The sequence below is a fragment of the Actimicrobium sp. CCI2.3 genome, from assembly GCF_035019065.1.
GTDB lineage: Bacteria > Pseudomonadota > Gammaproteobacteria > Burkholderiales > Burkholderiaceae_D > Actimicrobium.
This window is the reverse complement of record NZ_JASJWR010000031.1, coordinates 1-57,671: the sequence shown is the minus strand read 5'-3', so window position 1 is coordinate 57,671 and position 57,671 is coordinate 1. Positions and strand designations below refer to the sequence as shown.

48 protein-coding genes and 1 pseudogene (1 of these 49 running past the window's edge) are annotated in these 57,671 nt (G+C 58.6%); 25 read left to right on the top strand and 24 right to left on the bottom strand.

From position 1 onward, the window contains the following. From QN370_RS16480 to QN370_RS16470, 3 genes are all read left to right on the top strand, one after another. On the top strand, positions 1–1,046 hold the 3' portion of the coding sequence (locus QN370_RS16480) for a nitrate/sulfonate/bicarbonate ABC transporter ATP-binding protein (protein WP_322127595.1). 256 nt of this gene lie to the left of the window's left edge; 1,046 of the gene's 1,302 nt are visible here — the last part of the coding sequence; the start codon falls outside the window, past its left edge; its stop codon occupies positions 1,044–1,046. A 122-nt stretch (positions 1,047–1,168) separates the two neighbouring features. After that, positions 1,169–3,496 carry an EAL domain-containing protein gene (locus QN370_RS16475; RefSeq protein ID WP_322127596.1) on the top strand — a complete coding sequence of 776 codons (2,328 nt, stop codon included), beginning with the start codon at positions 1,169–1,171 and terminating at the stop codon, positions 3,494–3,496. 7 nt (positions 3,497–3,503) lie between these two features. Next, a complete protein-coding gene (locus tag QN370_RS16470) occupies positions 3,504–4,364 on the top strand; it encodes a phosphate/phosphite/phosphonate ABC transporter substrate-binding protein (RefSeq protein ID WP_322127597.1) in 861 nt (286 codons plus the stop codon). A gap of 29 nt (positions 4,365–4,393) precedes the next feature. Here the strand turns inward: QN370_RS16470 and QN370_RS16465 are convergent, their stop codons facing one another. The 3 genes from QN370_RS16465 to QN370_RS16455 form a co-directional block, all read right to left on the bottom strand. After that, positions 4,394–5,299: an AEC family transporter gene (locus QN370_RS16465; protein WP_322127598.1), complete on the bottom strand. Its 906-nt coding sequence runs from the start codon at positions 5,297–5,299 to the stop codon at positions 4,394–4,396. A 102-nt stretch (positions 5,300–5,401) separates the two neighbouring features. Continuing rightward, entirely contained in the window at positions 5,402–6,718 is a 1,317-nt protein-coding gene (locus tag QN370_RS16460) for an AarF/ABC1/UbiB kinase family protein (protein WP_322127599.1), read from the bottom strand. Then, positions 6,715–6,876, bottom strand: coding sequence for a hypothetical protein (locus tag QN370_RS16455; protein ID WP_322127600.1), 162 nt, complete (start codon positions 6,874–6,876; stop codon positions 6,715–6,717). The genes QN370_RS16460 and QN370_RS16455 overlap by 4 nt, the downstream gene beginning before the upstream one ends. 465 nt (positions 6,877–7,341) lie before the next feature. Here QN370_RS16455 and QN370_RS16450 point away from each other — a divergent pair, with 465 nt between their 5' ends. The 5 genes from QN370_RS16450 to QN370_RS16430 all read left to right on the top strand — a co-directional run bounded on the left by QN370_RS16450 (position 7,342) and on the right by QN370_RS16430 (position 16,835). Continuing rightward, on the top strand, positions 7,342–11,115 hold the full coding sequence (locus QN370_RS16450; RefSeq protein WP_322127601.1) for a response regulator: 3,774 nt from the start codon (positions 7,342–7,344) through the stop codon (positions 11,113–11,115). Beyond that, on the top strand, positions 11,112–12,209 hold the full coding sequence (locus tag QN370_RS16445; protein ID WP_322127602.1) for a response regulator: 1,098 nt from the start codon (positions 11,112–11,114) through the stop codon (positions 12,207–12,209). Before QN370_RS16450 ends, QN370_RS16445 begins: the two co-directional genes overlap by 4 nt. Continuing rightward, positions 12,209–13,216 carry a response regulator gene (locus QN370_RS16440; protein ID WP_322127603.1) on the top strand — a complete coding sequence of 336 codons (1,008 nt, stop codon included), beginning with the start codon at positions 12,209–12,211 and terminating at the stop codon, positions 13,214–13,216. The genes QN370_RS16445 and QN370_RS16440 overlap by 1 nt, the downstream gene beginning before the upstream one ends. A 67-nt stretch (positions 13,217–13,283) precedes the next feature. Further along, a complete protein-coding gene (locus QN370_RS16435; RefSeq protein WP_322127604.1) occupies positions 13,284–13,439 on the top strand; it encodes a hypothetical protein in 156 nt (51 codons plus the stop codon). Between the two features lie 90 nt (positions 13,440–13,529). Beyond that, positions 13,530–16,835: a DEAD/DEAH box helicase gene (locus tag QN370_RS16430; RefSeq protein ID WP_322127605.1), complete on the top strand. Its 3,306-nt coding sequence runs from the start codon at positions 13,530–13,532 to the stop codon at positions 16,833–16,835. A 230-nt stretch (positions 16,836–17,065) separates the two neighbouring features. Here QN370_RS16430 and QN370_RS16425 read toward each other — a convergent pair whose 3' ends face one another. The 5 genes and pseudogenes from QN370_RS16425 to QN370_RS16405 all read right to left on the bottom strand — a co-directional run bounded on the left by QN370_RS16425 (position 17,066) and on the right by QN370_RS16405 (position 22,493). Continuing rightward, on the bottom strand, positions 17,066–18,355 hold the full coding sequence (locus QN370_RS16425) for a HipA domain-containing protein (RefSeq protein WP_322127606.1): 1,290 nt from the start codon (positions 18,353–18,355) through the stop codon (positions 17,066–17,068). Next, complete coding sequence (locus QN370_RS16420) at positions 18,352–18,618, bottom strand: hypothetical protein (RefSeq protein WP_322127607.1); 267 nt, start codon at positions 18,616–18,618, stop codon at positions 18,352–18,354. The genes QN370_RS16425 and QN370_RS16420 overlap by 4 nt, the downstream gene beginning before the upstream one ends. Positions 18,619–18,805: 187 nt before the next feature. After that, a pseudogene (locus QN370_RS16415) lies at positions 18,806–19,048 on the bottom strand (hypothetical protein); the annotation flags it as partial. 323 nt (positions 19,049–19,371) lie between these two features. Further along, positions 19,372–20,982, bottom strand: coding sequence for an NAD(P)-binding protein (locus QN370_RS16410; RefSeq protein WP_322127609.1), 1,611 nt, complete (start codon positions 20,980–20,982; stop codon positions 19,372–19,374). Next, a complete protein-coding gene (locus tag QN370_RS16405; protein WP_322127610.1) occupies positions 20,982–22,493 on the bottom strand; it encodes a polyamine aminopropyltransferase in 1,512 nt (503 codons plus the stop codon). Before QN370_RS16405 ends, QN370_RS16410 begins: the two co-directional genes overlap by 1 nt. Positions 22,494–22,559: 66 nt before the next feature. Here QN370_RS16405 and QN370_RS16400 point away from each other — a divergent pair, with 66 nt between their 5' ends. From QN370_RS16400 to speD, 5 genes are all read left to right on the top strand, one after another. Then, positions 22,560–22,946 (top strand): DUF350 domain-containing protein, encoded by a 387-nt coding sequence (locus QN370_RS16400; protein ID WP_322127611.1) that lies wholly within the window; start codon positions 22,560–22,562, stop codon positions 22,944–22,946. Positions 22,947–23,031: 85 nt separating this feature from the next. Further along, positions 23,032–24,084, top strand: coding sequence for an SPFH domain-containing protein (locus QN370_RS16395; protein WP_322127612.1), 1,053 nt, complete (start codon positions 23,032–23,034; stop codon positions 24,082–24,084). A gap of 11 nt (positions 24,085–24,095) precedes the next feature. Continuing rightward, on the top strand, positions 24,096–25,544 hold the full coding sequence (locus QN370_RS16390) for a DUF4178 domain-containing protein (RefSeq protein ID WP_323581751.1): 1,449 nt from the start codon (positions 24,096–24,098) through the stop codon (positions 25,542–25,544). Next, positions 25,541–25,729 (top strand): hypothetical protein, encoded by a 189-nt coding sequence (locus QN370_RS16385; RefSeq protein ID WP_322127614.1) that lies wholly within the window; start codon positions 25,541–25,543, stop codon positions 25,727–25,729. Before QN370_RS16390 ends, QN370_RS16385 begins: the two co-directional genes overlap by 4 nt. Next, a complete protein-coding gene (speD, locus tag QN370_RS16380; RefSeq protein ID WP_322127615.1) occupies positions 25,729–26,148 on the top strand; it encodes an adenosylmethionine decarboxylase in 420 nt (139 codons plus the stop codon). The genes QN370_RS16385 and speD overlap by 1 nt, the downstream gene beginning before the upstream one ends. A 263-nt stretch (positions 26,149–26,411) precedes the next feature. Here the strand turns inward: speD and icmF are convergent, their stop codons facing one another. After that, the gene (gene icmF, locus QN370_RS16375; protein ID WP_322127616.1) at positions 26,412–29,690 is read right to left on the bottom strand and encodes a fused isobutyryl-CoA mutase/GTPase IcmF; all 3,279 of its coding nucleotides are present in this window, start codon (positions 29,688–29,690) and stop codon (positions 26,412–26,414) included. Positions 29,691–29,879: 189 nt separating this feature from the next. Between icmF and QN370_RS16370 the strand changes: the two genes are divergently transcribed. Together QN370_RS16370 and QN370_RS16365 are read left to right on the top strand one after the other, a co-directional pair. Continuing rightward, positions 29,880–30,887, top strand: a complete 1,008-nt coding sequence (locus tag QN370_RS16370) for an AraC family transcriptional regulator (RefSeq protein WP_322127617.1) — start codon at positions 29,880–29,882, stop codon at positions 30,885–30,887. Positions 30,888–30,957: 70 nt separating this feature from the next. Further along, the gene (locus QN370_RS16365) at positions 30,958–31,329 is read left to right on the top strand and encodes a hypothetical protein (RefSeq protein WP_322127618.1); all 372 of its coding nucleotides are present in this window, start codon (positions 30,958–30,960) and stop codon (positions 31,327–31,329) included. A 37-nt stretch (positions 31,330–31,366) separates the two neighbouring features. On the opposite strand, the gene QN370_RS16360 is transcribed toward QN370_RS16365, so the two are convergent. The 4 genes from QN370_RS16360 to phaC all read right to left on the bottom strand — a co-directional run bounded on the left by QN370_RS16360 (position 31,367) and on the right by phaC (position 36,570). Further along, positions 31,367–32,539 (bottom strand): cystathionine beta-lyase, encoded by a 1,173-nt coding sequence (locus QN370_RS16360; RefSeq protein WP_322127619.1) that lies wholly within the window; start codon positions 32,537–32,539, stop codon positions 31,367–31,369. Between the two features lie 36 nt (positions 32,540–32,575). Further along, a complete protein-coding gene (gene rimO / locus QN370_RS16355; RefSeq protein ID WP_322127620.1) occupies positions 32,576–33,991 on the bottom strand; it encodes a 30S ribosomal protein S12 methylthiotransferase RimO in 1,416 nt (471 codons plus the stop codon). A gap of 86 nt (positions 33,992–34,077) precedes the next feature. Next, positions 34,078–34,638, bottom strand: a complete 561-nt coding sequence (gene phaR / locus QN370_RS16350) for a polyhydroxyalkanoate synthesis repressor PhaR (protein ID WP_322127621.1) — start codon at positions 34,636–34,638, stop codon at positions 34,078–34,080. Positions 34,639–34,851: 213 nt separating this feature from the next. After that, positions 34,852–36,570 (bottom strand): class I poly(R)-hydroxyalkanoic acid synthase, encoded by a 1,719-nt coding sequence (gene phaC / locus QN370_RS16345; RefSeq protein WP_322127622.1) that lies wholly within the window; start codon positions 36,568–36,570, stop codon positions 34,852–34,854. A 56-nt stretch (positions 36,571–36,626) separates the two neighbouring features. Between phaC and QN370_RS16340 the strand changes: the two genes are divergently transcribed. Further along, positions 36,627–36,890, top strand: a complete 264-nt coding sequence (locus QN370_RS16340) for a hypothetical protein (protein ID WP_322127623.1) — start codon at positions 36,627–36,629, stop codon at positions 36,888–36,890. Between the two features lie 10 nt (positions 36,891–36,900). On the opposite strand, the gene pgeF is transcribed toward QN370_RS16340, so the two are convergent. Beyond that, the gene (gene pgeF, locus QN370_RS16335) at positions 36,901–37,653 is read right to left on the bottom strand and encodes a peptidoglycan editing factor PgeF (protein ID WP_323581750.1); all 753 of its coding nucleotides are present in this window, start codon (positions 37,651–37,653) and stop codon (positions 36,901–36,903) included. 4 nt (positions 37,654–37,657) lie between these two features. After that, entirely contained in the window at positions 37,658–38,725 is a 1,068-nt protein-coding gene (locus QN370_RS16330) for an RluA family pseudouridine synthase (protein ID WP_416172140.1), read from the bottom strand. 132 nt (positions 38,726–38,857) lie between these two features. Between QN370_RS16330 and QN370_RS16325 the strand changes: the two genes are divergently transcribed. Further along, on the top strand, positions 38,858–39,655 hold the full coding sequence (locus QN370_RS16325; protein ID WP_322127625.1) for an outer membrane protein assembly factor BamD: 798 nt from the start codon (positions 38,858–38,860) through the stop codon (positions 39,653–39,655). A gap of 87 nt (positions 39,656–39,742) precedes the next feature. Here the strand turns inward: QN370_RS16325 and fba are convergent, their stop codons facing one another. The 7 genes from fba to QN370_RS16290 form a co-directional block, all read right to left on the bottom strand. After that, positions 39,743–40,786, bottom strand: a complete 1,044-nt coding sequence (gene fba, locus QN370_RS16320) for a class II fructose-bisphosphate aldolase (RefSeq protein ID WP_322127626.1) — start codon at positions 40,784–40,786, stop codon at positions 39,743–39,745. A 27-nt stretch (positions 40,787–40,813) separates the two neighbouring features. Further along, positions 40,814–42,814, bottom strand: coding sequence for a transketolase (tkt, locus tag QN370_RS16315; RefSeq protein ID WP_322127627.1), 2,001 nt, complete (start codon positions 42,812–42,814; stop codon positions 40,814–40,816). Then, the gene (locus tag QN370_RS16310; RefSeq protein ID WP_322127628.1) at positions 42,814–43,710 is read right to left on the bottom strand and encodes a phosphoribulokinase; all 897 of its coding nucleotides are present in this window, start codon (positions 43,708–43,710) and stop codon (positions 42,814–42,816) included. The genes tkt and QN370_RS16310 overlap by 1 nt, the downstream gene beginning before the upstream one ends. A gap of 57 nt (positions 43,711–43,767) precedes the next feature. Further along, positions 43,768–44,841: a class 1 fructose-bisphosphatase gene (locus tag QN370_RS16305; RefSeq protein ID WP_322127629.1), complete on the bottom strand. Its 1,074-nt coding sequence runs from the start codon at positions 44,839–44,841 to the stop codon at positions 43,768–43,770. A gap of 99 nt (positions 44,842–44,940) precedes the next feature. Beyond that, entirely contained in the window at positions 44,941–45,855 is a 915-nt protein-coding gene (gene cbbX, locus QN370_RS16300) for a CbbX protein (RefSeq protein ID WP_322127630.1), read from the bottom strand. Between the two features lie 39 nt (positions 45,856–45,894). Beyond that, positions 45,895–46,314 (bottom strand): ribulose bisphosphate carboxylase small subunit, encoded by a 420-nt coding sequence (locus tag QN370_RS16295; RefSeq protein WP_322127631.1) that lies wholly within the window; start codon positions 46,312–46,314, stop codon positions 45,895–45,897. Between the two features lie 40 nt (positions 46,315–46,354). Then, positions 46,355–47,860 carry a form I ribulose bisphosphate carboxylase large subunit gene (locus QN370_RS16290; protein ID WP_322127632.1) on the bottom strand — a complete coding sequence of 502 codons (1,506 nt, stop codon included), beginning with the start codon at positions 47,858–47,860 and terminating at the stop codon, positions 46,355–46,357. Positions 47,861–47,986: 126 nt separating this feature from the next. On the opposite strand from QN370_RS16290, the gene QN370_RS16285 reads away from it, so the two are divergent. After that, positions 47,987–48,898, top strand: a complete 912-nt coding sequence (locus QN370_RS16285) for a LysR family transcriptional regulator (RefSeq protein ID WP_322127633.1) — start codon at positions 47,987–47,989, stop codon at positions 48,896–48,898. A gap of 80 nt (positions 48,899–48,978) precedes the next feature. On the opposite strand, the gene yaaA is transcribed toward QN370_RS16285, so the two are convergent. Further along, positions 48,979–49,755 carry a peroxide stress protein YaaA gene (gene yaaA, locus QN370_RS16280; RefSeq protein WP_322127634.1) on the bottom strand — a complete coding sequence of 259 codons (777 nt, stop codon included), beginning with the start codon at positions 49,753–49,755 and terminating at the stop codon, positions 48,979–48,981. Positions 49,756–49,791: 36 nt separating this feature from the next. On the opposite strand from yaaA, the gene QN370_RS16275 reads away from it, so the two are divergent. Both QN370_RS16275 and QN370_RS16270 read left to right on the top strand, forming a co-directional pair. Next, positions 49,792–50,265: a putative toxin-antitoxin system toxin component, PIN family gene (locus QN370_RS16275; RefSeq protein ID WP_322127635.1), complete on the top strand. Its 474-nt coding sequence runs from the start codon at positions 49,792–49,794 to the stop codon at positions 50,263–50,265. Positions 50,266–50,394: 129 nt separating this feature from the next. Further along, entirely contained in the window at positions 50,395–51,534 is a 1,140-nt protein-coding gene (locus QN370_RS16270; RefSeq protein WP_322127636.1) for an HD-GYP domain-containing protein, read from the top strand. Here QN370_RS16270 and QN370_RS16265 read toward each other — a convergent pair. Then, positions 51,529–51,735: a hypothetical protein gene (locus tag QN370_RS16265; RefSeq protein ID WP_322127637.1), complete on the bottom strand. Its 207-nt coding sequence runs from the start codon at positions 51,733–51,735 to the stop codon at positions 51,529–51,531. The two genes, QN370_RS16270 and QN370_RS16265, sit on opposite strands and share 6 nt — an antisense overlap. An 83-nt stretch (positions 51,736–51,818) precedes the next feature. On the opposite strand from QN370_RS16265, the gene QN370_RS16260 reads away from it, so the two are divergent. The 5 genes from QN370_RS16260 to QN370_RS16240 all read left to right on the top strand — a co-directional run bounded on the left by QN370_RS16260 (position 51,819) and on the right by QN370_RS16240 (position 57,483). Further along, entirely contained in the window at positions 51,819–52,877 is a 1,059-nt protein-coding gene (locus tag QN370_RS16260; protein WP_322127638.1) for a phosphotransferase, read from the top strand. A gap of 44 nt (positions 52,878–52,921) precedes the next feature. Continuing rightward, on the top strand, positions 52,922–54,184 hold the full coding sequence (locus tag QN370_RS16255) for an acyl-CoA dehydrogenase family protein (protein ID WP_322127639.1): 1,263 nt from the start codon (positions 52,922–52,924) through the stop codon (positions 54,182–54,184). A gap of 114 nt (positions 54,185–54,298) precedes the next feature. Then, positions 54,299–55,009, top strand: coding sequence for a glutathione binding-like protein (locus QN370_RS16250; RefSeq protein WP_322127640.1), 711 nt, complete (start codon positions 54,299–54,301; stop codon positions 55,007–55,009). A 50-nt stretch (positions 55,010–55,059) separates the two neighbouring features. Further along, entirely contained in the window at positions 55,060–56,013 is a 954-nt protein-coding gene (locus QN370_RS16245) for a chemotaxis protein (RefSeq protein ID WP_322127641.1), read from the top strand. Positions 56,014–56,139: 126 nt separating this feature from the next. Then, on the top strand, positions 56,140–57,483 hold the full coding sequence (locus QN370_RS16240) for a DUF3422 domain-containing protein (protein WP_322127642.1): 1,344 nt from the start codon (positions 56,140–56,142) through the stop codon (positions 57,481–57,483). Positions 57,484–57,671 lie beyond the last annotated feature (188 nt).

The following is a 57,671-nucleotide window of genomic DNA, read 5'->3' as shown; positions in this document are numbered from 1 at the left end:
TCCAGTCGTTCGCCTTGTTTCCGTGGCTAACGGTGCAGCAAAACGTCGAGCTCGGTCTCGAAGCGCAGGGCATTGCGCCGTCCGAACGCGAAAAGCGCGCCGATGCGATGCTCGAATTGATGGGGCTGGCAGGCTTCGGCGGCGCTCTGCCACGCGAACTGTCCGGCGGCATGCGCCAGCGTGTCGGTATCGCCCGCGCGCTGGTAACCAATCCCGATGTGCTGCTGATGGACGAAGCCTTCTCGGCACTCGATGTCCTCACCGGCGAAACGCTGCGCAACGACATCCTCGATCTATGGGACAGCAACCGCATCCTGACCAAGGGTATCCTGATCGTCTCGCACAACATCGAGGAAGCCGTGATGATGGCCGACCGCATCATCATCCTGTCGAGCGACCCTGGCCGCATACGCAGCGAAATCAGTATCGACATGCCGCGTCCGCGCAGCGCCGATTCCGTCGAAGTACGTGGTTTGATTGACGAGGTCTACGGCCTGATGACGATGCGTCAGCCACAAAGCACCGTGCCCGGTGAGACCACCGCGATGCACCTCGGTTACCGCTTGCCGGAAACCGATGTCAGCCGTATCGAAGGGGTACTCGATCTGCTTGCTGGCGCGCCGTTCAATGGCCGTGCCGACTTGCCGAAACTGGCCGAGGAAACCGAGCTAGCCGACGATGACCTGTTCCACACCTACGAAGCGCTCAGCCTGCTCGGACTGGCACATGTCGACAAGGGCGACATCACGCTGACGCCGCTGGGCCAGCGGTATGCCGATGCCGATCAGGCGCTGCGCCAGGAATTATTCGGCCAGCAGGTACTGATGCACGTGCCGCTGGCTGCCCGCATCCGTCACCAGCTTGAACGCGAACCGAGCGGCACCTCGCCAGAAGGCCCGTTCATCGAATTGCTGGAAGAATTCCTGAAAGCCGATGAAGCCAAACGGGTACTTGAGGTAGCCGTCGAGTGGGGACGTTATGGTGAAGTGTATGAGTATGATTTTCATACTGGCCGGTTGAAATTACCAGATCAAGAGGAAGAATAGTTAATTGAATGGGCAATCTTTTAACCTTGCTGTCACTTTCGCGGGTTACCATCCGTACTTAGACCGCTAATTCGACATCACAGGCCACTCACTTGGTTTCCGTCACATCGCACGACACACCGTTGAACGAGAAACTACTGGGTAACGGGAGAGGTCTGCAGGCAGGCATCGGACTGATGGCACTGATGCTGATCATCCTGATTGTCTTCACCACCCATTCCCGCATCGCCGCTGACCGGATCGAGGCACTGGACATATCGGTTGCCGCAAGCAGCAATGTGGCCTCGATCGTCGCTGCCAACCTCGGCGAGGTACTCGGACGTACTGCAATTTATGCACGCCTGAGCACGACTTTTCTTGAGCAAGCGCATGACGCACAGGCTATTGGCAACCCGTTAGCGATCGGCGATGCCGCTTTCCTGCGCATGGCGATATTTGATGCGGAAGGAAAACTCGCCCATTCGTCGTCGCGACGTCAGGTCGAACCCGACCTGCAACTGTTCGCGCGTACCGTGTTATTTTCCGAAACGTCCCCAGCGCTTGTCATTGGCGGCATCGATACCGGCATCAACACCCACGATCCCCAGACCGGATGGCGTATCCCAGTGGCCGTGCCGCTGATTTCCGGCCAGCGTCGCATCGGTGCATTCGCAGGCTACATCGATCTGGGTTACCTGCTTGCGCTCTACAAGGAAGCGAGTCTGGGCACGCGCAGCCGTATCGAAATCATCGATAGTCGCGGTCACCAGTTAGCCGAAATGGTCGACGGCACCATGTCGGCCGGACGTGATCTCGAACGCACGGGCTATGCCAGTTTCACTGGCGGTACGCAATTGTCCGGCACGATTGATGCCAGACGACCCGGTGACAGCGGTGCCAGTATCGGCGTGTATCGCCGGCTTGACCATTTCCCGCTGCTCGTCACAGTAACGCGCAGTCGTGCTGCGGTGCTCGACGAACTAGCGCCGCGCGATGTCAAATATCTCATCCGGGCGACGCTTATCTCTCTGCTGATCCTGCTGGCCAGCGCAGGGCTGATTGTGCTGGCTCAGCGCCAGCGCCGACTCTACGCGGGACTGACCGACTCCGAAGCGCGCAATCTGGCCCTGATCAACCAGCTGGAAACAGAAAAAGTACGCGCCTACCAGCTTGCCTCGCTCGACTTCCTGACCGATATTCCTAACCGCATGAAGTTCTACGAACTGGCCGCCATCGAACTGTCACGCGCGCGACGCAGTCGCAGATTAACGGCAGTGTTTTTTCTGGATCTCGATAAATTCAAGGTCATCAACGATACCTACGGCCATGGCGTCGGTGACCTGTTGTTGCAGCAAGTTGCCAGCCGCTTGCGTCTGTCGCTGCGCGGTCATGACTTGGCCGCGCGGCTGGGCGGCGACGAATTTGCCGTCCTGGTCTCGGACCTCGACAGTGACGAAGCGGTTGCCATCGTCGCCAGAAAACTGGTCGCATCGCTGTCGGAACCCTACCCCGACCTCGATGGCCACGATCTCGATATCACGCCCAGCATCGGTGTCGCGCTGTATCCGGGTGACGGCGAAGAGATCGATACGCTACTCTCGCGTGCCGATCGCGCCATGTACCTGGCCAAACAAGGCGGACGCGGCTGCTTCCGCTTTTACGAGGCGTCGCTCAACACCACGTCGGCGCGCAGTGCCGAACTGGTCTCGCGCTTTGCACGCGCCATACGAGACGGCGAATTTTGCCTGCACTATCAGCAGCGCGTGTCCTGCACCGACTTCCGTCCGGTCGGCCTCGAAGCGCTGGTGCGCTGGCAACATCCGGAGCACGGCATGATCTTTCCGGGCGAGTTCATCACGCTGGCCGAGGAGCACGACTGCATCGTCGCGCTGGGCAACCACGTCATCGACATGGCTTGCGCACAGGTCGCCAACTGGCAGGTACTCGGGCTGACCGTGCTGCCGGTGGCGATCAATATTTCAGCACGGCAGTTGCGTGACGAAACGCTGCCGGACATCATGACGGCCTGCCTGAAAAAGTACGCGATACCGGCCTCGCTGATCGAAATCGAAGTCACTGAAAGCTGTTTCATCGAACAGCCGGAACTCGCTGAAAAGGTGCTGCGCGCCCTCGATGAGCTCGGCATGCGGATTTCGCTGGATGACTATGGCACCGGTTTTTCTGGCCTGAGTCACCTCAAGCGCCTTCCGATCAGCACGGTCAAGATCGACCGCTCGTTCATCCGCGATATCCGCAACGACAACAGCGATGCGGTCATCGTCTCATCGACCATTTCGCTGTCGCATAATCTCGGCTTGAAAGTCGTCGCCGAAGGCGTCGAAACACGCGATCAGGTAGTCCACCTGAAAACTGCCGGATGCGATGAGCTGCAGGGCTACTACTTTCACCGTCCGGCAGCAGCGGCGGACATCACTGCGCTGCTGCGTCATCCTTCCGCCTATGCGGCTTGATCGCTACTTGAAATGCTGGACTGCTACGCTTGCCCTGCTGCTGGCGGGCATCTCGTCGGGGCATGCTACCGACTGCGAACGTCCGTTGCGCCTGCGTTATTCGATGGTGCCTGAAGGCGATGTGAAGGTCGATCTGGCACGCTTTCGACCACTGCTCGACCGCTTGCAGGCGACGCTGGGCATGCCTGTTGAAGTGGTGACACCGGCATCCTATGGTGCGGTCATCGAGGACTTGCTGGCGGGCAAAGTCGATCTCGCCCGGCTGGGCCCGTCGTCTTACCTGAATGTCAGGAAAATGGATCCGACCATTACGCCGTTTGCCACCTTTTCACAGCCGGCCAGCCCGTTCCAGCAAGCTGGCCCGTTTTATCAGGCGTTGCTGATCGTGCGCGCGACCGGTCCGATGAAACAGGTGGCCAACCTGCGCGGCCAATCCCTGGCGTTAGTTGATCCGAACAGCACGTCGGGTAGCAAGGTGCCGCGCCATTACTTTACCGAACTGGTTGGTGCACCTCTGGAGGACTGGTTTGGCCGTGTCTCGTATGCCGGCAGTCACACTGGAGCAGCCGCCGCCGTGGTTGACGGACGCGCTACTGCGGCCTTTGTCTCCAGTTTTCAGCTCTCGAAGATGGTCAGCGAGGGAAAACTGCGCGAACACGACGTACGCATCTTGTGGCGCTCTTCCCCATTGCCGCTGGACCCGTTCGTGTATCGCAGCATGCTGTGTGCCGATATTACTGACAAGATCCGTGCCGTCTTCCTCGACAACCGCGCACCGGTTGCGACACCGGTTCTCAATGGCATGAATGCGATCCGTTTTTTACCGATACAGGACAGTGATTACCGGGTGCTTGATGTACTGCCGTGAGACTACGGCGTGTCTTTGTTCCAGAGACCTTACTTCACAAACGACAGCGCAACCGGAATAACGATAATCGCCAGTACAGTACTCGCCATCACTGCGGTCGCTGCTTTTTCAGGATGAATCGCCAGGTCATTGGCAATAACGACGGTATTACCTGCCATCGGAACACACGCCATTAACAACAGGATGGACTTTTCCACCTGACTGATCGCCTCTGGAAAAAGAGTGATGGCAAGAATCGTTAATGCCGGCCAAACACCATACTTCCAACCCATAGATGCCAATAAAAATCGCCAGTCAACTTCAAGGTTGTTAAACCTTGCCAGCGTTAATCCAATCACCATCATCCCCAAAACACTGTACGCACCCTTGAAACTGGATAAGCCGTCCAGAATAATGGGGGAAACATGAATGCCCGCAGCACGCAATAACAGCGCTGCTCCGAATGCATACAAGATAGGCATGGTCGCGATTTTTCTGATGCTCTGTGACACCTGATAATTACCACGCGACGTCAAATAATAGCCATATGAAAACTCATAGAGATTGACGCCCAAAATAATAAACACGGCAATCGCAGCGCCTTGCGCGTCGAATAAAGCTAAAACCAAAGGAAGGCCAAAATAGCCAGTATTCCCGGTGCCTGCCGAAAAAGCAAAAAGATTGGCGGTGCTGTCCTTCCACAATAATCGGCCCAATTGCAAAGCGATCGTGGACATTACCGAGCAAGCCACAAAAGCGACCAAGGTATAAAACAAATAATTCTTGCCTTCTGGCGCTTGCAGAACTGAAACAAACATTACTGCGGGCGAGATAACGTAAATCAGCAGGGTCGATATTTCTTTTTGATTTATGCCGAATTTTTTCCCGACAAATAAACCAGCAATGGCAATCGAAACCAACAATAAAACTCTGATCAATATTTCATCGTTACTCATCGCCCGTCCTAAAAAAGCACCCGATGCATTATTCACATGGCGGGATTATGTGACTAAATAAAATAATCAAACCGGGCAATGCAGCGTTCCCGCAATGAGTCCTTACCAGAGTCCGCGAATCAGCGTCGCCATGTCCACCCTCGCCTGCAGCCGCGCAGCCAGCAAATACACCCCGCCCAGCTTGCGGTGCAAAAACAGCGCGGCGGCAGGCGGCGTGTGCCAGAAATCCGGTTCGCGGCCCAGTGCTAAACCGGCATCGCGAATGCGTGCGGCCAGATCGGACTGGCCGAAGTCATACGGCCCCTCGCTGCGCAGCGGTTCGCAGGCTTGCGCGAACATCGCCAGCACGGCTTGCCGATGATGTGCGGCGGTCTTTGTATCGTAGTAGCCAATTGCGCAGGCAGCCGTGTCCATGGCGTCCATGTCACCGGCAAGCGCGCCGCGCACGATGGCACGAAACTGGGTCACCAGTTCTTCCGGGTAGACGCGCGTGGCACCAAAGTCGAGCAGGATGACTTGTGCCGTGACCGTGTCATAGCGATAGTTGGCAAAATTCGGATCGGTCTGAATCAAATGGAATTCGAATAGTTCGCGCAACACCAGGCCGATCAGCAAGGTCGCGATACGGTCGCGCACTTCTTGCGGTGCGCCCGTCATCGATTCGATCGGTACGCCATTCATGCGCGTCATGGTCAGTACGCTCGCACTGGTCAGTTCCGGTACCAGCGCCGGTACCGCATAGTCGGTCGCGCCGGCCAGCAGGTTGCCGAATTGCGTCATGTATCGGCCTTCGCACAGGTAATCGGCCTCTTCATGCAATTGCAGTTTTGCGTCGGCCATCAGCGGCGCAATATCCAGCGTGGACGGCAACAGTCCGGACAGCCGCAGCAGGCCGGCAACGTTATCGACATCGCTGTCAATGCTTTGCCGTACGCCCGGATACTGAATCTTGATGGCGACGTCGCGACCATCCTTCAATTGCGCAAAATGCACCTGGCCGATCGACGCTGCCGCGATCGGGGTAAAGGAAAACTGGCGAAACTGGTGACGCCATCCCTCGCCCCAGCCCGCATCAAGCACGGACACGACCTGGCTCATCGGCATCGGCGTGGCATCCGAGCGCAGCCGGGACAGGATCGCAGCGATCTCCGGTGGCAACAAATCGCCGGCATCCATCGATAGTAATTGCCCGACTTTCATGGCAGCCCCGCGCAGCTTCGACAACTGTTCGGCGACCCGGTGTGCGTTGGCGGGCGTGAGCAGCAAGTTGCCCAGCACCGGGCGTTTGCCTTGCGCCAGTTGTCGTGCCCCTTCAGCCAGCATGCCGCCAGCAACCCCGGTCGCCAGGGAACCAAGGCGTGCCATGCGCGACCAGCGACCGGCCGGTACGGCAGTGCCTGGCACGAGTGGTTTGGTCATTCGCGCTCCGCCTCGGAGGCGGCCTGGTCGTCCGCGTCTGGCTTGTCGAGGGGTGGATAACACATTTTTTCGCCGTCCCATTTCTGGCCACACCAGCATTCGCCATCGGCGTTGATCAGGCAGGTATCAGTGCCACAGCAGCGCGGGTCATTCGTCATAAGAAGTTCTGCTATCAGTTAAGTGCCTGGAGAGATCTGAGTGCGGCTGCAAGCAAACCAAGGCACCGAACTGTAGCAAGGTTTTGGCAAGTAGGAGCGGTATGCGATTGAAGCCGATTGAAGCCGATTACAGCGAGTTGACACCATCAAATAACGAACTATTGCTTTTCGTTATTTTAATTTATTGAATATGTTTTGAAAAATTACCAAAAACCAATTATCAGTAAAAAATGTTACTTAAAGGCTCGTAGTAATCAGTGCTACTCTGAATTAGGTCATTGCCCCTTAGCACAATTTTTGATGTGGCGTTTGACCCCTGACACGTACCCATCACAAGACTTGCCAGCAAACCATCTTCCGCAGACGATGCGATCCATCCACACCGAGATTGGTTGACATGCAACGTAGCAAGCTCCTTATGCGACTTATCAGGTGCCCGGTATCGCCATTGGATCGGACGCCATCATGACCGGCGGATCGGCAAGGAACCGGATCGAGTGGATGCTCTTGATCACGACGCTGCTCATTGTCAGCATCTTCGTCGGGTTGCTACATCTGGCATCAGCGGACCAGCTGCGCGCCAGCGAACAGCAGCGAATACAAGTCTTTACTGACGTGCTGGCCAATGACATCGAGGACAACCTGATTGTCACCAACCGGGTCCTCGATGACATGATCCGGGATGATCTTGCCGGTACGTATTCTGATTCTTCCGGCATGAGCCTGACCAAGCACTTGCAGCGAATGGAAAGCGCCATGCCCGGCGTGCGTGCGCTATACGTGCTCGATGCATCCGGCAAGGTCATCGCGACCTCCAATCCACTGCTGACTAATCTGGACCTGTCGTATCGGTCGTATTTCAAGCAGGTCCAAGCCCATCCCAGCAAGACAACACTGTTTGTGTCTGCGCCGTTTCTGTCACTGAAAAATGATGTGATCATCACCTTGTCGCGCATGTTACCGGCCAGCGATGGCAGTTTTGGCGGCGTCGTTCTGGCAAGCTTCGATCCTAACTACTTCACCGGCATTTTTCGGCAACTGGCGTATGCCCCCGACCTGCGCACTGTCGTTGTTCATGGCGATGGCCGACTATTGCTGAGCTATCCGGCTGCGCCGGAGGTGGATTTTTCCAGTCCCGAACAGGCCGACAGCCTGTTCATGCGGCATCGCCGCAGCGGGCTTGCCGATAGCGTGCAAAGTGGTCCTTCCCTCACCGGCGAACTGCGCGTCATGGCCTTGCGGACCGTCTCTCCGGCATCGCTGTCGATGGACAAACCGCTGGTCATTGGCATTAGTCGCGGTGTCGATGCGATTGCCCAACCGATGCGGCAAAGGGCTTTCCTGATCGCGATGTTTTGCGCAGCGCTATCGCTGGTGGCCTGCGGCGCACTGTTCTATTTGCAGAGGCATCGTCGTACGCTGAAAGCACTTCAGGCAGCGCGGGATGACGAGCGCGACCAGGCGAACACGCTCATGCACACCGCCGAGACAGAGCTGCGCCGCAGTCGCAATGCATTGCAGGCGGTATTCGACAACATGAACGAGGCGATTTTTGTACTCGACCAGCACAGCACGCTGTTGCGCATCAACGATGCGGGTCGCACCATTCATGGTCTGATGGACGCCGACACGACGGTCACTGATGTGCTTGCCAGTATCGAACTGCTGGGTGCAGACGGCCGCCGGCTGCCGGCTGCCGAGTGGCCGACCCTGCGCGGTTTGCGTGGCGACTTTGTGCACGACACGCCACTGACTGTGCGACGCAAGGACAACGGTGCGCGTCGTGCGATCGAATGCAGCACTGCCGCAATCCGTACCAGCGAGGGCGCGCTCGATATGCTGATCGTGACATTCCGTGATGTCAGCAGTCATCGGCTCAGCAACGCACTGCGCGATAGCGAAAGCCGTTTTCACACTCTCATTGAAGACGCGCCGCTAGCGATTGTCATTTTGCGGCGCGGTCTTCTGATGTACGCCAATCCGCGCTATAACTTACTGCATGGCTACGCGGTCACCGATGATCTTGTGGGCATGCCATGGCGTACGATGATCGCTCCGGAATCGATTGCGCTGCTGGGTGAACAGGAAACATTGATTGGCGAAGACAGTGCAACCGACCTGATGTTTGAAGCGATGGGTCTTGGCAAGGACGACTGCCGGGTCCCGGTCTATAAAACCACGACCCGTGTGGTGTTGGCCGATGGACCGGCGACGCTGATTTTTGCGCAGGACATCTCGGCCCAGAAACAAGCCGAGGCCGCCTTGCTGCAGGCACTTGACGAAGCCGAAACCGCCAATCGCAGCAAGGCTGACTTCCTCGCCAACATGAGCCACGAAATCCGCTCGCCGCTCAATGCCATCCTCGGACTGGTCTATCTGCTGGAGCAATCGGCGCTGGAACGCGATGCCAGCGCCATGGTGACCAAGATCCGTAGCTCCGGGCGCCTGCTGCTCGGCATCATCAACGACATCCTCGATGTCTCGAAGATCGACGCTGGCCACATGGTCGTCGAGCAGGCACCCTTCCGTCTGGCCGACCTGATCGACAACATCGCCGGCAGCATGGGTGTCGCCGCTGGCGACAAGCATCTCGAATTGCTGATTCGTCCGCTACCCGATGGCATCAACCTGCTGACCGGCGACGCGCTGCGCCTCGAGCAAGTGCTGGTGAACCTGACCAGCAATGCGATCAAGTTCACCGCGAGCGGTCAGGTTGACCTGCGCGTGGCGCTTGTCTCCCGCAGCGACGACCGGCTGACACTGCGCTTTAGCGTGCGCGACACCGGCATCGGCATTCCGCTCGCCTTGCAGGACCACGTGTTTTCTGCCTTCACCCAGGCCGACAGTTCGACCACGCGCCGCTTCGGTGGCACCGGTCTGGGCCTGACGATTTGCCGCAAGCTGGTCCATCTGATGGGCGGCCAGATCGGCATGACCAGCACACCCGGTATCGGCAGCGAATTCTGGTTCACCGTGCCGCTGCAACAGGATGGCAACGAACGCGCCAAGCTGCCTGCGCGCAGGATCAGTGCGCTGGTCGCCGACGACAGCGAGATTGCCCTGAAAAATCTCGGCGACATTGCCAGCGGTCTGGGCTGGAACGTCGTTACCCGTCCATCCGGTGCTGCGGTGCTTGCCACATTACTGGAACAGTCTGCCGATAACCTGCCGGAAGTCATCGTACTGGACTGGAAAATGCCCGGTGCGATGGATGGGATCGCCACCGCGCGCGCCATCCGTGCCGCACTGCCGACCGATTGCTGCCCGATCGTCATCATGGCAACCGCCTACTCGCTCGGTGGACTGACCAGCCTGGCCGGAACCGGTCTGGTGGACGGCATTCTGGCCAAACCGGTCACCGCCTCGACGCTCTACAACGCCGTCATGGAAGCGCAACACGCGCGCGGTACCGGCCCCGTGATACCCAACGCGCCGGACCGCGCCTCGCTACAGGATCTGGCTGGCATTCGCGTGCTGATCGTTGACGACAGCGAAATCAATCGTGAGGTGGCCGAGCGCATCCTGACCAGTTACGGTGCGCACGTCACGCTGGCAGTCGATGGCAAGCAGGCGCTGGACTGGCTGCTCGATCATGGCGACGAGATCGACATAGTGCTGATGGATGTGCAGATGCCGGTCATGGACGGTATTGAAGCGACCCGCAAGTTGCGGTTGCTGCCGCAGTTCGACGACCTGCCCGTGGTGGCACTGACTGCCGGCGCCTTCAAGGAGCAGCAGGACGCCGCCCATGCCGCTGGCATGAACCACTTCATCAGCAAGCCGTTCGAGGTTGCCAGCATGATCGCGCTGATCCGGCGACTGCGGCGGATGCCGGGGTTGCCGGGGTTGCCGACCAGCGCGCCAGCCGCACCGGAACGGGCCCAGGTCGCCTCCGCCGTCATGGATACCGCACGCGGATTGCAACTGTGGCTGACGGTGCCGGCGTATCGCGATTACCTGCAACGCTTTGCCAACAGCTATGCCGGTGCCATTGGCGACATCAACGCGAGTCTGGCCAACGACGACCGCGTTGCGGCTGGCGCACTGGTTCACAAGCTCGCTGGCGATGCCGCCAACATGGCCTTGCCGGACACCCACCGTCTGGCCAGTGAAGCCGAACGCGTGCTGATCGAAGGACGTGATCCGACCCGTGCTCTGGAGCAGCTCGATGCCGCCTTGCAGCAAGCAATCCGTGCGATTGCCCGCTTCACCAGCACCGCGCCAAAGGACGGACAATGACGCGCTCGACCGCCAGACCGCCACCACCCACCTTGCCAGCGGGCTTGCCGGCACTCGACGGCGTGCGCCTGCTCGTTGTTGACGACAGCGACATCAATCGCGAGTTAGCGCACCGCATTCTGTCGAACGAGGGTGCGCTGGTGACGCTGGCCGTCAATGGCCAGGCTGCACTGGACTGGCTACTGGCCCATCCCGACGACGTGGATCTGGTGCTGATGGATGTGCAGATGCCGATCATGGACGGCATCGAAGCGACCCGCCAATTGCGCCGTCTGCCGCAGTTCAACGACCTGCCGATCATCGCGCTGACAGCGGGCACCTTCAAGACCGAGCATGACGCAGCGCACGCAGCCGGCATGAACCACTTTGTCAGCAAACCATTCGACGTGCCAGCGACCATCGCGTTGGTGCAGCGCCTGCGTCGTGCGCGCTCAAACACGCGCTCAAACAACACACCAGCCATCCTGCCGCCTGCTGCAACGCTGTCGATCAGGCCGACGATGGATGTCGCGCGCGGACTGCAGCTCTGGTCCGACGTGTCGACTTACCGCGATTACCTGCAACGCTTTGCCAGTCGCCACGCCAACGTGATCGAACAGCTTGCAACCCATCTGAAGGTGGCTGACAGCCGCAGTGCTGCCGCGCTGGCCCACAAATTGTCTGGCGATGCAGCCAACCTCGGGTTGCCCGACCTGCATCGACTGGCCGGACTGGCAGAGCGGGTACTGTCCCAACAGCAGGATGCCACGGCGCTACTGGATCAATTGCAAATAGCCATGGCGCTGGCGCTGCAGGAGATCGCCGTCTTCGCCCCTGCCATCACGCCGGAACCGGCCAGTCCCGAACCGCTGGCCGGCGCACTCACGCCCGCCGCCCGCGGCGACTTGCACGCCCTTCTCGCCGCGCTGCTGATCGCGCTCGACAGCGACAACCCGACGCCAGTCGAACCGCTACTCGCGTCACTCGCCACACTGCTGCCGCGTGCTGCGCTGGCACCGATCCGTGAATGCGTGCACGGCTTTGATTTTCGCGGTGCCGAAGCCTGTGTGCGGCTGCTGGCACTGCAGTACGAACTTGGATTGAAGGACCAATAATGCTGTCTCTGCAAACCATCCTGATCGTCGATGATGAACCGACCAATCTGGCCATCATGCGCGAAATCCTGCACGACAGTTACCGGCTGGTGTTCGCGCGCAACGGCAGCGAAGCACTTGCTGCGATGGCCAAGCACTTGCCCGCCATGGTGCTGCTCGATGTCGGCTTGCCCGACATCAGCGGCTACGACCTGTGCCGGCAAATCCGCCAGCTCGATGACAGCAATCAAGTCAAGGTGATCTTCATTACCGCCTACAACGACATCGCCCACGAAGCAGCCGGCTTCGATGCCGGTGGTGTCGATTACATCGCCAAGCCCGTGTCACCGCAAATCGTGCGCGCACGGGTTGGCGCGCATCTGTCGCTGGTGCGCGCCACCGCGCTGGAACAGAGTTATCACGATGCGATTCTGATGCTGGGTCATGCCGGGCATTACAACGATAACGATACCGGCTCTCACATCTGGCGCATGGCGGCATACGCCGGGACGCTGGCACGTGGTGTCGGCTGGAGCGTCGAGCACAGCCAGCGGCTGGAACTGGCGGCACCGATGCATGACACCGGCAAGCTCGGCATCGCGCAAGCCATTCTGCGCAAACCGGGACCGCTGGACGAAGACGAGTGGGTCATCATGCGCACGCATCCACAAATCGGCTACGACATTCTCAGCAAGAGCAAGGCACCGGTATTTCAGCTAGCCGCTGAAATCGCCCTGCGTCACCATGAAAAATGGGATGGCAGCGGCTATCCGGGCAAGCTGGCCGGCAAGGATATTCCCGAGTCGGCCCGCATCATTGCGCTGGCCGATGTGTTCGACGCGCTCAGCATGAGACGTCCGTACAAGGAACCGTGGCCGCTGGACCGGATCGTTGCCCACATCCATGCCGGAGCGGGCATGCACTTTGATCCCGACGTGGTCGCTGTATTTGCCGACGTCCTGCCGCAACTGATGGAAGTCCATGCCCGCTGGAGCGACGAAACCACGACCGGAACAGCCCCGTCATGACGCAATCAGGTAGGCGCGTCCTGTTAGTAACAGGGTGATGTATCGACTGGTTTTTGAATCACAACAGATGCCCAACAAGCGACTGCTCATCGAACATGGGCCGTGGTTGACCGAGCGCGACACGGTCGAATACTGGAAAAATTATTTCACCAGACTGCTGCCGACCCAATTCATCTGGATCGAAACCGGCGAGAACATGCGCAACCGACACCTCATGCCATAGCGCTGCATCAAGTGACGTTTTCACGTCAATGTCGTCCAGATCAACAGGCAACTTATAATCACGGGTATTTGCCGCCGACTTAATTTCCTCATGACAATGACATCGCACGCTTTTCCGTTCGACCATGCCCAGTTGCTTCGCTGGCTAGGCCCTGCAACGCTCGCCAAGGGACGCCCCTATGTGCGACGCGTGAGCAATCTGGAGTGGAACAACAACCTGCTGCGCGGCGAAGTCCAGGGTTCCGAGCTGACGCCTTACCAGACCATGGTGGCATTTCGCCAGGCTGACAAGCAACTCGTCATTGACTCCAATTGCAGCTGCCCGGTCGGCTATGACTGCAAACATGTCGCGGCACTGATGATGGCCAGCCTCGAACACAGCGACGCAGTCAGCACCGCCGTGCGTCCGGAACTGATCAACTGGCTGGAGCAATTGCGCGCTCGCGTGACGACACTGGACCCGAAGAAACCGCGTGCCACGCGCCCCAATACCGCGCTGGTTTATGTGCTGGCGTTTTCGCGCTACCACCGCAATTTCGAGGTGCTGTTCTTCAAGGCGGGCGTCAAGCGCGACGGCACCATCAGCGCCATCGGCGCCCCCTGGAACAATGTCGAAAGCGCGCTGCTCAATGCGCCGCAATTCATCAGCGAAGAAGATCTCGGCATCCTGCGCCTGCTGTGGATGGGACGTTCCCGTGCCGGCTATGGCAGCGGTTTCGGACTGGCCGGTTCCAACGGCGCGACTGTCATCGAAAAAATGCTCGCCACCGGACGCTTGTTCGTCCAGGACGAACACGGTGCCATTGCCGTCATCCCGCTCAAACCGGGCGAGCCACGCGATGGCCTGATCGATTGGCAACCGGGTCAATCTGACCGCCTGCAACCACGGCTGCAAACCAGCCCGTCTTCGACCAGCGTGATTCTGGTCGAGCCGCTCTGGTATGCCGATGCCGCCACTGCCGAAGCCGGGCTGGTCAACCTGTCCTGCCCCGCCAACCAGATCGCCGAATACCTGACGATGCCGCCAATCACGCTGGCCGAAGTACCGATGGTGGCCGCCGTGCTGCGCCAGATCGCGCCGGAAATGCCGGCCCCGCCAGTGGCGCAAATGGCGGCGATACGCATCATCGACTGCGCGCCGCAACCGGTGCTGCAACTCGACACGATCCCGGTCCATGCCGCGCATGTCGGCAGCTATGGTCCGTACGGCAAGGAGTTCGACCTCGGCAGCGTGCGCTTCGATTATGACGGTGTCGCTTTCGACCTCGGCAGCACGACCACGTTGATTAAAACCCGCACGCAGGAGCTGGTCCAGGTCAAGCGCCAGCCGCTAGCCGAAAAAGCTCGCCTGGCCGAACTGCGCAAAACCGGTCTCGACCATATTCCGTCGGGCCGTATTTTTGCCAGCAAGCCGCTGCCACCATCGATGTGGGGTTTTCTCGATGCGGACGCGTGGCCGAGCTTTGTCGAAGACGACGTGCCGATCCTGCGCGAAAAAGGCTGGCGCGTCGACATGGACGGCGACTTCCGTTTCAACATCATCGACATCGACGCCATCGACGGCGCAATGCATCAGGCCGCAGATGGCTGGTTCGATCTCGACATGGGCATCCTCGTTGGCGATCGCAAGGTGCGCCTCGAACCGCTGCTGGCCGAGCTGTTCCAGCGCGATGCGCGCTGGCTCAAGGGCGGGCTTGACAGTATTGGCGACGACGAAGCCATCGAACTCAAGACCGATCGCGGCGAACGGTTGCGCCTGCGCGCCGATCGTCTCAAACCGGTCGTGCGGGTGCTGATCGATCTGTTTGACGGCAACACCGGCGAACCGCTGCGCGTCTCGCGTTTCGATGCGGGCCGGCTTGAGGCACTCAACGACACCGGCCGCTGGCAATTCAATGGCGACGACTCGATCCGTTTGCTGGCCCAGCGTCTCAAGGCTGGCGGCGGCATCAGCGATGTGGCGGTACCGGCCAGCTTGCAGGCCGAGCTGCGCAGTTATCAGCAACAAGGCGTGTCGTGGATGCAGTTCCTGCGCGAGCACAATCTGTCGGGCGTGCTGGCCGACGACATGGGCCTCGGAAAAACCATCCAGACACTGACCCATCTGCTCGTCGAGCAGGAAGCGGGTCGTCTCGATCAGCCTGCGCTGGTGGTGGTGCCGACCTCGCTGGTACACAACTGGCGTGAAGAAGCGCGTCGTTTTGCGCCGAGTCTGCGGATACTGGTGCTGCATGGCGCGGGACGCAAGGACCAGTTCGACCAGATTGGTGATCACGACCTGATCCTGACTACCTACGCCTTGCTGTGGCGCGACCATGACGTGCTGTCGCTGCACAACTACCATTTGCTCATCCTTGATGAAGCCCAGTTCGTCAAGAACGCCAGCACCCGCGCTGCCGTCGCGATCCGCAGCATCAAGGCGCGCCACCGCTTGTGCCTGACCGGTACGCCGATGGAAAACCATCTCGGTGAACTGTGGTCGATGTTCGATTTCCTGCTGCCCGGTTTTCTTGGCGCGCAAAAGGACTTCACCAAGCGCTGGCGCACGCCGATTGAAAAAGCCGGTGACACGGTCCGGCGCGATCTGCTGGCGCGCCGCATCCGGCCATTCATGCTGCGTCGTCGCAAGAACGAAGTCGCTACCGAGCTGCCACCCAAAACACTGGTGCTACGCCAAGTCGAACTCGAAGGTGGCCAGCGCGACCTGTATGAAATCGTCCGTACCGCGATGCACGACAAGGTGCGCGCGGTGATCGCTGAAATGGGACTGGCACGCAGCCATATCGTCGTCCTCGATGCGCTGCTCAAGTTGCGGCAGGTGTGCTGTGATCCGCGTCTGGTCAAGCTCGATCAGGCCACCAACGTCAAGGAATCGGCCAAGCTCGAACTGCTGCTGTCGATGCTGCCGGACATGATCGAAGAAGGTCGCAAGGTGCTGCTGTTTTCGCAGTTCACCGGCATGCTCGCGCTGATCGCCAAGGCGGTAGAAAAAGCCGGCATCCCCTACGTGCTGCTGACCGGCGACACCACCGACCGCGCCACGCCGGTCCGGCGTTTTCAGGATGGCGAGGTGCCGCTATTCCTGATCAGCCTGAAAGCCGGCGGCGTCGGTCTGAACCTGACCGCTGCCGATACGGTGATCCATTACGACCCGTGGTGGAACCCGGCCGCCGAAAACCAGGCCACCGACCGGGCACACCGGCTCGGTCAGGAAAAACCGGTGTTCGTCTACAAGCTGATTGTCGCCGGTAGCATCGAAGAAAAAATCGTGGCGCTGCAGGACAAGAAAGCGGCGCTGGCCGAAGGCATCCTGTCGGAAGACGGCGCGGCGGCGGTGAAGTTTTCCGGTGAAGACCTCGAAGCATTGTTTGCGCCCATGCCAGCGATGGAGAAGTAATGTGGTGCTGGGCGCGGTGGCTGGGGCATCGGGTGCAATAACCGAAAGGCATTGCACCGCACCCGCACAAACCGATGGGCTTCGTTACATGCTGCGCCGATCACCGCTTGCTGCAGCGCGGCCAGCATCGCCGGAGATTCGTCGGCATGCAGTGCATGAAAAGCCGCCAGACGCGTGAGTTGCGACTGCTTTTCTTCATCGCTGGAACGGGCCAGTTCGATAATTTGGGTTCAGTCTTTACGAAGCTGCTTTGCCATCGTCGTGATTGGCAAATAAATGATCGCCAGAATCATGCGCAACTGGCTGGCTCTGGCATGGGTCGGGACATCGCTTCTTGCTTCAAATTCGGCTCGAACTTTATCGGCCATGCGTTCACCGTTTCCGGTCATCCGGTCCATTTCACGCGTGGCGGCACCGGGAGCGACACCGAGCTGACGCGCAAAAGTACGCAAGTGCTGCCGAGTGAGCTGCGGGTAGGTTGTTGCGTCTCCCACCTTGAACGACATCGGCACGTCCGGCCATGTCAACTCGCCCGACGAGGCCAGCTCCGGCCTGTTCCACGCCGAGGTCGCCAGCAAGTCATAGTGCGGTGCCAGCTGATAGCCGCCTCGCGTTGCCAGCAAGGACAAATTCTTCAAATGGGCATCGCTATTGCCGATCAATATATTAAATAACGTCCAGCGAAACAGAGCCAGCCGCGTGGTCGCCGGTGGCCGGCATTTTTCGACGATGTCGATCAGTGCATCGACGCCTGACCTGGCGTACTTTGACGCGGCAGACAGCGTCAGCAGCTGCACGGCATCCAGCGCGTGCAGGCGCGATGTCTGCGCTCCCTCAACCTGACGGTCAAAGCGCTCGATGATATACACCGCTGACGGCACATAACGTAACTGCACCGGCGGTACGGACAGCCCGAGTTCCTGTGCCAAGCGCGCGCAGAACCATTCGTTGACGGCGCTGCAGGGATAAAACTCGCTTGACACGTCCGGCTTCAGGATGTGCGTGGATGCCTGTGCACCGATCGGCTCAAACAGTTTCCCTTCGCTACCCACCACCACCTGAAGTTTTTGCTGCGCACCTGCCAAGGACATTTTTTTTGGTGCACCTGCCGCAAGTGGCTGTCGCGGCATGGCACGGATACGTGCTTCCAAGTCTTCGTCAGTGAGCGGCTGCAAACCACCGGCCAATTGCTCTGTATTGGGTGGCAACAAGGTCAGTGCGCCAGCGGACTCGGCACCGTAATAAGCAAGCAAGCTCCAGGCGTCGGACGCATCAGCAGGCAGCGTTGCTGTCAGCTGGGCGCGGACGGCATCTTCCGGCAACAGATTATCGAAAAACCACTGGACCGGCCGGATGGAACCGCCGTCCTCAATTTTTTCAAATGTCAGCGGTAGTCCGGGAGCCAGGCTGTAACCGGTCGCCACCCAGGACATCACGTACTGGAAGGACCAGATACCTTGATTTTCGAACAAGGTGCCAATCATTTCTTTGTTCAGGAAGACATGCAGCACCCGGTTCACGGCCGCGCTCTTTTCTTGCGCCCGGCCGGGTCGGACGTGACTGGCGGCACGCCGGGCGGCAGCTCCAGGATCAGCTCCACGCCTAGTTCATGCAATGTGGCAAACAGAATTTTAAGAGCCGCGGTTGCTTTGCCTTGCTCTTGCCGACGCAACATGGTGCTCGAGGTGCCTAGCGTCCCGGCCAGATCAGCTAGTGGTATGTCGAGCGCAACGCGCGTCGCACGTACCGCAGCGCCGAGTTCTTCAAAAGTGGCAATCTTCAAGTCAACCTCGCATAACAGAGTGGAATCGCTCTATTATTCCCATTAGCCGATCAGAAATCAACTAAAAGAGCAATACTGATCTGTTATGTTGAAGACCTTTGAATCAGTTCTTCATCGATCAATACCGCTCTGTTGTTACAGACTTTCGCTGACGACAGGCGGCCTTAGGCTGGGCTCAATACCACCATCACATGCTGCGCCGATACTGCCCATCCACCTCGAACAACGCATCGGTAATCTGCCCGAGCGAGCAGACCCGCACCGCATCCATGAGCTTCTCAAACACGTTGCCGTCCTCGATCACTGCTTGCTGCAGCGCGGCCAGCATCGCTGGCGATTCATCGGCGTGCAGTGCATGAAAAGCCGCCAGACGCGTCAGTTGCGACTGCTTTTCTTCATCGCTGGAACGGGCCAGTTCGATGAGTTGCGGCGTGGCGATGGCTTCGTCAAGGATCACGCGCCGCCGGGTTTGATCGATCTGGTGTCGAGCATGCCGGATCAATCCCGCGATCTCCTGCTGCGTGCGGCCATCCGATTCGGTGGCGTTCTCAAGACCGTCAAGCTTGGCTAGCGTCGCTTCGGCCTTGTCGAGATAGTGCGCGCTGACAGCCAGATAGTCCTCATGCGCCTGCACAATGCGTGTCGCGTTTTTCTCCTGCAGTTCAGGCGATTGCGCGTTGCTGCGTTTCATGTTCTGAGCCGAACGCATCTGGCGTTTGACGTGTCGCAGGTTGTCGTTGTACTGGCCCCTGTTCAGGTCAAGGACAACTGTCCAGCCCTGTAGCCCCACCAGGCAGCCTCTTCAAAAACTGAAAAACCGGACAGGTCGCCATGTGCAAACAATATCGGTCCGTCCAGTTCGCGCAGGGCCTTCAGTCCCATGTTCGTGCGAAATCCTGGCGACGGCACTGCCATCGCATGACCGCGCAGGGTCATCTCGACGCGCTCAACGCAAGGCGCAAACTTCCAGCCATAGGCTGCCTTCAAATCCACGCAGGCCAGCTCCAGCAAGTCGTCGGGGCTCGCCGTATCAAGCCACTTTCTGGCCGCGTCGGGTGTCTGATCCGACAACGCGCGATAGGCACTGAAGACTGTCTTGCCCGGTAGAGCGACGCGGATATCCTGGTGCGTTGAGACAACATACCCAAGACCAGGCTCCTGGTACACCACGTTATCCCACGACAGCGGCGCGTGCGGCAGCTCCACCGGAAAATCCTTCATCAAAAAATTCGATACCATCCAGGGCGCATAGTCGGGCAAATGCAGGGCCGGATCGAAGCCGTATTCCTTGATCGACTGGACGACCCGAGCTGCGACATACAGCGGCATCGCGCAGATCGCCTTGCGCGCGCGAACAAGATAGGTGTGCGGCACGCCATTGACGAGCTCGAAGCATAACGCTTCAACCCCGTCTGCGGTCGTCTTCAACGACACGGCAGTGCCGGGTTTGCGGCGATTGCCGGCGGCTTTGTCCATCGCTTCGGCGACGGTATGCAAGCCGCCTGCCCACGTAAGCCAGGCACCCTTGCCCGAATTTTCAGCCTGCCCCCAGCGGCTGCAGTAATAGTGCAAACCGGCCCAGGCCGAAATCTGGTCATAGCGTCGGCCATAATCATCGCGGCAGCAATAATTGAGGTACCAATGCAGAGTCGGGGAACGGTAGCCGTTCTGATCCAGCCAGTCCTTGAGCGTAATCTGGTCCAGCGCATGCCATTGCGGGTCAGTCGAAGACAGGACGGTCGGGAAGACGAAGATACGCTTGCCATCGCCGCCATGCAGGTTGCGCAGCCGCTCCACTTCTGCAAAAAAGCGCGTGTGCTCGTCAAGCTCCTCTTGCGCCACGCCCTCGGTTGGAATGAAACCATTCTGCCAGACGCCATTGAACAGTAGCCGTTCTTCCGGCGCGTGCAGGATCAAGCGCTCGTCATAGTAAGGCGATTCACTCATCGGGTTGCGCAGGATGATGCCAAGGTCGCTCAGGATTTCACGAACGTGCGACGACTCAGGCGAAGGGAGCGGCAGATAATGGCCCCCGGTCGGATAGGCGAGCTCTCCAAATCGTCCACCCGCCGCGTTGCCATATGGCTGGGGGCCATCGATCATCAAAAAATTCTTGTGGCCCGCCTTGTTCATTTTCCAGGCGGCAGTCAGTCCGGCGACGCCGGAGCCGAGAATCACCACGTCTGTCGTTATTAGTTCGGATGCCGGCGGCAATGCTCGTCGGTCACGCAGAAAGTGTCCATCCGTGCGCCCTGGATGATTGATCCTGGCATCGATCTCTTGCCAGCCTCGAAATCCCGCACCTCCGGCCAACAGCGCCGCACCGGCAATCCCCCCCGACATCAGAAAAGATCGGCGATCCATCAGCGAATCACCTCGCGCCAGTCACGCTCGAAATGCCGGACCAACGACTGCGTGTTGAGCCGGTTCGGCTCCATTTGCAAACGCGGCATGTCAGGCGGAAAAAGAAACATCTCACGCGTAGTGTCGGCGTTCAGATAACGCATAGGCAGACGGTACTGGGTCGGTGGCTGATACTGCTGCTGCGGCGAGGCCAGGATAAAACCCCATTCGCCAAACGAGGGCACATAGGCATGATACGGATAGGTCAGTAGGCCAACGTCGCGCAGGGTGGCATCGATGGACCAGAAAGCGTGCGGCGCAAAAAATGGCGAGGTCGATTGCACCACGATCAGGCCATTCGCCGCAATGCGTTTTCTGAGCATGCCGTACAAAGGCACCGAGTACAGTTTTCCCAGTGCGAAACTGGATGGATCGGGAAAATCGATGATCGCTGCATCGAACATCGCGTCACTATCACGCAGCCAGACCGCTGCATCGGCATTCACCACTTTCACGCGCGGATCGCTGAAGGCGGCACCGTTCAGCTTTACTAGCTCTGCTCGGCGAGTGAAAGCCGCGGTCATGGCGGGATCAAGATCGACTACGGTGACGTTGCGGATGTTCGGATAGCGCAGAATTTCACGCAGCGCCAGGCCATCACCACCGCCCAGCACCAGCACAGACCGCGCCCAGGGCAATGTCTCCAGCGCCGGGTGGACCAAGGCTTCGTGATAGCGATATTCATCGCGTGACGAGAATTGCAGATTGCCATTAATGTACAGGCGCAGATCGTCTTTCCAGCGCGTAACAACTAGGCGCTGATAGGGTGTGGTGGTCGAAAAAATGATTTGATCGCCAAACAGTCCGTGCTCGCCCCAGGCCACCATGCGCTCCGACAGTGCAAAGCCGCATGTCAGCACGCACATCACCGCGCTGGCGCGCAGCACACGGCCCGTGACATTCTTGAGTTCGTTGCGGAACACATAGATGGTCCACACTGCCACACCGACATTGAGCATGCCGAACATGAATCCGGTGCGCGTCAGGCCAAGGTACGGTGCCAGTACCAGCGGAAACAGAACCGATACCGCCAAGGCGCCAAGATAGTCAAACGTCAGCACGCGGCTGACCAGTTCGTTGAAGTCGGTCTGGCGCGCATTGAGCGCGCGCATCACCAGCGGCACCTCCATTCCCACCAAGGCGCCGATCATGAACACCACCACGTACAGCAGAATGCGAAACGGTGCCGGCATCCACGAAAACGTCAGAAACAGCGCCGCTGCTGATAGACCACCGATCAGGCCCACTGTCAGCTCGATATCGACGAAGCGCGACAGCACGTCCTCGTCCTTGACGTACTTTGAAAAATGCGCGCCTACGCCCATGGCAAACAGGTAGCAGCCAATAATGGTGGAAAACTGCAGGATCGAATCACCAAGCAGGTAGCTTGACAAAGCGCCGGCAATCAGTTCATAAGCCAGGCCGCATGAAGCAACGACAAATACCGAAAGGATTAAAATTCTTTTGTTCATTGGTTACCTTTTGAAATACTATACTTTAGTAATTCCAACCCGGTAACCATAAGTTGCGAGAATGCCTTGTCCGCCATTGTCAACTATGTACTTCACCTGCTGCTGGCTAGTGGTTTGATCCTGGCTTTTTTCAGGGTCTATACCTACATCACGCCGTTTGACGAACTGCTGCTGATCCGTCAAGGCAATACGGCGGCCGCGCTATCTTTGGGCGGGTCGCTGCTTGGCTTCTCGCTGACGATAGCGTCGTGCCTCATCCATTCCTCGGACTATCGCCAGTTTGTCGCCTGGGCTGCGGGTGCCATGCTGGTGCAGGTTCTTGTCTATGCTGCTGCCACCCGGCTGTTGCGCATGTCGAAGGATCATATCGAGTCCGGCAATGCAGCATTCGGCGGTTTGATGGGGTCCATTTCTCTGTCCATCGGAGCGATCAATGCCGCCGCCATTTCCTGAATATTGCACTTTGTGGTAAGCAGCAAACGCGCTGTCCAGACTGCGCGCCCACTTGTCCCGCACAACTTTGAATCGAGGAAAAACCATGGGCATCGGCTCCTTTATCAAGAAACAATTCATTGATGTACTGCAGTGGAACGAAGAAACCGAGGGCGTGCTGGCCTGGCGTTATCCAATGCAGGATTTTGAGATCCAGAATGGCGGCATGCTCACCGTGCGCGAATCGCAGGTGGCGGTGTTCGTCAATGAGGGCCAGATTGCCGACGTGTTCGGACCGGGCAATCACAAGCTTGCTACCAACACGCTGCCAGTTCTGACCAACATCAAGAACTGGGACAAGCTGTTCGATTCGCCTTTCAAGTCGGATGTCTATTTTTTCAGTACACGGATTCAGACTGGCCGCAAGTGGGGCACCGTGCAGCCAATCACGATCCGTGACAAGGACTTTGACATGATTCGGGTGCGCGCTTTTGGCATGTACTCGTACCGGATCGCCGATCCGCGCAAATTCTTTACCGAGATCAGCGGCACCCGCGAAGCTTATACCCGCGACGAAGTGGAAGACCAGTTGCGCGGTATCACGATAGCCACCATGGCGACTTCGCTGGGCGGATCTAGCGTGCCGTTTCTCGACATGGCTGCCAACCAGACGCTGATGGCGCAACAGGTACGGGGCGATCTTGCCGCTGCTTTTGAAAAATACGGCCTGGGGCTGGACGAATTCAATGTCGGTAGCATCAGCCTGCCGGAAGAATTGCAGGCAGCACTCGACGAGCGCATCTCGGCCGGCATGAAGGCTGGTCTTGGTGCCGACAAGATGAGCGGCTTCACCAAATTCCAGGTTGCCAGCTCGATCCCGCTCGCCGCACAAAACGAAGGTGGTCTGGCTGGGCTCGGTGCCGGTCTGTCGTCGGGGATTGCGTTTGGCCAGGTGATGGCACAAGGCCTGACCGAAGCGGGGACGCCGCAACCGGTACCGCAATCCACACCGGTTGCACCTGCTTCACCCGCTGCGGCACCGGCAGAGTCGCTGGAAACACGCCTCGAAAAACTCAAGGGAATGCTGGACAAGGGTTTGATCTCCGCCACCGACTATGACGGTGCAAAAGCTGAGATTCTCAAGAAGCTGATCGGCTAGCGCACCCGCCAATGCAGACTGTTTCTTGCCCGAGTTGCGGCGCACAAGTCAATTTTCGCTCCCATGCTTCGGTAATGGCGGTCTGCGAATACTGTCAGACCACAGCCCTGAAGGATGCCGACTCGGTCAAGAATCTTGGCCGCATGTCGGACGTGCTGGAAGACTTTTCCCCGATCCAGATCGGCACTTCCGGCGTCTTTGGCGGTAACAGCTTTACCGTGATCGGACGCATCCAGTTACGCTATGCCGCCGGCATGTGGAACGAGTGGTATCTGATGTACGACGATGGCAAGGTGGCTTGGCTGGGCGACTCCTCTGGTCTGTACACGTTGACCACCGAAAATCCCGCTGATGACGCTTTGCCGACGTTTGCCGATATTGTGCCGGGACGCCAGTACACGGTCGCCAAGATCAGCTTCACCGCGGCAGAAGTGCGCGAGGCGCAATGCGTCGGGGGCCAGGGCGAATTGCCATTTCAGGTTGGCCAGGGCTGGCAGGCACAGGTTGCCGACTTCCGTAACGGCAGTTTTTTTCTGACACTCGATTATTCTGACATCGAGACCAAAGTCTATACGGGCCAGTCGGTGACGCTCGACCAGCTCAAGTGCCAGCTATTACGCGACGACGATCAGGTCAAGACCAGCGCCGGCAAGTTCAAGGGAAAAATCGATACGCTGAACTGCCCCTCCTGTGGCAGCAGCATCCGCTACCTGCCGGGTGTGACGGCACACATCATCTGCCCGAGCTGCCAGTCGCAGCTTGACGCAGCCAGCCCGAAGGCACAGGTGCTGGCTGCAGGCGACCGTCTGGAAAATGTGCGCACGACTCTGCAGCTGGGTGCGCAAGCAACGGTCAGTGGTGTCGAATTCACCCTGATCGGCGTGATGCGCCGCGCTGATGATGAACAGACCGTGTGGACCGAATATCTGATGCACAGTCCGCGCAGCGGGTTCTTTTGGCTGATCGAGACCAGTGACGGATGGGAGCGTGCCAATGTGAAGGAAAAATGGCCAAACTGGACCAACGGTGATACGGCGCTGCTCGACAAGGTCAACTACACCAAACTCTATGAATACCGGGCCACGGTATCGTTTGCGGCAGGTGCATTCAACTGGCGAGTGACTGCCGGCGATAAAACACGTGTAGTCGAATTTGAAAATGGCCAGAACAAGCTGACGGCCGAAATGACGGCACAGGAAATGACCTGGTCCCATTCGTCGCCAGTAGCCGCAGACCAGATCCGTGCGTGGTTCGGCAAGGATATCAAGGCGGACAAGGCAGATGACGGTGCCCCTTTGAAAAGCGGCACGACCCACAAGTTCATGCTGTGGATCCTGGCGCTGAACGCGATACCACTGCTCCTCAACTTCTGGGGTACGGTGTTCTACACGGCGCTGGCTCTGGCCGCGGTGTATTTTCCGGCCAGGTATTTGGAGTCGATCGACATGGCGGAAAAATGAACGTCAAATTCGTGGTTTATGCCGTGCTGGTGACCGCACTTTCGACGGGCGTCAGCTGGGCCAAGCTCATTGGCTCGGCGACCAGCAGTGATTCGGTTGGCAGTGCCGCTCGGGGCAGCGGCTGGAGCTCCAATACCGGCGGTAGGGGTGGTAGTTGGGGTGGTGGCAGCGGCGGCCATAAATAATGGGAAGCTCTTATCAACCTGCGGGCGCGCACTTGCTGGCTGATTTCTACGGCGTCGATGCAAGCAGGCTGGCAGATTGCACTGCCATCGAACTCTTGCTGTATGACGCTGCGCTGGCGGCCAATGCACGCATCGTGCACAGCCATTTTCATGCCTTTGGCGAAGGTAAAGGCGTGACCGGGGTACTCCTGCTGGCAGAATCACATATATCAATTCATACTTGGCCAGAGTTCGGCTTTGCTGCCGCCGACATTTTCATGTGCGGCAGTGCCACGCCCGAAGGCGCACTAGAAGTGATCCGCCAGGCGCTGGAACCGGTCTCTGTTAAGCTACAAATCGTTGCACGCGGCCAGGCCACAGATCCCATCATGGCAGAACAAGGCTCATTGAGAGCGAAGGCGCAATTTGATGACACATGACCGGAGCGCCTTGCTGGGTAAGCTCTTACGGGGCGTTGGTGAACTTCAAATGCGAGAAGGCCAGTAGTGAGCCGTGGCAGATATAAACCACTCAGCGGCCACGCCCAGCACCAAGCCAATGCTCCCACCAGCCAAGCCCAATAACGTACTTTCAGCCAGAATATCGTCGATCCCCGAATCAGTTCTTCATCGCTTAATACCGCTCTGTTGCTGCACACTTTCGCTGACAACAAAGCGGCACCAGGCCGGACGCGTTACCACCATCACATGCTGCGCCGATACTGCCCACCCACCTCGAACAACGCATCGGTAATCTGTCCAAGCGAGCAGACCCGCACCGCATCCATGAGCTTGTCAAACACGTTGCCGTCCTCGATCACCGCTTGCTGCAGCGCGGCCAGCATCGCGGGGGATTCGTCGGCGTGCAGTGCATGAAAGGCTGCCAGACGCGTGAGTTGCGACTGCTTTTCTTCATCGCTGGAGCGGGCCAGTTCGATGACTTGCGGCGTGTCGCTGGCCTTCGGATTGCGGAAGGTATTGACGCCGATGATGGGCAGCGTGCCATCGTGTTTCTGGTGCTCGTAGAGCATCGACTCTTCCTGGATCTTGCCGCGCTGGTAGCCGGTTTCCATTGCACCGAGCACGCCGCCGCGTTCGGCGATACGTTCAAACTCCTGCAGCACCGCTTCTTCGACCAGGTCGGTCAGTTCGTCGATGATGAAGCTGCCCTGATTCGGATTTTCGTTCTTGGCCAGACCCCACTCGCGGTTGATGATCAGCTGGATCGCCAGCGCACGGCGTACCGATTCGTCGGTGGGCGTGGTGATCGCTTCATCGTAGGCATTGGTGTGCAGCGAATTGCAGTTGTCGTAAATCGCGATCAGCGCTTGCAGCGTGGTGCGGATATCGTTGAAGTCGATTTCCTGCGCGTGCAGCGAGCGACCCGAGGTCTGGATGTGGTACTTGAGCTTTTGCGAACGCTCGTTGGCACCGTATTTCTCGCGCATCGCTACCGCCCAGATGCGCCGGGCAACGCGGCCCAGTACCGTGTATTCCGGGTCCATGCCATTGCTGAAGAAGAACGACAGGTTAGGCGAAAAATCATCAATCTTCATGCCGCGTGCCAGATAGGCTTCGACGAAAGTAAAGCCATTCGACAGTGTGAAGCCAAGCTGCGAAATCGGGTTCGCACCGGCTTCGGCAATGTGATAACCGGAGATCGATACCGAGTAAAAATTACGCACCAGATGCTGGACAAAATACTGCTGGATGTCGCCCATCACTTTCAACGAAAACTCGGTCGAAAAAATGCAGGTGTTCTGGCCCTGATCTTCCTTGAGGATGTCGGCCTGTACCGTTCCGCGCACATTCTGCAAGACCCATGCGCGAATGGTGGCGGCCTCGTCGGCTGTCGGCTCGCGCGATTTATCAGCGCGGAACTTGTCGAGTTGCTGGTCGATTGCCGTGTTCATGAACATCGCCAGGATCGATGGCGCAGGGCCGTTGATGGTCATCGAGACCGAGGTGGTCGGGTCGCATAATTCAAAGCCGCTGTAGAGCACTTTCATGTCGTCGAGGGTCGCAATCGAGACGCCCGAGTTACCGACCTTGCCGTAAATATCAGGCCGCACAGCCGGGTCGGCACCGTACAGCGTGACCGAATCGAAGGCAGTGGACAGGCGCTTTGCTGCCATTCCTTCGGACACCAGTTTGAAGCGGCGGTTGGTGCGGAAGGCATCGCCCTCCCCGGCGAACATGCGGGTCGGGTCTTCGTTTTCACGCTTGAACGGGAATACGCCGGCGGTGTACGGGAACGCACCCGGCACGTTTTCCAGCATCAGGAAACGCAGGATTTCACCATGATCTTCGTAGCGAGGCAGTGCCACCTTGCGGATCTTGGTCCCTGACAGCGTGGTTGCCACCAGGCGGGTGCGGATTTCCTTGTCGCGGATCTTGACGACAAAATCGTCACCGGCATAGGCGGCCTGCATCGCGGGCCAGCCAGCGAGCAATTGCCTGGCACCGGCATCGAGCTTGTTGTCCCGTTCGGTGATCAGGTCGTCCATGTCGACGACCTTGCCGGCTTCGGCCAGCATGCGTTTTGATTCCTGCAATTGCTGGCGTTCGCGCGCCAGCTTGACGTTCTTCGCGGTGAAGACATGATAGCCGCGCACCGTGTCGGCGATCTCGGCCAGATAGCGGCTGCGCGCCGGCGGCACGATGGCGTTCTTGCCCGATGAATGGCGCACGGCGACAACTGCCAGCTTGCCGGGTTTGACCGGCAAACCGCACTCGGCCAACCGTGGCAGCAAACCTTGATACAGCGCCGTGACGCCATCGTCATTGAAGCGTGATGCCTGCGTGCCGAACACCGGCATCTGCTCGACCTTCATGCTCCACAATTCGCGGTTGCGCTGATACTGTTTGGCGACATCGCGCAAGGCATCGAGCGACCCCTTGCGGTCAAACTTGTTGATCGTGACGAAGTCGGCAAAGTCGAGCATGTCGATTTTTTCGAGTTGCGACGCAGCGCCGAACTCTGGCGTCATCACATACATCGACAAGTCCACGTGTTCGACGATGGCCGCATCACCCTGGCCGATGCCGGAGGTTTCGACGATCACCAGATCAAATCCGGCGACCTTGCAGGCGGCGATGACATCGGGCAGCGCCTCCGAGATTTCGGACCCGGCGTCGCGGGTGGCCAGCGAACGCATGAACACGCGGCTCACACCGCTCCACGGACTGATCGCATTCATGCGGATGCGGTCACCGAGCAGCGCACCACCGGACTTGCGACGCGATGGATCAATCGAGATCACGGCGATGTTGAGCGCGTCATCCTGATCGAGCCGGATGCGGCGGATCAGCTCATCGGTCAGCGATGATTTACCCGCGCCGCCGGTGCCTGTGATGCCGAGCACCGGTACCTTGATCACATCTGCGGCGGTATGCAGTTCGGTTTTCAGCGTGGCGGTGACTTTGTCATTTTCCAGTGCGGTGATCAGTTGCGACAACGGACGCTGACGCTCGACCAGCGAGCCGTTTTCGAGTGGTGCCAGTGTCATCGGTGCATAGACCGACAGGTCACTGTCGCACGCCTGGATCATCGACAGAATCATGCCGACCAGACCGAGCCGCTGGCCGTCTTCGGGACTGAAAATGCGCGAGACGCCATACGCATGCAGGTCAGCGATTTCGGTCGGGACGATCACGCCGCCGCCGCCGCCAAAGACCTTGATGTGCGCACCGCCGCGCTCGCGCAGCAGGTCGATCATGTACTTGAAATATTCGACGTGGCCACCCTGATAGCTGGAGATCGCGATGCCTTGCACGTCTTCCTGCAACGCCGCGGTGACGATATCGTCGACCGAACGGTTGTGCCCCAGATGAATGACCTCGACCCCATTGGCCATCAGAATGCGGCGCATGATGTTGATCGACGCATCGTGACCATCGAACAGCGACGCGGCCGTGACGAAGCGCACCTTGTTGACGACTTTGTATTCGGTCAGTTTCTGGACATCGGAGAGATCGGTCATGGCGGGTCGCTTCACGGAAAAGATAAATGGGGACGAAAAATGGCACTCCCAGTATAGGAAGGTCGTTGGCCGATAGCCATACCAAAAAATAGCAAACTAATTGGTTGGAATGGTCAACCGGCCATGGCAGGCACGGTGCTTCGCGCTACACTCGCTGCTTGTTACTGACCGGTCACTCCAAACACTTCCATGGACAAAGGTAACGTCTCCATTTACTTCGTACGCTCGGCCCTTGAAGCGGTCATTGCGCGCGGCATTGATCCGGCTGCGCTGTTGCGCAAGGCCGGGATTGCGCCGGTGTTATTGCAGTCATCGCAGAGTCGCGTCACTGCACAGAATTTCAGCACCTTGTGGCGCGGCGTGGCGCTGGCCCTTGATGACGAACTGTTCAATCAGGACAGTCGACGCATGAAGCCGGGCACGTTTGCGATGCTCAGCCAGGGCCTGATCCACTGCCCGACACTGCGGTTGGCGCTGCTGCAGATGGTGCGCTTTTTCAATTTGATCCTCGATGATTTTCAGTGCGCGCTTGAAGTCGATCATCGCCATGCCCATCTGGTCATCCGCGAAACGGCAGGACGTGCGCCGCATGTGTTCGGCGTCGAGACACTGCTGATGATGCAGCATGGCGTCGCGTGCTGGCTGGTCGGACGGCGCATCGCGATCCGCTCGGCGACCTTCGCGTATCCGGAACCGTCCCGCAGCGCCGAATACCAGCGCATGTATAGCGAACAGCTGTGCTTCGATGCCGATGCGACGCGGCTCTCGTTCGAGCTGTCCCATCTGGATTTGCCGGTGGTCCAGAACCGTGACAGCCTGAAGGATTTTCTGCGTGGAGCACCGGCCAATATCGTCCTGAAATACAAGAACACCACCGGCCTGGCGGCGCAGATCCGGCGCCGGTTACGCACGGCAGCGCGCACCGAATGGCCGGATTTTGATGTAGTAGCCGACAGCCTGCACATGACACCGTCAACGCTGCGACGTCGGCTCGACGAAGAAGGCCAGACGTTTCAAACCATCAAGGATCAGCTGCGGCGCGACATGGCGGTCGACTTCCTGTGCCACACCGACCGGAGCATGGCCGACATCGCCGGCGATCTCGGTTTTGCCGAAGCCAGCGCGTTTCATCGGGCATTCAAGAAGTGGACGGGTGCCAGCCCGGGGCAATACCGCCAGCGTGTGCATGCGCACTGACGCCTTGAAGTTTGGCAGGCATGGCGGCATATCAGAAGTAACCGGCCATTCACACAGGAATTTCTAATCCATGTCACAAGATCTTTTGCTCGACCAGCCAACCCAATCCATCAAGGACCTCGCCTGGTGGCTCTATATTTTTCATGCACTCAGCCTGGTCTTTGCGCTCGGTGCATTCTCGTGGATTCCGCTGATCATCAGCTATCTCAAACGCGGCGATGCTGCCGGGACGTTTGTCTACAGCCACCATAGCTGGCAGATTTCATCGTTCTGGTGGTATCTGTTCTGGATCATCGCCGGCGGTTTGTGCTTCATCACCTTCATCGGGATTCCGCTGGCGTATCTGATCTGGTTTGGCGCGTGGATCTGGAAGGCGTATCGCCTGATCCGCGGCTTCATCGACCTCAATGACAATCGGGCTATGCCATCGATGCAGCGCTGATCCGGTCGCGGTAGCGATGCCGCTACCGCTTGCCAGCTCAGTTGCCGATGGCGTCCAGCGCATAGGCAATATCGGCGATCAGGTCGCGCGGATCTTCCAGCCCGATATTGAAGCGCACCAGTTGTCCGGTATGGGTCCAGTTTTTGCGCATGCCTGACATGCGGTACGGCACGCACAAACTGTTGCTACCACCCCAGCTAAAACCGATGCGGAACAACTGCAGGCTATCGACAAAACGGTCGGTCTGCGCTTCCGTGAAACGGTCATCAAAGATCACCGAGAACAGGCCACCGGCCCCGGTAAAGTCGCGCTGCCAATGCGCATGACCGGGACAATCTTCCAGCGCCGGATGCAGCACCGTCGCAATTTCCGGACGGCTTTTAAGCCAGCTAGCGACAGCGCGTGCGCCCACATCGTGCGCCTTGAAACGCAATGGCATGCTCGGCAAACTGCGCAGCACCAGATAGACATCATCCATCCCGACACCCATGCCCAGACGCATGTGCGCCAGGCCGAGCTGCTGCGCAAGCGCGGCATCACGCGTGAGCACGGCACCCATCAGCACGTCGGAGCCACCGGACTGATACTTGGTCAGCGCCTGCATGATGATGTCGACGCCATGCTCGAACGCACGGAAAGCGAGGCCGGCGGACCAGGTGTTATCGATCGCCACCAGCACGCCACGCGCATGGGCGGCGGCGCACAGCGCCGGAATATCCGGCACTTCCATCGTGATCGAGCCGGGTGCCTCGGTCCACAGCAAGCGTGTGTTGGACTGGATCAGCGCATCAATGTCGGCCCCGATCAGGGGATCGTAGAAGCGCACGCTGATGCCGTGGTCTTGCCCCAGCCACTGCGCCATGTCGCGGTTGGGACCGTAGACATTGTCGGGCAACAGCACGTCGTCGCCGCTTTTGAGCAGGCCGAGATTGATCAGCGCAATTGCCGCCAGCCCGCTCGGGGCCAGCAAACACTGATGGGCATCTTCGATTTCAGCCAGACGCGCTTCGAGCGTGAACGAAGTCGGCGTACCGTGCAGGCCGTAGGTGTATGAATTCTTGTGCTGCCAACTGCGCGAACGCATCGCCGCGACATCCTTGAAGACCACCGTTGATGCGTGATGGATAGGCACCGGAAAGGCATCGAAGCCGTCCGGTGCGGTGTAGTCACTGTGGCTCAATCGGGTTTGCAGCGTTGTTGGATGGGTCATCACTTGCTCTCCATGAACGGTTGGCAGAAAGGGAATTTACTGCGCTTCGCCCCACAGGTCATGCGCGTCGGAGGCAGTAATCTCGACCTCGACAAAATCGCCGACCTTGAGTTTGCGATGCGGTTCAAACGGTGGCTTGACGTAGACCACGCCATCGATTTCCGGCGCATCAGCCGACGAGCGCCCAACGCCGCCGCTGCCATCAAGCGCATCAATCAACACGCGCAGTGTCTTGCCGACCTTGGCTTTGAGGCGCTTGGTCGAAATCTGTTCCTGCAACAGCATGACGCGGCCACGACGTTCTTCGCGCAGTTCTTCCGGCACCGGATTGTCCAGTGCATTGGCGGTAGCGCCTTCGACTGGCGAGTAGGCGAAGCAACCCAATCGGTCAATTTCAGCTTCTTTCAGGAAGTCCAGCAGGTATTCAAATTCGGCTTCGGTCTCGCCGGGAAAGCCGGCAATGAAGGTCGAGCGGATCGTGATGTCGGGGCTCATCGCGCGCCAGGCCTGGATGCGTTCGATGTTTTTCTCGCCATTGGCGGGACGCTTCATGCGCTTGAGCACATCCGGATGGGCGTGCTGCAACGGCACGTCAAGGTATGGCAGTACATGGCCTTCGTTCATCAGCGGAATGATCGCATCGACATGCGGATACGGATAAACGTAGTGCAAGCGCACCCAGGCACCATACTGTTTAGCCAGTTCGCCCAGTGCTTCGACCAGTTGCGTCATGTGCGTCTTGACCGGACGGCCATTCCAGAAGCCCATGCGGAATTTGACATCGACCCCGTATGCGCTGGTGTCTTGCGAAATCACCAGCAACTCGCGCACGCCGGCCTTGAACAGGTTCTCGGCTTCGAGCATGACTTCGGCAATCGGGCGCGAGACGAGATCACCACGCATCGATGGAATGATGCAGAAACTGCAGCGATGGTTGCAGCCTTCCGAAATCTTCAGGTAGGCAAAATGTTTTGGGGTCAGCTTGACGCCTTGTGGCGGCACCAGATCGAGAAATGGCGCATGCGGTTTTGGCAGATGAATGTGAACCGCATCCATGACTTCACCGAGGGCATGCGGACCGGTCACGGCCAGCACTTTCGGATGGACTTTCAGGATGATGTCTTCACCGTTGGCATCCTTCTTTGCGCCCAGGCAACCGGTGACGATGACCTTGCCGTTTTCGTGCAGTGCCTCGCCGATCGCATCGAGCGACTCCTGTACCGCTGCATCGATGAAGCCACAGGTATTGACGATGACGAGGTCGGCACCATCGTAGGACTTGGCGGTCTCATAGCCTTCTGCGCGCAGTTGCGTGAGGATTTGTTCGGAATCGACCAGGGCTTTGGGACAGCCGAGCGAGACAAAACCGACTTTGGGAGCGATGGCAGGAAAGACTGCAATAGGAATGACTGCGGGAATGACTGCGGGAATGACGACGGATGGACTGGACATGAGATAGGCGCGTAAAAAAGAGCACAAAAAGCGAAGCCGCCATTGTACCCTTTGCGTCGCCCCGGATCGGGCGGGTTCTTGCCTGATTATTTCTTGTTCGACGGGTCCAGCGGATTGAACGGGAATGCACCGAACATCGATTTGGTCTGGTTCTGCATTTGCTCCTGCATCTGCACGAACAGGTTCTTGCTCTGCTCGATGTAGTTGCTGGTGATCCCCTGCATCATCGGTCCCTGGACATTCATGAACTGGGTCCACATCTCGGGACTGAACGGTTTGCCTTCGTACATGCCCTTGGAATTGGAAGTCAGCTGGTTCTGGATATCGATGAAGGCCTGGATATTTTTCTCCAGATAGTTGCCCATCATGCCCTGCATCGCGTGACCGTAATAGCGGATGATCTGCGACAGCGCTTCGCTGGAAAACATGGGCGAGCCGTTTGATTCCTCTTCGAGGATGATTTGCAGCAGGATGGCACGGGTCAGGTCGTCGCTGGTCTTGGCATCGACGACCATGAAGACTTCGTTCTCCAGCACCAGTTGCTTGACATCGACCAGCGTGATGTAGGAACTGGTTTGGGTGTCGTACAACCGACGGTTCGGATACTTCTTGATCAATCGATCTGCTGGTTTTTTAACGCTGTTCATAGACCATTCCACTTATTGCGTCGCAACGCATCTTCGTTAATCACTACCGAATTGAACGCTCGTTCTTTTCGAGCTCCGCCATTATAGAGTCAAACTAACCCGGCACTTCCGCATTTGCCGGGGTTCCTGCATTGCTGATGCGACCGTGCTCACCGCAGCAAATTGCGTTGAGCGAGCGATTGCACCAGGACGCTCACCGCCGTTCACCGACGCTCAGCCCGCTTTGGCTTTGACGTAGCGACCCGGTGCTGGTTCGATGACCGGATACGCGGCATTGCCATACGCACGCGGTGCCACCTGTTTGCCGGCATACTTTTGCAGGAACGTGGCCCACGTTGGCCACCAGCTGCCGGGCTGCTCGGTGGATTTTTCCATCCATTCGGCAGCTGATTTGGCAGGCTTCTCGTTACTCCAGAAACTGCGCTTGTTCTTGGCTGGCGCATTGATGACACCGGCAATATGACCGGATGCACCGACGACAAACTGGTTCAGTTTCGGATGCTTCGGATTGAGCAGCGCCATCGACGCGTAGGCAGATGTCCACGGCACGATATGGTCTTCACGCGATGCATACAAAAACGTTGGCGCGGCAATCTTGCCAAAGTCGACCGGCTCGCCCAGCACGCTAACCTTGCCCGGATGCTTGAGGCCGTCTTCGAGATACGTGTTACGCAAGTACCAGCAAAACATCGGACCCGGCAAATTGGTGCTGTCCGAATTCCAGTACAGCAGGTCGAACGCCGGTGGCGCTTCGCCTTTCAGGTAATTCGATTTGACGTAGCTCCAGACCAGATCGTTGGAACGCAGACTGGAAAAAGTCTGGGCAAATTCCTTGCCTTCCATCAAACCACCTTTGCCGATGGCCTGCTCGCGCTGGACCACCGATTCTTCATCGACGAACACGTCAATGATGCCGGTATCCGTGAAGTCGAGAAACGCAGTGAGCAGCGTCAGGCTGGCGACGGGCTTTTCGCCGCGCGCAAACAGCAACGCCAGCGCTGTCGACAGAATGGTGCCACCGACGCAGAAACCGAGCGCGTTGATCTGCTCCTGACCAGAAATTTCCTGCGTCACCGAGATCGCCTTGAACGCGCCCTCTTTGATGTAATCGTCCCAGGTCAGATGTCCCAGCGATGCATCCGGATTGCGCCACGAAATCAGGAACACCGTGTGACCCTGCTCGACCGCATAGCGCACCAGCGAATTCTCGGGTTGCAGATCAAGAATGTAGTACTTGTTGATACACGGCGGCATGATCAGCAGCGGCCGCTCGAACACCGTCTTGGTCAGCGGTTTGTATTGCAGCAGCTGGAACAGGTCGTTCTCGAAGACCACGGCACCTTCGGTCGTGGCGACATTTTTGCCGACTTCAAAGGCGCTTTCATCGGTCTGCGAAATGCGGCCCTTCTGCATATCTGCCAGCAATTGCGTCATGCCGCGCGTGAGACTCTCGCCTTTGGACTCAAGCAGCAATTGCTGTGCTTCGGGATTAGTCCCCAGAAAGTTTGCCGGCGACATCGCATCGACCAGTTGCTGCACATTGAAACGGATTTTTTCCTTGACCTTCGGGGTGGCCTTGACGGCGTCGCTCATCGCATTGAGAAACTTCGCATTGAGCAAATAGGCCGAGGCATTGAATGCACCGGCCGGGTTGGATTGCCATGCCGGTGCGCTGAAGCGCTTGTCATTCGTTGCCGGTGTCGATGCACCCATTGTGTTTTGCCACAACGTGCCCAGCTCCTGCATGTACGCGACTTGCAGCGCCGCCATGGCGGACGGATCAAATTCGACTGCGGGCATCCCCGGAATGGCCGGCTGGCTTCCTGGTGTCGATGGCAACTGCAAAGGTTTCAGCAAATTCTGCCACTGGGTCGTGTCGGCCAACTGGGCCATCCAGGCGGGCATTGCGGCAAGCGGATCAGGTCGAGTCATGCGAGGCTCTTCGTTTCAGGTATCGTTGCGGTTTATCGGAGTCGAACGGAATCAACATGTATTTGTATCTGGTAGCCATCGCCTGGGTGTACGTTGTCTTGCTCATGGCGATAACGGAAATTTCATTCGTTGCCGGGGTGATGACTTTTTTCTTTTACTGCGCCTTTCCGTTAACGGTCATTTTATACGTGATGGGGTCGCCATTACGCAAGAGAAAGCGGCAAGCTGCAGAAAAAGCCAGGCGTCTTGCCGAAGCTGAAAACGAGAGCGGTGCCGAGGGCGAGAGCGCGACAGCGAAAACCGATTCTCCCAAACTGTGACGCACTGCGATCAAGCCAGCCAGATCAGCGACGCCATTCTTCCAGTCTGCCCGCTGCGCCGGAAAGAATAAAACTTGTCGTGTTCAGTGACCGTGCAATGCGTTCCACCTGCCACCTGCAAGACGCCCTGCCCGGCCAGCACCCATCGCGCAAGCTGGTATAAATCGGCCAGATATTTTCCCTTGTGTTGAGGCCGCGCCGTAAAAGCCGCTGCGGCCAACGGGTTGCTTTCAACGAAGGCATCCACCACGTCACACCCCACCTCAAATTGTTGCGGACCGATTGCCGGACCAAGCCAGGCGAGCACTTCGCCGGCTCCTTTTTTTCGCATCGCAGTGACGCTATTTTGTAGCACGCCACCAGCCAGTCCGCGCCAGCCCGCATGCGCTGCACCGACAACGGAACCGGACACATCGCATAACAGCACCGGCAAACAATCCGCCGTCAGAATCGCGCAGACCACCCCGGCCTGATCGGTGATGCTGGCGTCGGCTTGCGGCGCTCCCTCCACCTTGGCGGCATCGAGCACGATATTGCCATGGACCTGCGTGAGCCAGGCTGGCTCTGCCGGCAGCATCCCGCGCAAGCGCTCGCGGTGATGTCGGACCGCAGCAGGATCATCACCGACATGCAAGCCCAGATTGAAGCCGCCACCCGACCGTCCATCATCGAACGGCGGCAGGCTGATCCCGCCAACCCGCGTCGTACTGATGGCCCGCACTTGACGTGGCAATGCCGGCCAGTCGGGAGTCAGGATCGTCACCCCCTCATTCCTCGACGAACTCCTGATACGAGTCGTCCATCATGTCCGGCTCGGGAATCCCGGCCGAGGCGATCAGTTCAGCGAAATCATCGGCCAGCGGTACGCGCCATTCGATGTCCTCGCCGGTGACCGGATGCACCAGACCAAGACGACGTGCCTGCAATGCCTGGCGATGGAAAGCCGGTGCCAGATGCTGCTTGCCGTAAAGCGTGTCTCCGACCAGTGCGAAGCCGATTGATTGCATGTGCACCCGAATCTGGTGGGTGCGGCCGGTTTCAAGACGGCAGCGCATCAGGCTGACCGGACGACGATCCAGCAGGCCCGATTCAATCCGTTCAAAGTGCGTGATGGCCGGCTTGGCAGACATGCTCTCGAGCACGGCCATCCGGATCCGGTCGCGCGGGTGACGCCCCATCGACGCATCGATCGTTCCGCTCAGATTCGGGGTACCCCAGACCAGCGCAAAGTATTCGCGCTTGACGGTGCGTGCCGCCAGTTGACGTACCAGATCCGTGTGCACTTCGAGCGTCTTGGCGACCACCATCAGGCCACTCGTATCCTTATCAAGTCGATGCACGATGCCGGCACGCGGCACGCCGATCAGCGCTGGCCAGTAATGCAGCAACCCATTGAGCAAGGTACCTGACCAGTTGCCGGAACCCGGATGCACGACCAGTCCGGCCGGTTTGTTGACGACGATGATCGCTTCGTCTTCATAGACGATATTGAGCGCCATCTCTTCGGGCGTGAAGGCCGTATCTTCAGGAGCAGCTTGCGGCAAAACGATGATATGTTCGTCACCGTACACAGTCATTCGCGTTTTTCCGACCTTGCCGTCAACGGTGACGAACCCATCGTCAATCCATTGCTGCATGCGGCTGCGCGAAAACTGCGGAACCAGACGGGCGACCACTTTGTCCAACCGGTCGCCGCAGTCGCCGGGGGTCAGGTCCAGTTCGATAGGCGGCATGTCAGGCAAGCCGCCGGTATATTCTTCCTGCTCGTCGATCTCGAGGTCGGGCAGGTTTTCCGCATCATCCAACGGTGGCGTTAATCTCACGGCAAGTCCCATCGGCTATAATCAGCCTATTGATTAATACTAAAAATTTACAAACAAATTCACATAGCAATTCAAGCACTCATTCACGCACTGATTCACGCACTAATTCACGACATAATTCACGAAGCGATTCTTGCAAAGACTATGCAAAACAAATTATTGAAATGCGCCGCATTGGCGCTGGTGTTCACGATCTCGGCATGTGGCCTGTTGCCAGAGAAAATCGACGAAACCAAAAACTGGTCAGCGAGCAAATTATACGCGGAGGCACGCGACGAAATATCAAGCGGCAATTACGAAACCGGAATCAAACATTACGAACGACTCGAATCACGCTATCCATTCGGCACCTACGCCCAGCAGGCTCAAATGGAAGTGGCCTACGCCTACTATCGCCAGAGCGACCAGGCACAGGCATTGGCAGCCGTCGAACGCTTCATCCGGCTGCACCCGAATCATCCGAACGTCGACTACATGTATTACCTGCGCGGCCTGATCAATTTCAATGACAAGCTCGGCCTGTTCGATTTCATCTCGCGCCAGGATGCCACCGAGCGCGATCCGAAAGCCACGCGCGAAGCCTTCGAGTCGTTCAAGCAACTGGTCGAACGCTTCCCGGACAGTGCCTACGCGCCCGACGCGCGCTTGCGCATGAAGTATCTGGTCAATGCCATTGCACAGCATGAAGTCCATGTAGCGAACTACTATTATCGACGCGGCGCGTATGTGGCAGCAGTCAACCGAGCACAGTTCGCCGTCAAGGAATATCCGATGGCTCCCGCCACCGAAGAAGCTTTGTATGTGATGACACGCAGCTACGACGCGCTCGGCATTCCTGCACTACGTGACGATTCAAATCGGGTTCTGAACGAGAATTTCCCGAACAGCATTTACTACCGTGGCGGCCCAAAGGTGAGCGGACCGTGGTGGAAAATCTGGTGAGTTGAATCAAGAAAGATCTCGTACCAAAGTAGCGCCGTTCAGTGAAGCACTGAACGGCTTTTTTTTTTGCCAGTCGGTTCTCGGCAATTACGCAAGCTGATACCGCTGGACCATCTGCGCCATCCCGATCACCTTGATTTTCGCCGCCTTGCCGCTGCAGCCGAAGGCCTCGAAACGCTCCACACACAGCATTTTCGCCGCAGTCATCGCCTCCTTGAAGAACTTGCGCGGATCAAATTCTTCCGGATGCTCGGCCATTGTGCGGCGCATGGCACCGGTCATGGACAACCGGATATCGGTGTCGATATTGATCTTGCGTACACCGTTCCTGATGCCGATAAGGATTTCTTCGACCGGCACGCCATAGGTTTCACGGATGACGCCACCATGGCTGCGGATGATGTCCAGCCATTCCTGCGGCACCGACGACGAACCGTGCATCACCAGATGGGTCTCCGGGATACGGCGATGGATGGCGCGTATCCGGTCGACCGCGAGGATGTCGCCGGTCGGTTTGCGGTTGAATTTATAGGCTCCGTGACTCGTGCCGATGGCAATGGCGAGCGCATCGACGCCGGTCCGGGCGACAAAATCGGCGGCCTGCTCGGGGTCGGTCAGCAACTGCTCGTGTGACAGGATGCCGGTCGCACCCGAGCCATCTTCTTCACCGGCCTGGCCGGATTCGAGCGAGCCCAGACATCCCAGCTCGCCTTCGACCGACACGCCGATGCAGTGCGCCATCGCCACCACGTTGCGGGTGACATCGACGTTGTATTCATAGGAAGAAGGCGTCTTCATGTCGGCCAGCAGCGAGCCATCCATCATCACGCTGGAAAATCCCGAGCGCATCGCTGCCTGGCACACGGCAGCACTGGCACCATGATCCTGATGCATGCAGACGGGAATATGCGGATAGCTTTCGATCGCGCCCTCGACCAGTTTGCGCAGGAATACCTCGCCGGCATAGTTGCGCGCGCCGGCCGAGGCTTGCAGGATCACCGGGCTGTCGGTCTGATCGGCGGCCTGCATGATGGCCTGGATCTGTTCGAGATTATTGACATTGAATGCCGGAACGCCGTACTGATATTGCGCAGCATGGTCGAGCAACTGCCGTAATGAGATAAGTGCCATGAAAGTCTCCTTAGTGTGGTCTATGGTTCAGTCCGTCAGCAACGCTGTCGCCGCATCCGCCAGGGCCTCTGGCGTCAGTCCGAAATAGGTGTAAAGCTGGTCTGCCGGTGCCGACTCGCCGAAGCGGTCGATGCCGAGCGCCGCCCCGCTGTCGCCCACCACGGCGCGCCAGAACCAGGTGACACCGGCTTCGATGCTGGCGCGTGGAATGCCGGGTGGCAGCACGCTGTCGCGATAGGTCCGCTCCTGCGTATAAAACAGTTCGACACACGGCATCGACACCACCCGCGCCCGCACACCGCGCAGGGCCAGCAAGCTGGCTGCAGCCGAAGCGATGCCGACCTCGGAGCCGGTGGCTATGAGCACGACTTGGGGCGCAACGACCTCTTCCAGCACGTAACCGCCGCGCGCGATCTGCGCTTGCTGCAAGACACTGCGCTGGTATGGCACCAGCGCCTGGCGCGACAGAATCAGGCAGGTCGGACCATCGATGCGCTGCAAGGCGGCTTGCCAGGCATAGGCTGTTTCGACGCCATCGCAGGGCCGCCACAGCCAGTTGTTCGGAATCAGTCGCAGGCTGGCGGCGTGCTCGATCGGCTGATGGGTCGGCCCATCCTCGCCGAGGCCAATCGAGTCATGCGTGAGCACATGGATCACGCGCCGCCGCATCAGCGCCGCCATCCGGATCGCATTGCGCGAATAGTCCGAAAAGGTCATGAAGGTACCGCCGTACGGAATGAATCCGCCATGCAGCGCCATGCCGTTCATCATCGCGGCCATCGCGAATTCGCGCACGCCGTAACTCAGATAATTGCCCGCGCCGTGATGATTGACCCAGACCGAGGCCTTCACATTGGTCAGGTTCGAGCCGGTCAGGTCAGCCGAACCGCCAAAGAATTCCGGCAGGCTCGCGCTGATCGCCTCGAGCACGATTTGCGACGCCTTGCGGGTGGCAATTTTCGTATGCAACGCGCCGTCATTGGCGATCAGGCCGGCAAACGCGACCGACAACGCCGGCGGCAACTTGCCATCGACACGCCGCGACAGCTCGTCCGCCAGTTGCGGAAACTGGGCGCGATAGAGATCGAAGCGCTGCTGCCATTCCTGCTGGCGGGCGGCACCGGCGGCGCGACCATCCCACGCAGCGGCGATCTCGTGCGGCAATTCGAACGGTGCCGCCTGCCAGCCTTTGGCGGCACGCATCGCGGCGATCTCGACCTTGCCCAGCGGCGCACCGTGCACATCATGTCCGCCGGCCTTGGTCGGTGCGCCCTGGCCGATTGTGGTCTTGCAGCAAATCAGGGTCGGCCGGTCCTGCGCTTTGGCGCTACGAATCGCGGCATCGATGGCCAGCGGATCGTGGCCGTCGACAGCGCGGATCACGTTCCAGTGATAGGCCTCGAAGCGCAACGGCGTGTCATCGGTGAACCAACCGGCGACGTCGCCATCGATCGAGATCCGGTTGTCGTCATAGAATCCGATCAGCTTGCCCAGCCCCAGCGTGCCGGCCAGCGAACAGGCTTCATGACTGATGCCTTCCATCAGGCAGCCGTCGCCCATGAAAACGTAGGTGTGATGATTGACGATGGCATGGCCGGGTCGGTTGAATTCGGCGGCCAGCATTTTTTCGGCGAGCGCCATGCCGATCGCATTGGCCAGGCCCTGGCCGAGCGGACCGGTGGTAGTTTCGACGCCCGGCGTGAGATCGACTTCGGGATGCCCCGGCGTCTTTGCATGCAACTGGCGAAATTGCCTGAGCTGCGCCATCGGCAAATCGTAGCCGGTCAGGTGCAGCAGCGCATACAGCAGCATCGAGCCATGGCCGTTTGACAGCACGAAGCGGTCGCGATCGAGCCAGTCCGGATCAGCCGGATTGTGCCGCAGGTGCTTGCGCCACAGGACCTCGGCCATATCGGCCATGCCCAGCGGTGCACCCGGATGGCCCGATTGCGCCAGCTCGACCGCGTCAGCGGCAAGGAAGCGGATCGCGTCGGCAGGTGTCAGGGAAATACTCACGGGCGCGTTCATCAGTTGCCCTCCCGGCTGGCTTGCGTCGCGCGTTTTTTGCGTTCCATCATGCGCCAGATGAACGGCGTAAAAATCAGCTGCATCGCCAGTTCCATCTTGCCGCCCGGGACCACGATCGTATTGGCGCGCGACATGAACGAGTCATTGATCATGTTCAGCAAGTATTGAAAATCGATGCCCTTCGGATTGGCAAAGCGGATCACGACAAAGCTTTCATCCGGTGCCGGAATATCGCGGGCAATGAACGGATTGGAGGTATCGACACACGGCACGCGCTGGAAATTGACATGCGTGTGGGTGAACTGCGGGCAGATGTAATTCACGTAATCGGGCATGCGGCGCAGGATGGTATCGGTCACGGCTTCGCTGGAATAGCCGCGCTTGGACTTGTCGCGCCACAGCTTCTGTATCCATTCCAGATTGATCACCGGCACCACGCCGATCAGCAGGTCGGGATGCTGCGCGATGTTGACCTTGTCATGGACGACCGCGCCGTGCAGTCCTTCGTAAAACAGCAGGTCGGTATCTTCAGGTAGTTTTTCCCACGGCGTGAAGGTGCCGGGTTCCTGCTGGTACGGTGCGGCTTCGCCCTGGTCGTGCAGGTACTTGCGGCGCAAGCCGTTGCCGGTTTCACCGTAGCTGCGAAATAGTTCTTCGACTTCGTCGAACAGGTTTGTGCCGGGACCGAAATGGCTGAAATTGGTATTGCCTTCACGTTCGGCGGCGGCCAGTCGCAGCTTCATTTCGGCACGGTCGTAACGATGAAAACTGTCGCCTTCGACGATGGCGGCGCAGACGTTCTCGCGCCGGAAAATATTCTCGAAAGTATGCATGACGGAGCTGGTACCAGCTCCCGAAGAACCGGTGATGGCGATGATCGGAAAATGTTCGGACATGATGGAGGCTCCTGTCTGAGAAAGATGGTGGGGAATAGCAAGGCGGGCAGCGAGGGCTCAGGCCGGTTCGCGAAACAGCCCGCATTGCTTGAACAGCGGATTCGGTTCGTCATCCCGGCGCGGCGTGTTGTGGTAGCGCTCGATCAGTTCGACTTCATTTTTCGAGCCAAATATCAGGCCGATGCGCTGATGAATAGCGGTGGGCATCACCTGCATCACGGACTGGTATCCGGTGCTGGCGGCACCGCCGGCCTGCTCCATCAGGAAGCCGATCGGATTGGCTTCGTAAAGCAGGCGCAGCCGACCGGCCTTGGCCGGGTCCTTGCTGTCACGCGGGTACAGGAAGACCCCGCCGCGCATCAGGATGCGGTGCGCTTCCGCCACCATCGAGGCGATCCAGCGCATGTTGAAATCCTTGCCGCGCACGCCGGTTTTTCCGGCCAGGCATTCGTCGACATAGCGCCGTACCGGGTCTTCCCAGAACCGGCTGTTGGAAGCGTTGATGGCAAATTCATGGGTGTCGGCCGGCACCTGCAGGTCGCCATGGGTGAGCATGAACTCGCCAAGTTGCGGACAAAGTGTAAAGCCGTGCACGCCCCGCCCGACCGTCAGCATGAACATCGTGGTCGGTCCATAAATCGCATAACCGGCGGCCACCTGCTCGGTACCCGGCTGGTAAAAATCCTCTTCGGTCACCGGCCGGTCCGACGCCGGCGCGCGCAGCACCGAAAAAATGCTGCCGACCGTGACATTGACATCGATGTTCGACGAGCCATCCAGCGGATCGAACGCCAGCAGGTAACGTCCTTGCCGGTAGCCCGACGGAATCTGGTAAGGCAGTTCCATCTCTTCCGACACCATGCCTGCCAGATAGCCGCCCCAGTGATTGCCTTCGATGAAGAAATCATTGCTGATGATGTCGAGCATTTTCTGCTCCTCGCCCTGCACATTGATCACCGATGCGCTGCCGGTGGCGGCACCGAGTTCACCGGCTGCGACCGTGCGGGCGATACGTTTGCAGACCAGCGCCACATTGAGCAGCAGGCTGTTGAAGTCGCCGCCGGATTCAGGAAAGCGGCGGCGCTCCTCGATGAGGAACTGGGTGAGCGTCATGCGCGGTACTGTTTTCATGGGTGTCTCCGTTTTTGTAATGGGGGTCATGCAGGTCTGATCGAACCCGGCTGGCTCCACGCAAGCGACCTTTGTGCCAGCCGATCTTTCCGCTGCCGATCAGACCGTGTTCGCTGTCACCGGCAAACCATTGCCGAACACCCGACTGGCCAGCAAGTCATCGGCCATGATTGTCATCAGCGCAGCATCGTCGATGCTGCCGACGCCAGCCAGCAGACGAGATGCATGGCGCAGGCGGGCACGGTCCAGCGCGTTGCGTACGCTGCGGGCATTGGCAAAATGCGGCAAGGCCATGCGTCGTACGAGGTAGTCCGCAAACACTGCTTGCGCCGGCGGATCGAAGCGGTAATCCATCGCGTCGAGCATGCGCAGCGCGATCTGCTGCAACTCGGAGGACGCGTAATCCGGGAAATCGATGTGATGCGCGACCCGCGACGACAGGCCCGGATTGGAATTGAAGAACGTGTCCATGCGTCCCTTGTAGCCGGCAAAGATCACGACCAGGTCATCGCGATTGTTTTCCATCACCTGCAACAGGATTTCGATCGCTTCCTGGCCGTAATCACGTTCGTTCTCCGGGCGATACAGGTAATAGGCTTCGTCGATGAAGAGCACGCCACCCATGGCCTTTTTCAGGATCTCGCGGGTCTTGGGTGCGGTGTGGCCGATGTACTGGCCGACCAGATCATCCCGCGTGACGGCCACCAGATGGCCTTTGCGCAGGTAGCCCAGCCGGTGCAGGATGTCGGCCATGCGCAGCGCCACCGTGGTTTTGCCGGTACCGGGGTTGCCGGTAAAGCTCATGTGCAGGCTGGGTGCGCCGGTCGACAGGCCGCGTTCGGCGCGCAGCTTGTCGACCAGCAGCAGCGCGGCGATATCGCGCAAGCGCGACTTCACAGGTGCCAGGCCGACCAGTTCATTATCGAGCCGGCCCAGCAGGTCGGCGATGCCGGAACCGGCCAGTGCGGCGGCGACCGGGTTGCTTTCAGGTTCGGTTGCAGTTGCGGTCGTCATGATTGCCTCCGGGGTGGATGGAAAAAGAAATGCACGGTGTCAGTAGCGACTGCCTTCGGGCGCGCGATTGACCGCATAACTCTCGGTGCTGTAGCGGATCTTGCGGCCGTCGACTTCCTGCCGCACCAGCCGGAAACCCGGTTCGTCCTTGGGCCGGTTGACGATGAACGAGATCACCACCGATTCCACCGTATGGGTCGAATCGAAGGCCATGACGCGAATGTAATGGTTCGGAAATGTCCGGCGCGCTTCCTCGACTTCGGCCAGGATGCCGGCCGCGTCATGCAGGTCGAACATCGGCATGCCGAACATTTCCCAGTAAGTGTTGCGGGGATGCGGGTCGTCGGTGGTCTCGATACCGATGGCGCAGCGTTTGTCGAGGCAGTACTGGATCTGTTTGGTGATCTGCTCGTTGGTCAGGTCGGGCAGGAATGAAAACGTACCTTGGGTGATGCGCATGATGGCTCCTTGAAATCGGTCAGAAAATGCAACAGTGTGTTCAGCTCAGCGACGGTGTCGGCGTGAAGTCGGACGTATCGGTCGAGGCATAGTTGAAGCTGACATCGCCCCAGGTATCGAGCGCGGCTTGCAACGGACTGCACCAGCGCGCCGCGTCGCGCAAAATTTGCGGACCCTCGTTTTCGATGTCGCGTCCCTCGTTGCGCGCAAGGACCATTGTTTCGAGCGCCACCCGGTTGGCCACCGCGCCGGCCTGTATCCCCTGCGGATGGCCGATGGTGCCGCCGCCAAACTGCAGGATCACGTCGTCGCCGAACAGATGCAGCAACTGGTGCATCTGCCCTGCATGGATTCCGCCGGACGCCACCGGCATCACCTTGCGCAAGGCGCCCCAGTCCTGGTCAAAGAAAATCCCGCGCGGCAGGTCGACCACGGTCTGCGCATCGCGGCAGACGTTGTAATAACCCTGCACGGTCATCGGATCGCCTTCGAGTTTGCCAACGGCCGTGCCGGTATGCAGGTGATCGACGCCGGTCAGACGCAGCCATTTGGCAATCACGCGAAATGAAATGCCGTGATTCTTTTGCCGGGTATAGGTGCCATGGCCGGCACGATGCATGTGCAGCAGCATGTCGTTGCGCCGGCACCAGTTTGACATCGACTGGATCGCGGTCCAGCCCACCACCAGGTCGATCATGATCACGATCGAACCAAGCTCCTTGGCGAATTCGGCGCGACGAACCATCTCTTCCATGTTGCCGGCGGTGACGTTGAGATAGCTGCCCTTGACTTCGCCGGTTGCCGCCGAGGCCTTGTTGACCGCATCCATCACGAACAGGAAGCGGTCGCGCCAGTGCATGAACGGTTGCGAATTGATGTTCTCATCATCCTTCATGAAATCGAGTCCGCCCTTCAGTCCTTCGTAGACCACACGGCCATAATTGCGTCCCGACAGGCCCAGCTTCGGCTTGGTGGTCGCGCCCAGCAGCGGCCGGCCAAACTTGTCGAGGCGTTCGCGCTCGACGATGATGCCGGTCGGTGGGCCGGGGAATGTCTTCACGTAGGCGACCGGGAACTGCATGTCTTCCAGCCGCGCCGCTTTCAGCGGCTTGAAGCTGAACACGTTGCCGATGATCGATGCGGCGACATTGGTGATCGAGCATTCCTCGAACAGCGACAGGTCATACGCGACGTAGCAAAAATACTGGCCGGGATTATTCGGTACCGGATCGACCCGGTAAGCCTTGGCCCGGTACATGTCGCAGGCAGTCAGGCGATCGGTCCAGACCACGGTCCAGGTCGCCGTCGAGGATTCGCCGGCAACGGCGGCGGCGGCTTCGATCGGGTCGACGCCGTCCTGCGGCGTGATGCGAAACAGCGCCAGCAGGTCAGTGGCCTTGGGCACGTAGTCGCTGTTCCAGTAGCCCATCTGGGCATACTTCAGCACGCCGGCGGAATAGCGCTTTTTCTGGTCTGTGATCTGGATGGCGTCGTTGTCGGCGCTGCTGTCGATGTGATTGTCGCTGCGGGTGTCAGTGAAGCTCATGGCGGTTCTCCGGTGGATCATCGGTGCAAGGGAATGTTGCTGTCCTGATCAAACTATACGAAGCCGGACCGATAAGGTCTAATAAGCATTTCCGAGATTCATATCACTTAAGACTGATGACATCCAATGCGCCACTACACGCTGCGCCAGCTCGACACCTTCCTCGAAATCGCCCGTACCGGGTCAGTATCAAGAGCGGCTGAATCCTTGCATGTGACCCAACCGGCGGTCTCGATGCAGCTCAAGCAACTCGAAGAAGCCTTGGGGATTTCGCTGGTCGAAGCCTACGGTCGGTCGATCCGGCTAACCGCCGCCGGACGCGACGTGCAGGAATTTGCGCAGGCGGCCGTCACGCAACTGCGTCAGCTCGACGAATCGGTGGCCGATCTGCGCGGCATGCGGCGCGGCAAAATCGATCTTGGCGTAGTCAGCACCGCCAAGTATTTCGTGCCGATGCTGCTGGTGCAGTTTCGCAAACAGTTCCCGGATATCGAGATCGCGCTGCAAATCCATAACCGTGAAAACATGCTGCGGCTAATGCAGCGCAACGAGCTGGACTTGCTCATCATGGGTCACGTCCCGGATACGAAAGTGTGTTCGTCTACGGTGTTTGCCACCAATCCGCTGGGCATCGTCAGCGCGCCCAACCACCCGCTGTCACGCCGCAGAAAAGCGCCGCTAGCGATCCTCGACGGTGCCGATTTTGTGGTGCGCGAAGTGGGCTCGGGCACCCGCGACGCGATGGAGCGCCTGTTCGCCGAGCATGCTGTCACGCCAAAGATCGTCATGGAAATGCCCAGTAACGAGTCCATCAAGCAAGCGGTGATGGCTGGCATGGGCCTGACTTTTTTGTCGCTGCGCACGGTGCGCCATGAACTGGCCGCGGGACATCTGGCACTGCTCGACATCGTGGGCTTGCCGCTAGTGCGGCACTGGCACGTGACGCATCTGCGCTCGAAGCGGCACGCACCGGCGGCGCTGATGCTCAAGGAATTCCTGATCGCACAAGGCGGGCCTTTGATCAATGCCTGGGCGTGACTGGCATGCTGTTGCCGTCCATCGCCACGAACAACGAGGACAATTGCTGGCCGACCGGATGCGCACAACGAGGTCTTTTTTTAATCCCCGATACGACGCCGAAACATCCAGTGCGTCGCATCCGATGCATTGGCGTCATACGCATAACCACCCAGATTGAAATCGCGCAAGCCATCGGCGTCAGTAAGCTGATGCTGCGCGGCATAACGTGTCATCAGTCCGCGCGCCCGCTTGGCGTAAAACGAAATGATCTTGTACCTGCCGTCCTTCCAGTCCTGAAACACCGGCGTGATGATGGGTGCCAGCAATCGTGCCGGTCTGACTACCTTGAAATATTCTTCCGAGGCGAGGTTGACCAATGTCTTCGCGTCCTGTGAAGCAAGCTGTGCATTGAGCGCATCGGTGACACTGTCGCCCCAATAGGCATACAGGTCTTTGCCCTTTGACGTCGCCAGCCGGGTGCCCATTTCAAGCCGGTACGGCTGCATCAGGTCAAGCGGACGCAGCGCACCGTACAGGCCTGACAAAATCCGCAGATGTTCCTGCAAATAACCAAGTTGTTCCGGCTTGAGCGAGACTGCATCGAGCCCTTCATAAACGTCGCCATTAAAAGCGAGCACCGCCTGCTTGGCATTGGCGGGCGTGGCGGTCAATGTCCAGCTGAGATAGCGCGTCGCATTGAGTTGCGCTAGCGGATCCGAGATGTGCATCAGGGTCCCGACTTCAGCCGGAGACAATTTTCGCAAGGTATCGATCAGTGCGGCCGATTGATCAATGAAATCGGCAGTGGTGGAGAAGTCTGTTCCAGGTGCTGTGGCATAGTCGAGGGTTTTGGCAGGAGAGAGAACGATGAGCATGAATTGTTGCAGTCGTAAAAATAATAGGCAGGTCCAATGATACCCAACCGCATCGTTATCGACACCAACGTCTGCCTCGACCTGTTTGTCTTCCGGGACCCGCGCTGGCATCGCTTGCTGGCAGCGCTTCAGGATGGCACCGTCGAAGCGGTTACCCGCGCCGATTGCAGGACCGAATGGCTGATCGTGCTCGGCTATGCTCAACTGAAACTCGATGAACCTGCCCGGCAACGCAGCATGGCGGAATTCGATGCGCTGATTCATTGCTTGCCCAACTGCGCACAGGACAGCGATGCGGCGCGTCTGCCCGTCTGCAAAGACCGCGACGATCAAAAATTCCTCGAACTGGCACGTGATGCGCAAGCCTCTGCCTTGATCACCAAAGACAAGGCCCTACTGAAGTTAGCGTCAAAAACCCGCAGGGATGGTTTGTTTCTGATTTTCAAACCCGAAAGTTGGATTGCCTCTGACGCGAACCCTACCAACATAAAAACCACTAGTTTCAATTAAGTCGCTAACTATTGTGATTTCATGTAATCATGCTCGAAGGAAATTGGCTATTTGGATAACTGTTAAAAACGCCATGTTGCGGCATCGAGGAACGATATCGACCGGCATGCGTGTTATGCCGGAGCGCACATGGAACAGCATCGCATCAGCCTTGCAGATATCGTCCCCGGCAAACCGCTGCAGTGGGACGTCATGGACCAGGAAGGTCATCTGCTGCTAAAACAGGGTCAGGTCGTCCAGAGTCGGATGCAGATCGAACGCCTGATCGAACGCGGCTTGTTCGTCACTCGAAACACAAGCAACGCACACACAAAAGACGTCACGTCCACACCGAGGGTGGAGTCTATCTCTGTCTTGCGCATCATCAATCAATGTGCCAAGCGTCTCGAGCGGTTGCTGTTCAATGTGCATAACGAGACTGACCTGCCGACCAAAATTACCGACATCGCAAAAGTCATCCGGTATGCAACCACCGTCAACGCGGATGTCGCCATCGCAACCATTTTATTGAATCAGGATGAGTGCAACTACGCGGTTCGGCATTGCATTGATACGGCCATCCTGACAGCCCACGTGGGTCAAAAAATCGGCAAATCAGAGGACGACATGATTTCGATCACCGCAGCGGCCCTGACCATGAACCTCGGTATGCTGCGCGACCAGGATGCCATGCAAGACAACCTGAATCCACTCACCGATAACGAACGAAAAATTATTTACCGGCACCCGGCAGAGAGCGTCAGGCTATTGCGCGAAGCCGGCGTCAGTGATGAACATTGGCTGGAATGCGTCTTGCGGCATCACGAAAATGAAGACGGCAGCGGATATAGTTCTGCAACACGCGGGGACGCGATACTGAGCGATGCCAAACTGCTTGCCCTTGCAGACCGCTACTGCGCACGTGTCGTCCCGCGCACGTATCGCAAGCAAATGCTGCCTAATGCGGCGTTGCGCGACATCTTGCTCAACGAAAAACACAAGGTCGACGCCAATCTGGCCGCCCTGTTCTTGCGCGAGTTAGGCATTTATCCATGCGGTACCTTCGTCAGATTAGTCAATGGGGAAGTCGGCGTTGTCACCAGCAAGGGAGGAGGCTCCACCATGCCTGTCGTGCATGCGCTGCTTGGCCCGCGTGGCGCCCCGCTTGCGTTTCCTATCAAGCGCGACACCTCCGGTACATTGACTGCCATTCGCGAGGTCTTGCATAACGATACCGCGTCAGTCCGGTTCAACATGAATCAGCTCTGGGGCAAGGACGCCGAGTTATAACTCGGTCGACAAAACCGGTGCGGTTGTCGGGGCGATCGGCAAATCATTCTGGCAGCTTTGCCAGAGCAGCCTGAATTGGCGTGCAATGCGCCAGCGCTGCTGTAACACCACGCGGATACGACCCCTGAGCAACCCGGACAGGACGGCATCAACGCCTTCTTGAAAAAAGACCTCCGCACGATCACCAAACCACGCCATCATGAACGCCGCCTGGCACCGATCAAATAGTACGATCGTACGATTCGTTCAGGTAGAATACTCAATCCAAACACCCAGGAGACCAGATGTTTGAAGAATTCATGGGCACCATGCCCGTCGCCGAACGCCAGCAATTCGACCTTGGCGCCTTGCAGGAATATCTGTCGCATCATGTCGATGGTTTTTCGGGACCACTCACGATCGAGCAATTCAAAGGCGGGCAATCGAATCCGACCTTCAAGATCAATGCCAACGGCCAGCATTACGTATTGCGGACCAAGCCGGGTCCGGCAGCCAAATTACTTCCGTCGGCGCATGCCATTGATCGCGAATACCGCGTCATGGATGCGCTGAACAAGGCCGGTTTTCCGGCCGCAAAACAATACACGCTGTGCACCGATGAAGCCGTTATTGGCCGCGCCTTTTATCTGATGGAGTTCGTCGACGGACGCGTCTTGTGGGATCAGTCGCTGCCCGGCATGGACAAGGCCGAGCGCGCTGCCCATTACGACGAAATGAACCGCGTCATCGCGCAGTTGCACACCATCGATTACGCCGCCATCGGACTGGCCGAATACGGCAAGCCGGGCAACTATTTCGGACGTCAGATCGATCGCTGGACACGCCAGTACAAGGCCTCCGAAACCGAAAAAATCGTCGCGATGGATCAGTTGATGGAGTGGTTGCCAAAGAATATTCCACCCGGCGACGAAACCAGCATCGTGCACGGTGACTTCCGTCTCGACAACATGATGTTTCATCCGACCGAGCCACGCATCCTCGCCATTCTTGACTGGGAATTATCCACACTCGGTCATCCGCTGGCCGATTTTTCGTATCACTGCATGAGCTGGCATATTCCGCCGGGCCAATTCCGCGGCATCGGCGGACTGGACTTGCCCGCACTCGGCATCCCGACTGAAGCGGAGTACATCGCCACGTATTGCGCACGCACCGGCAAGACCATCCGTCCTGAAGATTTCAATTTCTATTTGGCCTACAACATGTTCCGCATGGCGGGCATCCTGCAAGGAATCATGAAGCGTTTCGTCGATGGCACCGCCGCCAGCGCCCAGGCATTGAAGGCCGGTCAGGCGGCGCGCGCGATGGCCGAGATGGGCTGGGAATACGCCCGCAAACAATAGTTTTCATCCGTAGAAACATCCATAACAAGCCAACAGGAGACAAGATGGAATTCGCGTATTCGGAACGATGCAGGACACTACAAACGAAGTTACTGGCCTTCATGAACCAGCATATTTATCCGAACGAAAAAGCCTACAAGCAGGAAATCGATCGCAACGGGTCCGAAAAAGGCAACCGCTGGCTGGCCACGGAATTGATGGAGCGACTCAAGCCACTGGCCCGTGAACAGGGTTTGTGGAACCTGTTTCTGCCGAAATCAGACCGCGCGCCGGAAGGCTTGTCCAACCTCGACTACGCACCGCTGTGCGAAATCATGGGCCGGGTCAGCTGGGCACCGGAAGTCTTCAATTGCAGCGCACCCGATACCGGCAACATGGAAACCATCGAACGCTACGGTGTCGAGGCCCACAAGGTCGAATGGCTGGAGCCGCTGTTGCGGGGTGAAATCCGTTCTGCCTTCGCGATGACCGAACCGGATGTTGCGTCATCGGACGCCACCAACATCGAGACCCGCATCGAACGCGATGGCGACGAGTACGTCATCAACGGTCACAAATGGTGGATTTCTGGTGCCGGTGATCCGCGCTGCAAGATATTCATACTGATGGGTAAGACCGATCCCGAGGCAGCACGCCATTCGCAGCAATCAATGATTCTGGTGCCAGTGGCGACCAAAGGCGTCACCATCGTGCGGCCATTGACCGTGTTCGGCTATGACGATGCGCCGCATGGCCATTGCGAAATCCGCTTCGACAATGTGCGTGTCCCGGTCTCGAATATCCTGCTCGGTGAAGGCCGTGGCTTTGAAATCGCTCAGGGTCGTCTCGGACCTGGCCGCATTCACCATTGCATGCGTGCCATCGGTGTGGCCGAACGCGCGCTCGAACTGATGTGCAAGCGCCTCAATGAACGCGTGGCATTCGGTCGCAAGATTTCCGAACAAAGCATCTGGCGCGAACGCATTGCCGAGTCGCGCATCCAGATCGACAGTGCGCGCTTGCTGACGCTGAAGGCGGCCTGGATGATGGATATCGTCGGCAACAAGCACGCCAAGGCCGAGATCGCGATGATCAAGGTGCTCGCACCGAACGTGGCCCAGCAAGTCCTCGACTGGGCCATTCAGGCACATGGCGGCGGCGGCGTCTGCGACGATTTCCCACTGGCGTCGATGTGGGCCGGCAACCGCACGCTGCGCATCGCCGACGGTCCGGATGAAGTCCATCGCAATGCCATCGCCAAACTGGAGTTGGCGAAGCACATGAGCCTGCCCGGCGAAGACCTGGAACTGCCTGTCACGCGTTCCTGAGTAATCCATCCTCAACGATCGCCGGTGCGTGCCAATTGGCCTGCACTGGCGCGTCAAACAACGGCATAATCACGGCTCGCAGTCTTCACGCAGTTTTCCAGTGACGGAGCTTTCATGATTGATGTCTATTCCACCGCGACGCCGAACGGCCATAAAGTCCATATCCTGCTCGAAGAACTCGGACTGGCCTACCGGGTGCATCACATCGACATCGGTGCCGGCGACCAGTTCAAGCCGGACTTCCTGGCAATCTCTCCCAACAACAAGATTACTGCGATCGTCGATGCCGATGGTCCAGATGGCAAACCGATTTCACTGTTCGAGTCCGGGGCGATCCTGCTTTATCTTGCGGGCAAGAGCGGACAATTTCTGGGCACAACCGATCGCGAAAAATTTACGACGCTGCAGTGGCTGATGTTCCAGATGGGCGGTGTCGGTCCGATGCTCGGGCAAGCCCATCACTTTCGCATCTACGCTCCCGAAAAAATCACCTACGCGGTCGATCGCTACACCAAGGAAGCGCGTCGCCTGTACGGCGTGCTCGATCGCCGCCTGACCGAACACACCTGGCTGGCAGGCAGTGCGTACACGATCGCCGATATCGCGACTTTTCCGTGGATTCGTTCGTGGCAGAACCAGGGCATCGAACTCAGTGAGTTTCCGCAAGTACAGCGCTGGTTCGATGACATCGCTGCACGCCCCGCCGTGCAGCGCGGGGTCGCCGTGCTGGCCGACCTGCGCAAGCCGTTCACTGACGACAAGGCCAGGGACGTGTTGTTTGGAAGCGCGCAATATGCACAGCGAGTCGCTCCTATTGCTCAATAACAACCGATAATCGCAACAGCACTTCACTCCCTTCGTCACCGAGGTCACTTATGAAATCCGTCCAGCAAGAAGTCAACGAACGTACCAACCTGACTGGCTCCAATCAGTTTGAATTATTGCTGTTCCGACTCGGTGGCGATGCCAATGGTGATCGCTCCGAGCTCTATGGCATCAACGTCTTCAAGGTCCGCGAGATTGTCGCAATGCCCGAACTGACTGCGGTTGCCGGTGCGCACCCGAACCTGCTGGGCGTAGTCAATCTGCGTGGCCAGATCATTCCCGTGATCGACCTGCCAGCCCTCGTTGGCTGCCATCCCAAGACCGGACTGAACATCATGCTGGTCACCGAATATGCGCGTTCGACGCAAGCCTTTGCGGTCGAAGCGGTAGAAGAAATCGTTCGGCTCGAATGGCGTCAGGTTCTGTCGGCAGAGGCCAGTGGTGTCGGCGGCATGATCACCAGCATTGCACGACTGGAAGCACCGAACGAACCTACCCGGCTAGCCCAGGTGCTCGATGTCGAACAAATCCTGCGCCACATCATGCCGAGCACCAGCCAGGATGTCGATCCCGAGACCATCGGTCCCAAGTTGCTGCTCAAGCCGGGTGCTGTCATTCTGGCTGCCGATGATTCGCAAGTGGCCCGTTCGCTGATTGAAGCAGGACTCAATGCAATCGGTGCGCCATTCATCATGACCAAGACCGGCAAGGAAGCCTGGGACAAGCTGCAGGCTATGGCCAGCGCGGCCGAAGCAGAAGGCAAGACCATCCGCGACAAGGTGGCGATGGTACTGACCGATCTTGAAATGCCGGAAATGGATGGCTTCACCCTGACCCGCAACATCAAGCAGAGTCCACGCTTCGCTGATTTGCCGGTGGTGATTCACTCCTCGTTGTCAGGTTCCACCAATGAAGACCATGTCAAGAGCGTTGGTGCCGATGCCTATGTCGCCAAATTTGTCGCCGAAGAATTGGCCGCCGCCATTCGCAAAGTCCTTGCCTGAGTTGTCGCCATCGCGGCACTGACGGGGATCAACGTCGGTGCCATTTTTTTATTCCTGATCCTGTTTTATCCTGTTTGATTTTGTTGCCGCGCAGCGTTCCTGCTCCACTCTGCTATTGTCTGCCCCATGCCGATTACCTCTCCTGTCATGAATCACCCGCTGCGCATGGCGCTAGCGGCCGAAGCCCATTCCCGGCCCTTCCTGCAACTTGATGCACCCGAAAGTGTGACGCACCTCGCGCTCTATGCCGAAACCGGTGCCACGCCCGACTGGCATCTGCGCAAACTGGTCGAACTGTGCGGCTGTTTCGGCGTGGCCGGTCCGGCCGCCGAGGCCAAATATTTTTATCATGACTTCGGCCGCTTCCGCCTCAAATGGGAATGCCATACCGAATTCGCCACCTTCACGTTTGCAATGCGTCACGCAGAGAGTGCGCCGCTGGCGCAGTCGTTTGAACGCATGCCGCTCATGCACGTACCGCAGCAATGGCTGCACGGTCTGGACGGAAAAATCCTGGTCGCGGCCCACGTCGTGCTCGACAAATCCGGCCCCGTCAGCGATCCGGCTGCACGAGAAATTCGTGCCGTCTTCGAAGGTCTGTCGCTGGCAGCCAGCGTCGTGCTGCAAGACGCCGAAGTCTGGAGTGATTTTCTGATCCAGAGCGACGGCTTCAGTCGCTTCGTGGTGCGCGATCTGGGTTTGCGCGAATATCAGCTCGGACGGTTGGTGCAGCGCGTACTCGAAATTGAAACCTACCGGATGATGGCGCTGCTGGGGCTACCTCATGCGCAGGCGTCGGCCAGCACACTCAACATTATCGAGGCGGAACTGGCACGGTTAACGGCAGAGATGGTCGATAGCGACGACGTGGTCACCGAGGCGGGATCGGTCGAAGCGTCGGGCGAACCGGATGATGGTGAACGTTTGCTGTTGCGCAATATTACAGATCTGGCGGCACGCAGTGAAAAACTCGCTGTCGACAACAGCTACCGCTTCTCGGCGTCGCATGCGTATTTCCAGCTGGTCAAGGCGCGCATCGAGGAATTGCGTGAAGTCCGTATCGATGGCTTGCCGACGTTGCGCGAATTCATGGAGCGCCGGCTGTCCCCGGCAATGAGTACCTGCTCTGCCACGGTCCGCCGGCAAACCGCACTGGCCGAACGGATCGCCCACTCGAATGAGTTGCTGAGCACCCGCGTGGGAATTGCGCAAGAACTGCATAACCGCAAAATCCTGCAATCGATGAATGCCCGCGCGGCGCAGCAGTTACGCCTGCAGCAAGCGGTCGAAGGACTCTCCGTTGTGGCGGTGTCGTATTACATGGTCGGCCTGTGCGGCTATGCGGCAAAAGCCGCCAAGTCAGCGGGACTCCCGATCAACACGGATCTCGTCACCGGGTTGATGGTGCCGGTGATCGTGTTCGTCGTCTGGATGGGCTTGCGTAGACTGCACGGCCAGATCAAGCATTAAGTCAATCGACCAACGGGCTTTGCAAATGTGCTGGTGCAATGTCCCGGGGCGAATACACCTGCCTTTGTGAACGAGCCGCACCCTACGCCAAAATCACCGCCAATCCGACGCATCGTAGATACTCTGTTCAAAAGCAAGCCTTTTTCAGGTTGAAGAGCGAATCATTTGAGCAGGGACCGCATAGAATC

Bases quoted from the DNA above. Each gene is read 5' to 3' on its own strand.
- QN370_RS16465 (WP_322127598.1), bottom strand. From the start codon at position 5,299: ATGAGTAACGATGAAATATTGATCAGAGTTTTATTGTTGGTTTCGATT.
- QN370_RS16460 (WP_322127599.1), bottom strand. From the start codon at position 6,718: ATGACCAAACCACTCGTGCCAGGCACTGCCGTACCGGCCGGTCGCTGG.
- QN370_RS16455 (WP_322127600.1), bottom strand. From the start codon at position 6,876: ATGACGAATGACCCGCGCTGCTGTGGCACTGATACCTGCCTGATCAAC.
- QN370_RS16450 (WP_322127601.1), top strand. From the start codon at position 7,342: ATGACCGGCGGATCGGCAAGGAACCGGATCGAGTGGATGCTCTTGATC.
- QN370_RS16445 (WP_322127602.1), top strand. From the start codon at position 11,112: ATGACGCGCTCGACCGCCAGACCGCCACCACCCACCTTGCCAGCGGGC.
- QN370_RS16440 (WP_322127603.1), top strand. From the start codon at position 12,209: ATGCTGTCTCTGCAAACCATCCTGATCGTCGATGATGAACCGACCAAT.
- QN370_RS16435 (WP_322127604.1), top strand. From the start codon at position 13,284: ATGCCCAACAAGCGACTGCTCATCGAACATGGGCCGTGGTTGACCGAG.
- QN370_RS16430 (WP_322127605.1), top strand. From the start codon at position 13,530: ATGACAATGACATCGCACGCTTTTCCGTTCGACCATGCCCAGTTGCTT.
- QN370_RS16410 (WP_322127609.1), bottom strand. From the start codon at position 20,982: ATGGATCGCCGATCTTTTCTGATGTCGGGGGGGATTGCCGGTGCGGCG.
- QN370_RS16405 (WP_322127610.1), bottom strand. From the start codon at position 22,493: ATGAACAAAAGAATTTTAATCCTTTCGGTATTTGTCGTTGCTTCATGC.
- QN370_RS16395 (WP_322127612.1), top strand. From the start codon at position 23,032: ATGGGCATCGGCTCCTTTATCAAGAAACAATTCATTGATGTACTGCAG.
- QN370_RS16390 (WP_323581751.1), top strand. From the start codon at position 24,096: ATGCAGACTGTTTCTTGCCCGAGTTGCGGCGCACAAGTCAATTTTCGC.
- QN370_RS16385 (WP_322127614.1), top strand. From the start codon at position 25,541: ATGAACGTCAAATTCGTGGTTTATGCCGTGCTGGTGACCGCACTTTCG.
- speD (WP_322127615.1), top strand. From the start codon at position 25,729: ATGGGAAGCTCTTATCAACCTGCGGGCGCGCACTTGCTGGCTGATTTC.
- icmF (WP_322127616.1), bottom strand. From the start codon at position 29,690: ATGACCGATCTCTCCGATGTCCAGAAACTGACCGAATACAAAGTCGTC.
- QN370_RS16370 (WP_322127617.1), top strand. From the start codon at position 29,880: ATGGACAAAGGTAACGTCTCCATTTACTTCGTACGCTCGGCCCTTGAA.
- QN370_RS16365 (WP_322127618.1), top strand. From the start codon at position 30,958: ATGTCACAAGATCTTTTGCTCGACCAGCCAACCCAATCCATCAAGGAC.
- QN370_RS16360 (WP_322127619.1), bottom strand. From the start codon at position 32,539: ATGACCCATCCAACAACGCTGCAAACCCGATTGAGCCACAGTGACTAC.
- rimO (WP_322127620.1), bottom strand. From the start codon at position 33,991: ATGTCCAGTCCATCCGTCGTCATTCCCGCAGTCATTCCCGCAGTCATT.
- phaR (WP_322127621.1), bottom strand. From the start codon at position 34,638: ATGAACAGCGTTAAAAAACCAGCAGATCGATTGATCAAGAAGTATCCG.
- phaC (WP_322127622.1), bottom strand. From the start codon at position 36,570: ATGACTCGACCTGATCCGCTTGCCGCAATGCCCGCCTGGATGGCCCAG.
- QN370_RS16340 (WP_322127623.1), top strand. From the start codon at position 36,627: ATGTATTTGTATCTGGTAGCCATCGCCTGGGTGTACGTTGTCTTGCTC.
- QN370_RS16330 (WP_416172140.1), bottom strand. From the start codon at position 38,725: ATGGGACTTGCCGTGAGATTAACGCCACCGTTGGATGATGCGGAAAAC.
- QN370_RS16325 (WP_322127625.1), top strand. From the start codon at position 38,858: ATGCAAAACAAATTATTGAAATGCGCCGCATTGGCGCTGGTGTTCACG.
- fba (WP_322127626.1), bottom strand. From the start codon at position 40,786: ATGGCACTTATCTCATTACGGCAGTTGCTCGACCATGCTGCGCAATAT.
- tkt (WP_322127627.1), bottom strand. From the start codon at position 42,814: ATGAACGCGCCCGTGAGTATTTCCCTGACACCTGCCGACGCGATCCGC.
- QN370_RS16310 (WP_322127628.1), bottom strand. From the start codon at position 43,710: ATGTCCGAACATTTTCCGATCATCGCCATCACCGGTTCTTCGGGAGCT.
- QN370_RS16305 (WP_322127629.1), bottom strand. From the start codon at position 44,841: ATGAAAACAGTACCGCGCATGACGCTCACCCAGTTCCTCATCGAGGAG.
- cbbX (WP_322127630.1), bottom strand. From the start codon at position 45,855: ATGACGACCGCAACTGCAACCGAACCTGAAAGCAACCCGGTCGCCGCC.
- QN370_RS16295 (WP_322127631.1), bottom strand. From the start codon at position 46,314: ATGCGCATCACCCAAGGTACGTTTTCATTCCTGCCCGACCTGACCAAC.
- QN370_RS16290 (WP_322127632.1), bottom strand. From the start codon at position 47,860: ATGAGCTTCACTGACACCCGCAGCGACAATCACATCGACAGCAGCGCC.
- QN370_RS16285 (WP_322127633.1), top strand. From the start codon at position 47,987: ATGCGCCACTACACGCTGCGCCAGCTCGACACCTTCCTCGAAATCGCC.
- yaaA (WP_322127634.1), bottom strand. From the start codon at position 49,755: ATGCTCATCGTTCTCTCTCCTGCCAAAACCCTCGACTATGCCACAGCA.
- QN370_RS16275 (WP_322127635.1), top strand. From the start codon at position 49,792: ATGATACCCAACCGCATCGTTATCGACACCAACGTCTGCCTCGACCTG.
- QN370_RS16270 (WP_322127636.1), top strand. From the start codon at position 50,395: ATGGAACAGCATCGCATCAGCCTTGCAGATATCGTCCCCGGCAAACCG.
- QN370_RS16265 (WP_322127637.1), bottom strand. From the start codon at position 51,735: ATGATGGCGTGGTTTGGTGATCGTGCGGAGGTCTTTTTTCAAGAAGGC.
- QN370_RS16260 (WP_322127638.1), top strand. From the start codon at position 51,819: ATGTTTGAAGAATTCATGGGCACCATGCCCGTCGCCGAACGCCAGCAA.
- QN370_RS16255 (WP_322127639.1), top strand. From the start codon at position 52,922: ATGGAATTCGCGTATTCGGAACGATGCAGGACACTACAAACGAAGTTA.
- QN370_RS16250 (WP_322127640.1), top strand. From the start codon at position 54,299: ATGATTGATGTCTATTCCACCGCGACGCCGAACGGCCATAAAGTCCAT.
- QN370_RS16245 (WP_322127641.1), top strand. From the start codon at position 55,060: ATGAAATCCGTCCAGCAAGAAGTCAACGAACGTACCAACCTGACTGGC.
- QN370_RS16240 (WP_322127642.1), top strand. From the start codon at position 56,140: ATGCCGATTACCTCTCCTGTCATGAATCACCCGCTGCGCATGGCGCTA.